At 72.2% G+C, this 57,671-nt stretch carries 45 protein-coding genes, 2 pseudogenes and 1 CRISPR repeat array (2 of these 48 running past the window's edge); of the genes and pseudogenes, 20 read left to right on the forward strand and 27 right to left on the reverse strand.

The features are described from left to right. The 5 genes from ACIQ87_RS08600 to ACIQ87_RS08620 all read right to left on the reverse strand — a co-directional run. A protein-coding gene (locus ACIQ87_RS08600; RefSeq protein WP_402403528.1) for an SCO6880 family protein crosses the window boundary here: on the reverse strand, positions 1-66 show its beginning. The gene continues 1,404 nt to the left of window position 1, outside the view; only the first 66 of its 1,470 coding nucleotides appear in the window; it begins with the start codon at positions 64-66; the stop codon falls past the left edge of the window. Between the two features lie 156 nt (positions 67-222). Beyond that, positions 223-1,632, reverse strand: coding sequence for an ATP-binding protein (locus ACIQ87_RS08605; protein ID WP_402403531.1), 1,410 nt, complete (start codon positions 1,630-1,632; stop codon positions 223-225). 16 nt (positions 1,633-1,648) lie between these two features. After that, complete coding sequence (locus ACIQ87_RS08610) at positions 1,649-2,293, reverse strand: hypothetical protein (RefSeq protein ID WP_402403533.1); 645 nt, start codon at positions 2,291-2,293, stop codon at positions 1,649-1,651. Positions 2,294-2,343: 50 nt separating this feature from the next. Then, positions 2,344-2,652 (reverse strand): DUF6112 family protein, encoded by a 309-nt coding sequence (locus ACIQ87_RS08615; RefSeq protein ID WP_063346628.1) that lies wholly within the window; start codon positions 2,650-2,652, stop codon positions 2,344-2,346. A gap of 78 nt (positions 2,653-2,730) precedes the next feature. Further along, positions 2,731-3,918 carry a C40 family peptidase gene (locus ACIQ87_RS08620; RefSeq protein ID WP_402403536.1) on the reverse strand — a complete coding sequence of 396 codons (1,188 nt, stop codon included), beginning with the start codon at positions 3,916-3,918 and terminating at the stop codon, positions 2,731-2,733. Positions 3,919-4,494: 576 nt separating this feature from the next. Between ACIQ87_RS08620 and ACIQ87_RS08625 the strand changes: the two are divergent. From ACIQ87_RS08625 to ACIQ87_RS08650, 6 genes and pseudogenes are all read left to right on the forward strand, one after another. Continuing rightward, positions 4,495-5,219 (forward strand): annotated as a pseudogene (locus tag ACIQ87_RS08625) (DNA-methyltransferase). 1,955 nt (positions 5,220-7,174) lie between these two features. After that, a complete protein-coding gene (gene cas7u, locus ACIQ87_RS08630) occupies positions 7,175-8,401 on the forward strand; it encodes a type I-U CRISPR-associated RAMP protein Csb1/Cas7u (protein WP_402403539.1) in 1,227 nt (408 codons plus the stop codon). 6 nt (positions 8,402-8,407) lie between these two features. Further along, the gene (gene csb2 / locus ACIQ87_RS08635) at positions 8,408-9,880 is read left to right on the forward strand and encodes a type I-U CRISPR-associated protein Csb2 (protein WP_402403542.1); all 1,473 of its coding nucleotides are present in this window, start codon (positions 8,408-8,410) and stop codon (positions 9,878-9,880) included. Beyond that, positions 9,877-12,957: a type I-U CRISPR-associated helicase/endonuclease Cas3 gene (cas3u, locus tag ACIQ87_RS08640; protein ID WP_402403544.1), complete on the forward strand. Its 3,081-nt coding sequence runs from the start codon at positions 9,877-9,879 to the stop codon at positions 12,955-12,957. Before csb2 ends, cas3u begins: the two co-directional genes overlap by 4 nt. A 2-nt stretch (positions 12,958-12,959) precedes the next feature. After that, positions 12,960-14,069 carry a hypothetical protein gene (locus tag ACIQ87_RS08645; RefSeq protein ID WP_402403547.1) on the forward strand — a complete coding sequence of 370 codons (1,110 nt, stop codon included), beginning with the start codon at positions 12,960-12,962 and terminating at the stop codon, positions 14,067-14,069. A 216-nt stretch (positions 14,070-14,285) separates the two neighbouring features. Continuing rightward, a CRISPR array of direct repeats spans positions 14,286-15,125; the repeat unit is 37 nt; unit sequence GTCGCTCCGCACCATCCCGGTGCGGCACCATCGCAGC. A gap of 534 nt (positions 15,126-15,659) precedes the next feature. Further along, positions 15,660-16,941 (forward strand): annotated as a pseudogene (locus ACIQ87_RS08650) (family 1 glycosylhydrolase). Between the two features lie 196 nt (positions 16,942-17,137). Here ACIQ87_RS08650 and ACIQ87_RS08655 read toward each other — a convergent pair. The 7 genes from ACIQ87_RS08655 to ACIQ87_RS08685 form a co-directional block, all read right to left on the reverse strand. Then, positions 17,138-19,063, reverse strand: a complete 1,926-nt coding sequence (locus ACIQ87_RS08655) for a DNA/RNA helicase domain-containing protein (protein WP_402403550.1) — start codon at positions 19,061-19,063, stop codon at positions 17,138-17,140. Continuing rightward, positions 19,060-19,989 carry a hypothetical protein gene (locus ACIQ87_RS08660; protein WP_402403553.1) on the reverse strand — a complete coding sequence of 310 codons (930 nt, stop codon included), beginning with the start codon at positions 19,987-19,989 and terminating at the stop codon, positions 19,060-19,062. The genes ACIQ87_RS08655 and ACIQ87_RS08660 overlap by 4 nt, the downstream gene beginning before the upstream one ends. Positions 19,990-20,224: 235 nt before the next feature. Next, entirely contained in the window at positions 20,225-20,902 is a 678-nt protein-coding gene (locus tag ACIQ87_RS08665; RefSeq protein WP_402403556.1) for a nuclease-related domain-containing protein, read from the reverse strand. Between the two features lie 626 nt (positions 20,903-21,528). Beyond that, the gene (locus tag ACIQ87_RS08670) at positions 21,529-21,930 is read right to left on the reverse strand and encodes a hypothetical protein (protein WP_402403559.1); all 402 of its coding nucleotides are present in this window, start codon (positions 21,928-21,930) and stop codon (positions 21,529-21,531) included. Then, positions 21,927-22,775, reverse strand: a complete 849-nt coding sequence (locus ACIQ87_RS08675) for an IS5 family transposase (protein WP_402403561.1) — start codon at positions 22,773-22,775, stop codon at positions 21,927-21,929. The genes ACIQ87_RS08670 and ACIQ87_RS08675 overlap by 4 nt, the downstream gene beginning before the upstream one ends. A 183-nt stretch (positions 22,776-22,958) precedes the next feature. After that, positions 22,959-23,969, reverse strand: a complete 1,011-nt coding sequence (locus ACIQ87_RS08680; protein ID WP_402403563.1) for a site-specific integrase — start codon at positions 23,967-23,969, stop codon at positions 22,959-22,961. A 456-nt stretch (positions 23,970-24,425) separates the two neighbouring features. After that, entirely contained in the window at positions 24,426-25,400 is a 975-nt protein-coding gene (locus ACIQ87_RS08685; RefSeq protein ID WP_402403566.1) for a pirin family protein, read from the reverse strand. Positions 25,401-25,496: 96 nt separating this feature from the next. On the opposite strand from ACIQ87_RS08685, the gene ACIQ87_RS08690 reads away from it, so the two are divergent. The 6 genes from ACIQ87_RS08690 to ACIQ87_RS08715 all read left to right on the forward strand — a co-directional run bounded on the left by ACIQ87_RS08690 (position 25,497) and on the right by ACIQ87_RS08715 (position 31,837). After that, positions 25,497-25,985 (forward strand): carboxymuconolactone decarboxylase family protein, encoded by a 489-nt coding sequence (locus ACIQ87_RS08690; RefSeq protein WP_402403568.1) that lies wholly within the window; start codon positions 25,497-25,499, stop codon positions 25,983-25,985. A 194-nt stretch (positions 25,986-26,179) separates the two neighbouring features. After that, positions 26,180-27,463, forward strand: a complete 1,284-nt coding sequence (locus ACIQ87_RS08695; protein ID WP_402403571.1) for a serine hydrolase domain-containing protein — start codon at positions 26,180-26,182, stop codon at positions 27,461-27,463. Positions 27,464-27,550: 87 nt separating this feature from the next. Then, positions 27,551-28,333, forward strand: coding sequence for a hypothetical protein (locus ACIQ87_RS08700; protein ID WP_402403574.1), 783 nt, complete (start codon positions 27,551-27,553; stop codon positions 28,331-28,333). 171 nt (positions 28,334-28,504) lie between these two features. After that, positions 28,505-29,824 (forward strand): GNAT family N-acetyltransferase, encoded by a 1,320-nt coding sequence (locus tag ACIQ87_RS08705; RefSeq protein ID WP_402403576.1) that lies wholly within the window; start codon positions 28,505-28,507, stop codon positions 29,822-29,824. A gap of 289 nt (positions 29,825-30,113) precedes the next feature. Beyond that, positions 30,114-31,358, forward strand: a complete 1,245-nt coding sequence (gene thrS / locus ACIQ87_RS08710) for a threonine--tRNA ligase (RefSeq protein WP_402403579.1) — start codon at positions 30,114-30,116, stop codon at positions 31,356-31,358. Between the two features lie 197 nt (positions 31,359-31,555). Continuing rightward, positions 31,556-31,837, forward strand: coding sequence for a hypothetical protein (locus tag ACIQ87_RS08715; RefSeq protein WP_402403581.1), 282 nt, complete (start codon positions 31,556-31,558; stop codon positions 31,835-31,837). 79 nt (positions 31,838-31,916) lie between these two features. On the opposite strand, the gene ACIQ87_RS08720 is transcribed toward ACIQ87_RS08715, so the two are convergent. The 4 genes from ACIQ87_RS08720 to ACIQ87_RS08735 form a co-directional block, all read right to left on the reverse strand. Then, the gene (locus tag ACIQ87_RS08720) at positions 31,917-32,330 is read right to left on the reverse strand and encodes a VOC family protein (protein ID WP_402403585.1); all 414 of its coding nucleotides are present in this window, start codon (positions 32,328-32,330) and stop codon (positions 31,917-31,919) included. Positions 32,331-32,481: 151 nt separating this feature from the next. Further along, entirely contained in the window at positions 32,482-33,120 is a 639-nt protein-coding gene (locus ACIQ87_RS08725; protein WP_402403588.1) for a C40 family peptidase, read from the reverse strand. Between the two features lie 266 nt (positions 33,121-33,386). After that, positions 33,387-33,812 carry a hypothetical protein gene (locus tag ACIQ87_RS08730; protein ID WP_402403590.1) on the reverse strand — a complete coding sequence of 142 codons (426 nt, stop codon included), beginning with the start codon at positions 33,810-33,812 and terminating at the stop codon, positions 33,387-33,389. 165 nt (positions 33,813-33,977) lie between these two features. Beyond that, positions 33,978-34,547 carry a TetR/AcrR family transcriptional regulator gene (locus ACIQ87_RS08735; RefSeq protein ID WP_402403855.1) on the reverse strand — a complete coding sequence of 190 codons (570 nt, stop codon included), beginning with the start codon at positions 34,545-34,547 and terminating at the stop codon, positions 33,978-33,980. Positions 34,548-34,645: 98 nt separating this feature from the next. Here ACIQ87_RS08735 and ACIQ87_RS08740 point away from each other — a divergent pair, with 98 nt between their 5' ends. Beyond that, a complete protein-coding gene (locus ACIQ87_RS08740; RefSeq protein WP_402403592.1) occupies positions 34,646-34,936 on the forward strand; it encodes an antibiotic biosynthesis monooxygenase in 291 nt (96 codons plus the stop codon). A gap of 71 nt (positions 34,937-35,007) precedes the next feature. Here ACIQ87_RS08740 and ACIQ87_RS08745 read toward each other — a convergent pair whose 3' ends face one another. Then, positions 35,008-36,282: a hypothetical protein gene (locus tag ACIQ87_RS08745; protein ID WP_402403595.1), complete on the reverse strand. Its 1,275-nt coding sequence runs from the start codon at positions 36,280-36,282 to the stop codon at positions 35,008-35,010. Between the two features lie 107 nt (positions 36,283-36,389). Here ACIQ87_RS08745 and ACIQ87_RS08750 point away from each other — a divergent pair, with 107 nt between their 5' ends. Further along, on the forward strand, positions 36,390-36,575 hold the full coding sequence (locus tag ACIQ87_RS08750; RefSeq protein ID WP_392882222.1) for a hypothetical protein: 186 nt from the start codon (positions 36,390-36,392) through the stop codon (positions 36,573-36,575). A gap of 61 nt (positions 36,576-36,636) precedes the next feature. Here ACIQ87_RS08750 and ACIQ87_RS08755 read toward each other — a convergent pair whose 3' ends face one another. The 3 genes from ACIQ87_RS08755 to ACIQ87_RS08765 all read right to left on the reverse strand — a co-directional run bounded on the left by ACIQ87_RS08755 (position 36,637) and on the right by ACIQ87_RS08765 (position 38,886). Next, the gene (locus tag ACIQ87_RS08755) at positions 36,637-37,269 is read right to left on the reverse strand and encodes a peptidase inhibitor family I36 protein (protein ID WP_402403598.1); all 633 of its coding nucleotides are present in this window, start codon (positions 37,267-37,269) and stop codon (positions 36,637-36,639) included. A gap of 116 nt (positions 37,270-37,385) precedes the next feature. After that, positions 37,386-38,213 carry a DUF4389 domain-containing protein gene (locus ACIQ87_RS08760; RefSeq protein WP_402403601.1) on the reverse strand — a complete coding sequence of 276 codons (828 nt, stop codon included), beginning with the start codon at positions 38,211-38,213 and terminating at the stop codon, positions 37,386-37,388. Positions 38,214-38,358: 145 nt separating this feature from the next. Beyond that, entirely contained in the window at positions 38,359-38,886 is a 528-nt protein-coding gene (locus tag ACIQ87_RS08765; RefSeq protein ID WP_402403604.1) for a hypothetical protein, read from the reverse strand. Positions 38,887-39,055: 169 nt separating this feature from the next. Between ACIQ87_RS08765 and ACIQ87_RS08770 the strand changes: the two genes are divergently transcribed. The 3 genes from ACIQ87_RS08770 (at position 39,056) to ACIQ87_RS08780 (ending at position 43,152) form a co-directional block, all read left to right on the forward strand. Beyond that, complete coding sequence (locus ACIQ87_RS08770; RefSeq protein ID WP_402403607.1) at positions 39,056-40,498, forward strand: BTAD domain-containing putative transcriptional regulator; 1,443 nt, start codon at positions 39,056-39,058, stop codon at positions 40,496-40,498. A gap of 148 nt (positions 40,499-40,646) precedes the next feature. Continuing rightward, entirely contained in the window at positions 40,647-42,014 is a 1,368-nt protein-coding gene (locus ACIQ87_RS08775) for a M14 family metallopeptidase (RefSeq protein ID WP_402403610.1), read from the forward strand. 388 nt (positions 42,015-42,402) lie between these two features. Further along, positions 42,403-43,152 (forward strand): ScbR family autoregulator-binding transcription factor, encoded by a 750-nt coding sequence (locus tag ACIQ87_RS08780; RefSeq protein ID WP_402403613.1) that lies wholly within the window; start codon positions 42,403-42,405, stop codon positions 43,150-43,152. Between the two features lie 256 nt (positions 43,153-43,408). Here ACIQ87_RS08780 and ACIQ87_RS08785 read toward each other — a convergent pair whose 3' ends face one another. Beyond that, positions 43,409-48,730, reverse strand: a complete 5,322-nt coding sequence (locus ACIQ87_RS08785; protein WP_402403616.1) for a hypothetical protein — start codon at positions 48,728-48,730, stop codon at positions 43,409-43,411. Positions 48,731-49,098: 368 nt separating this feature from the next. Here ACIQ87_RS08785 and ACIQ87_RS08790 point away from each other — a divergent pair, with 368 nt between their 5' ends. Beyond that, positions 49,099-49,890: a putative protein N(5)-glutamine methyltransferase gene (locus tag ACIQ87_RS08790; protein WP_402403619.1), complete on the forward strand. Its 792-nt coding sequence runs from the start codon at positions 49,099-49,101 to the stop codon at positions 49,888-49,890. A gap of 79 nt (positions 49,891-49,969) precedes the next feature. Here ACIQ87_RS08790 and ACIQ87_RS08795 read toward each other — a convergent pair whose 3' ends face one another. Then, positions 49,970-50,398 (reverse strand): PPOX class F420-dependent oxidoreductase, encoded by a 429-nt coding sequence (locus ACIQ87_RS08795; RefSeq protein ID WP_402403622.1) that lies wholly within the window; start codon positions 50,396-50,398, stop codon positions 49,970-49,972. A 214-nt stretch (positions 50,399-50,612) separates the two neighbouring features. Between ACIQ87_RS08795 and ACIQ87_RS08800 the strand changes: the two genes are divergently transcribed. Both ACIQ87_RS08800 and ACIQ87_RS08805 read left to right on the forward strand, forming a co-directional pair. Further along, positions 50,613-51,059, forward strand: coding sequence for a hypothetical protein (locus ACIQ87_RS08800; protein WP_402403625.1), 447 nt, complete (start codon positions 50,613-50,615; stop codon positions 51,057-51,059). Between the two features lie 74 nt (positions 51,060-51,133). Beyond that, entirely contained in the window at positions 51,134-51,637 is a 504-nt protein-coding gene (locus ACIQ87_RS08805) for a DinB family protein (protein ID WP_402403628.1), read from the forward strand. 63 nt (positions 51,638-51,700) lie between these two features. Here the strand turns inward: ACIQ87_RS08805 and ACIQ87_RS08810 are convergent, their stop codons facing one another. The 5 genes from ACIQ87_RS08810 to ACIQ87_RS08830 all read right to left on the reverse strand — a co-directional run. Beyond that, positions 51,701-53,122: a pyridoxal phosphate-dependent decarboxylase family protein gene (locus ACIQ87_RS08810; RefSeq protein ID WP_402403631.1), complete on the reverse strand. Its 1,422-nt coding sequence runs from the start codon at positions 53,120-53,122 to the stop codon at positions 51,701-51,703. 325 nt (positions 53,123-53,447) lie between these two features. Further along, the gene (locus tag ACIQ87_RS08815; protein ID WP_402403634.1) at positions 53,448-54,746 is read right to left on the reverse strand and encodes an MFS transporter; all 1,299 of its coding nucleotides are present in this window, start codon (positions 54,744-54,746) and stop codon (positions 53,448-53,450) included. Between the two features lie 38 nt (positions 54,747-54,784). Beyond that, the gene (locus ACIQ87_RS08820; protein WP_402403637.1) at positions 54,785-55,378 is read right to left on the reverse strand and encodes an ArsR/SmtB family transcription factor; all 594 of its coding nucleotides are present in this window, start codon (positions 55,376-55,378) and stop codon (positions 54,785-54,787) included. Positions 55,379-55,446: 68 nt separating this feature from the next. After that, entirely contained in the window at positions 55,447-56,349 is a 903-nt protein-coding gene (locus ACIQ87_RS08825; protein WP_402403640.1) for a transglutaminase-like domain-containing protein, read from the reverse strand. A 255-nt stretch (positions 56,350-56,604) separates the two neighbouring features. Continuing rightward, positions 56,605-57,671, reverse strand: the 3' end of a protein-coding gene (locus ACIQ87_RS08830) for an RNA repair domain-containing protein (RefSeq protein WP_402403643.1). It continues 1,825 nt past the right edge of the window; only the last 1,067 of its 2,892 coding nucleotides appear in the window; its start codon lies off the right edge, out of view — the gene reads right to left on this strand; the stop codon is at positions 56,605-56,607.

The following is a 57,671-nucleotide window of genomic DNA, read 5'->3' on the forward strand; positions in this document are numbered from 1 at the left end:
GCCTCGGCGGCTGCGGTGGGGGAACTTGACGGACGCAGGGGTGGCGTCGGGCGTCGAGGAGGACATCGGGGTTCCATACGGGGTGAGCGTGCGGGCGGCGGGCGGGGACGCGGCACTCTTCTGGACGTCATCGCAGAGACTCCTTCGAGGGTCCGAGATCGAGTGGTGGGCCCGGGGCGGGCGGCGGGGGCTGCCGCCCGCCCCAGGACATGGGGGTGCCGGTCAGGAACCGGACCGGGTGGGACCGGGGTAGACGAACCGGGCAGGTTCCGGAGCCGGTGCTCCGCCCGGGGCCGGTCCTGCGCCCGCCGGTGCGGGAGGTGCCGGGGCGCCGGGGCCTGCGGGGGTCGTCGAGACGCCGGGTACTGACGGTGCGGAGGGCTGGGCCGCGACGCCGTCCTGGCCGCCGCTGGATGCCGGCTGCTCACCGCTGCTGCTGGGCGAGGCCCGGGTGATCAGGGCCGGGATGCCGGGCCGGGTGACCAGGGCGCGTCCGCGGTCGCCGCCGGCGTTCGTGTCCTCGCCGAAGCGGAACTTCGTCGGCTGCTGCGCGGGGCCGGCGTCGATCCCCTCCTTGCTGATCTGGCCGGTCGGGTCGATGCCGGAGGCGGCACCGCCACCGCCCACGCCCGGGACCTGGGCCGGGCCCTGCGGTGCCGGGACGCCGGTGCCCATTTGCATGGCCAGGGAGCTGGCGGTCTTCGCCGCCCCGGCCGCGACCGCCATGCCGGCCATGCCGGTGCGGTGCGTGTCGTCGTGGCCGCTGCCGTCCGTCGCCCAGTGGACGAACTTGTAGACGGCGTACGGACACAGCAGCACCATGACCATGATCACGACACCGGCCAGGGCATCGGACAGGGCGGCCATACCGTCCTTGGCGTCCGTCTTGCCCAGCGCGGAGACGCCGACGAGGAAGACCACCGTCATCAGCAGTTTAGAGACGATCAGGGTGGCGGTGGCCTCGATCCAGCCGCGCCGCCACCGCTGGGCGACCTCCCAGCCGCCGCCGGCACCCGCGAATGCCGCGAGCGCCACCAGGATCAGTACACCGACCTTGCGGGCGACCATCACGCCCCAGTAGAGGAACGCCCCGATCGCGCTGCCGACCGCGACCAGGGCCGGGATCGCCCAGCCGAGCGGGAACATGGCGCCGAACTGCGACACCTTGATCATGCGCCTGACCGCGTCGGCGACGCTGGTGTGCGCGGCTTGGAACAACCCGGCCGACAAGGCGTCGACGGTCGTCACGGCCACAGCCGTGAACGAGATGGCGGCGAAGGCGAACAGGACACCGGTCATGGTGCCCCAGGCGGCCTTGGCCAGCGCCCGCTCGTCGCGCCGCCAGGCGGCCAGGATCAGCTGCGCGCAGAAGGTGCCCACGGTCAGGATCAGCCCTATCGGCAGGATCAAGGCGTAGTTGTCCCTGAACCAGGGCGCCGACAGGTCGATGGCCGTGGTCTCGTCGACCGCCTTCGCGCACAGGTCGACGGCGCTGGCCGCCAGCTCACCCATCGACTTGGCGATCCACGCGCCGATGCCGTCGGTGATCGACTTGCCCGGGTCGCTGACGAAGTTGATGCCGTCGACGACGTTGCAGACCTGGGCGACCATCGGGAGGTTGCAGATATCCACGAGGAACTCCCGGAGGTCAGGGCGCCACGGTCGGCAGCACACCGGCGAGGGCACACGGGCGGTCGGGACGGCACTGGACGGCGAGGGTGGCCGAGCGGTCCTCGGCACCACCGGCCGGGGAGCCGTTCCAGGCGATCGACTGCTTCCCGGAGACGGTCACGGCGTAGACGTACGCCTGCGTGATCGCCCCCGGATCGGCCTGCAACGCCTTGGCGAACCGGTCCGGGAAGTGCGCCTCGTCCGCGGTCGCGGTGGCGAACTGCCCGGAGTCGGCCATCCGCCCCCACAGCACCGGGGAGGGCACCAGGCGGTCGACCGAGTCGGCGTCGACGAACTGCCCCTCGCTGGTCAGCCACCGGTGGAGGGAGGCCACCAGCTCCGGCTGCGAGGACGAGCGGGTGTCGTACGACCACAGCGCCACCGCCGCCGCCTTCGCGAACGCGATCGGATCGTGCGTCGAGGGCGGACCCGGCAGCTCCTTCGGGTGCCCGTCCGGCGTCGGCGAGGCCGCCGGTGCGGAGGGTCCCGCCGAACTCGCGGATGCCGCAGTGGGGCTGGTGGTCTCGCGTCCGTCTCGGGTGACGTAGGCCAGCACGCCGGCGAAGGCGACGAGCACCACCAGGACCAGCGAGCCCAGCAGCGCCCGGCGGCGCACCAGCATGCCGCCGGACCCCCCTGTTCGAGGGCTGGAAATGGAGGAACGTTTCTGCATTACTTGACCTGGCTTCCGAGCGTCGAGAAGAAGGAGACAACCCCGTTGGCCGCGCCGAGCAGCAGCGCCGCGCCGGCCGAGACGAGGACGCCCTTCTTCCCGTTGGCCTCGGCCTGATGACCGCCCGAGTGGTGGCCCCAGGCCCACACCCCGGCGCTCACAGCCAGGGCGCCGACGACCGCGATGATCCCGAACAGGTTCAGGCTGCCCATCACCTGCTTGAGGACCGAAAGGCCAGGCAGTCCACCCTCGTTGGGGGTGATGCCGGGGTCGTAGGCGAGCTGTACGACTGCGTCCGCGAGATACAAGGGAAGCTCCAGAGCGGTTCAGGGCGCGCGAAGGCAGCCCAAAGAAGGGGGGAGGGGAGGGGGAGGAGAAGAAGCGGGTCAGACGACCCGGCGGACCGCGAGGATCTCCGGCCGCCACGAGGCCAGGGTCGAGATCTTGACCACGTCGCCGGTCTTCGGCGCGTGCACGATCAGCCCGCTGCCGATGAACATGCCCACGTGCTCCGGCACGGCGGCAGTGCCCCTGGTGAACAACAGGTCGCCCGGCTTGAGCGAGTCCGCCGAAGCGGCGCTGCCCTGCTTGACCTGGTCGTACGTGGTCCGCTCCAGCGAGACACCGGCCGACCGGTAGGCCATCTGCATCAGCGAGGAGCAGTCACACCTGCCCATCGGGTCCGCACCGTGCGAGTTCGCGCAGGTGCCGCCCCACTGGTAGGCGGTGCCCAACTGGCCGAGCGCCCACCGGATCGCGGTCTGCACCGGCTGCGGCGCATCGGCCGGGATCGTGTAGCCGCCTGGCAGCGAGCCGGCCGGGATCGTGCCGAAGTCGCTGCCGTCGCCGCCCGCCGTGGGCGTCCCGCAGCCGCCGCCCGCAGTCGGGCTAGCGCTCGCGCCGGCCGTCGGTGCCGGTGCCGGTGCCGGCGTCGGGTTCGGCGTGGGCGAGGTACCGGAGGCAGGAGCGAGCAGCAGCGCGAGGGCCTTCTGGAGCGCTTCCGCCAAGGGCTGCCACTTGGCGTAGGCGTCGGGGAAACCGGAGCGCTGCACCGCCTGGGCGGCCTGGGTGACGGTCATCGACTCCCAGCCGTTCACCTTCTGCAGCGCCTCGTAGAACTTCGTCGAGGCGTACACCGGCTGCATGATCTGCTCCGGCGTGCCCCAGCCCTGCGAGGGTCGCTGCTGAAACAGCCCCAGCGAGTCCCGGTCACCGCCGTTGATGTTGCGAAGTTCGCTCTCCTGCAGCGCCGTTGCCAGGGCGACGACCTGCCCGCGAACGGGGATGTGCATCGCGACGCCGGTGGCCTGGATCGTCCGGGCGTTGGGGATCTGCTCGCCGGGCTTGCTCAGCCCGGCGACGGCCGGAGCCGACAGCGGACTGGAGCCCTTGAGGATCGCCTCAACCTGCGCCGCCACTGCCGAGGACTCCACACCCTGTGGATTTCCGCCGGATGGACAGGAGCTGGCCGTGGTGGCCGAGGCGTTGCCCGCGCCGACGATGGCAACCGGCAGGGCCAGCACCAGCGGACCGGCGGCGACGACGCCGACGAGCGCGCCGACCGTCTTCTTCACGACGGCCCCCGGCCACCGGGCAGCGGCTGGACGGGCAGCGGAGGCGGATGAGGGCATGAGTGTGCCAGGGCATGCTGCATCGCAGCGGCTCCTCGGGGACGCGTAGGAGAACGCGGTGCCGGCCTCTCGTGCGAAGAAGTCGCCGGCACCGCGCCGGTGGTGAAACCGCCCTCGCTAAGGACGGGCCCGGCTCAGGGGAGTTGGTAGCTCCAGGACGCCGGTTTCGGGTCACGCGCGGCAGCCAGCCGCGCTCGTAATCTCAGCCGGAACACAACGACGCTCCTCGGAACTCAGGGGGAAGGGGATGCCGTCCGCACGTGGGCCACGCCTGCACTGGGCAGAACGGATCAACACGCACCGGGCCAGGGCCCTTTGGCCTGCTGCCCGGTTGGCATGGCGAGACAGTAGACGCGAAAGTCGGCCGCACCAAACGACCCCTCGGTCGAGCCCTGCACCCCGTCGCGCTCATTAGGTACGGCCGCCGATCGCGGCTACCGTCCTGGGCATCCCCGCTCCGGGCGGCTGCCGCCGGGAGCCGCCCGGAGCGGGCCCAAGTACCATGCGGAAGGAAGACCCGTGAGCTACCAGCCGCACCGAGGCGACGCCCTCACCGTAATGAAGACCCTCCTGGACGAGTCCGTCAACGCCGTCATCACCGACCCGCTGTACAGCAGCAACGAGCGCATCGGCCGCTACGCCTGCGGAAAGCTCGGCACCAGCAGCGGCGTCCACGACGGTAAGACCTTCCCCGACGAAGACCGCGACCCGTTCTCCTGGCTTACCGAAGTACTGGCCGAGGCATACCGGGCAAGCACCGAGCACTCGGTCGCGATGATGATCTTCTCCGACTGGCGGGAAAAGCCCGACATCAGCGACGCGCTCCGGGCGGCCGGCTGGGCCTGGCAAGGCACCATCGCCTGGATCAAGCCCGTCAGCCAGCCCCGCAAGGGCGGCTTCGAGCAGTCCGCCGACTTCATCACCTGGGGGGTCAAAGGCTCCCTCGACAACAACTGTGACCTCTACCTACCCGGCCACTTCACCACCACCCAGCCCGGCAAGGACCAGGACCACGCCACTCAGAAACCGCTGGAGATCATGCAGCAGCTCGTCCAGTCTGCCCCGAAGGCGGCACTGTCCTCGACCCCTTCACCGGCAACGGCTCGATCGGCGTCGCCGCCCTGCGCGAAGGCCGACGTTTCCTCGGAATCGAAGCCAGCCCGCACTACTCCGACATCGCCGAACGATGCCTGCGCGCCAGGTTGACCCAGGATGACTTCGTCCTCGCAGGGCCGGAGGCGTGAGCATGAGAACCATCACCAGGGCGTGCGGTCGAAGACGAAAGAACGCCCGGAGCACCAGACTTCAGTGGCTCTTCCCCGCCTCCGGGACTCTTCGATCGCCCGCCGGATGAACGGAACTGCCTTCTCCACGTCCGCCGACGACACGATTGGCATCTCCAGCTCTTCCCTTCTCCAGATGCCTGATACGCGGACGCCGCAGGTGAGGCCCACCCAAGTCTGCGGAGCCCGGATCCAGTCGCAGGCACACCAGGAACGCCTGGTCCGACGGTGACGGTCGGAACACAACCGATGCCACATCCCGCTGGCAAAGCGAGTCGGCAGCCCGATCACGGCGAGGGAAATCGTCCGGGAAGCACATCCATCGAAGCCGCGGGCAGGCGACCGCCCTCGCCGCATTGGGGCCCAGGCGTCTACGTGCCAGCGTCTCGAACTAGTGCCGGTGCGTCGGCAACCAGACTAGGTGGGAAGCCACTTGGGTGGTCGCCCGGGTATCCCGCCGGCGCTTGAACTCGGAGACCATTGGCACGCCGGCCTCGTTCAGTCCCAACGTTTCGATCCGTCCCTGGTGCCACGGCCCCGTCACGTGCTTCGACGCCACGAGCCGTACCCTCGGCATCGCCACTATCGTCCCCTCGGCCCGCTGTTGTAGGTCCTGCTGATCTTGAGTCACTGCCGAACCTCGATGCTCGACATCTCGGCCATCGGCATCCTGCCGGAACACTTCTGCATCGGCCGCCCTTGCCACTTCGCGCGATCGTGCAGCGTGGCCCATCCAGAGGAGGAACGACGTAGCCCTCCTTGCTTCTGTCCCTTTGGCTCGTATCCAAGCCATGTTGGCCAGCGTGCGGTACCGTGCTGCCGTACAACGGCCATGGCTGTGTGTATGGGCGAAGGCCCCGGCCAGCGAGAATGGCCGGGGCCTTCGTTGCGCCTGGGGTCACTCCTTTCTAGCCTTCGGGCGCTACTTGAGTGTTGTGACGACCACCCCCGCCACAGCTGCCAGTGCTGCGATGACGCCAGCGTTTCGCCGAAGCCACTTTCCGAACCTGCCGCGTCCCATCATGCGCTCCTCTTCTTCCGCGATGCCCGGGACCAGTTGATCCCGAGTCGGACTGTGTGCTGGGAGAAGGGGGTGCTGTCGGGCAGTAGAAGAGAAAGTACAGGACTGTCTGACGAAAGGTTGAGTGGTGGCCTCTTCGCCTGAGTCATCTTCGTGACATGGAGTGGTTTTGAACAGGTTGGGAACATGGGCATCGAAAGGCTAGAAGCCATCGGTGAGGCCCGCAGAGAGCTGGTCCGTAGACGATCCATTCTGGCAGCAATTAGCTCGAACTGGTGATGGTGAGACATCTTGGGGACGCTCACCCGTTTGTGGCAGCTATAGTCGGACGTCTCCGAAGGCCGACCGGAAGGCGAGTCTTCGGCACTATTGAAGGGTGACCTGGAGGGGCGTGGACCAAGCCCCGACGTGGCTCCTCTCCGCGCCAGTTGATGGCGGCGGCACTGTTGAGTCGTTCGGTGTCGCAGTGGTCGGTGCGAACTGCCCGTACCCTGCGGCGCCGACGACGGACTGCGAAGTTTCGAGCTGGGAACCGAGTGGACCTCGGGCATCGTCTGCCGGGAGCGCGGAGGTTGCGTCGGCTACGCAATGAGGGTGCTATGCCGTGTCCGAGAAGGTGCCCCTTCGCGGCGACCCAAGTGAGCTGCTTGAAGTTCCGTTGATGGGTGCGCACATCCGAGAGTGAGCTTGATGGCCGCAGCGAGGAAGGCCGGAGAAGGGTCCTAGGCAAGGCTTATTCAAGGACATATGCGACTCAAGGTAGGGGCGGATCTTGTCGCCAACTTGCCGCGTTGTAAATGGAAACTGACGATTATTCACTCAAATGGGTGAGGACTGTCGGTGGAGGCTGCTTCGATGCGACCTGTCCGAGAGGTCTCTTACCAAGGAGGGTTTCATGGAGGCGTTGTACGAGCGGCTGGCCGAGGCGGCGAGCGGGCTGTCGGCGGACGGTGCGATCAGGGTCACGGCCCGGTACGAGCCGGTGGCCGGCGTGGGGGCGCCGGTGGCGCCGCCGACCGTGAAGGTCAAGCAGACGGTCAAGGACCCGGCGACGGGGAAGGAGAAGGAGGTCGACGGTCCGGGCCAGTTGTTCGAGGACCGGTGGGTAGGCGGGAAAACGGTCCAGGTGGTGCTGCTGGATCAGCGGCAGTCGCAGGCGAACCGCTGTGAGACGGCCCTGTTGGAGGCCGTCGACCTGGGGGACGCGGTGGTGCCACATCTGGCGCTGCACGTGACCGCGGAGGGCCGGGTGCTTCGGATGACGAATCTGGACGCGCCGCATCGCTCCCGAGACGCTTACTTCCGGGACGCGTTGGACGAGTCCGGGGTGAAGTTCGACGACACGGACGCGGGCCGGGCGCTTCGCGATGCTGGGACCGGGGATGTGCGGGCCTTCCTGGAGTCGGCGCCGTCGGACCTGGTGTACGGGTTGTGGGATTCGCACCGCAAGCGCCGTGTGCAGTTGAAGGTGCCGCGCACCTACACCTCGGAGCTGGTGGGCCTGGACCCGCTGGCCGGGAAGCGGGCGGCGGGGCGGTTCGACAAGTGGAACTTCCCCGGCGACCAGGTGGAGCTGACCGCCGACGGCTGGAGGCCGGTGGAGGGCACGGGGAAGAAGGGCAAGGGGAAGACGCTCAAGGCGTCGGCGGTCGGGCACGGGATGATCCCGCCGGTCGAGGGCATGGGCGGGGTGACGGTGCGGGCGATCGAGCGGAAAGCGACGCTGGCCATGGCGGGCCTGAGGGCGCTGCGCTTCGGTGACGCGCCGAAGGAGTACGTGCGGGCGGGAAGGGCCTTGCTGGGGGCGCTGGCGCTGCTGGGGGACCGGCTGGCGTTCGCGGCGCCGGCGGTGCGGCTGCGCTCGGGCTGCGACCTGCTGCTGGTCTCGGAGCGGATCGAGTGGGTCGGCCGCGGGCGCGAGGGCGTGGCGGTGACGGATCCGCTGGAGCTGGACACGGCCGCCGAGGCGCTGGAGCTGTTCGAGTTCGCGCGCTCGCGGGCCGAGGAGGCGGGCCTCAAGTGGTCGAAGGAGCCGGTGCGGCTGCGGCCGAACGCGCAGGTACAGCAGGCGATCGAGCGCTCCTTCCGCCTGGAGGGCATCGGCGAGGCGGAAGGCGAGTAGAGCGTCATGCCTTTCCACATCTCGGTGGAGCTGCTGGAGCCGCTCTACCAGGCAACCTCTATGGACGGCGAGCGCGCGGAGTGGCCGCCCCACCCGGCCCGCCTGTTCTGCGCGCTGGTCGCGCACGCCGACCTCGACGATGCCGCGCACCGGATGGCGCTGACCTGGCTGGAGGCGCAGGAGCCACCGGTGGTCACGGTGCGGGCCAGGCCGATGGAGGCGGACCACCCGCGCGCGGCGTGGGTGGTGACCAACATCGTGGACCCGGGAAAGGTGACCCACGGCCTGCTGCCGGGACGCACCGCCGGCGGCGTCCCCCGGGCGTGGGCGCAAAAGACGCTGTCCGGTACGCGGATGGTGTTCAGCTGGGCCGCCGAGCCGGGAGAGGAGCTCGCCCCGGTGCTGAAGGAACTGGCCGTGCGGGTGCCGTACTTCGGGCGCTCGACCGGCACCGGGCTGCTGGATGCGTGGTGCGGCCCCGACGAGCCCGGTGACGAGGATGGGTGGCGGCGGCGCTGGAGGCCTGCCGCCGACGGGGAGCATCCGAAGGGCTCGCAGCCGATCCGGATCCCCTACCGCGGGTACCTGGCCTGGCTTGAGGAGGCGTTCGAAGAGCAGCGGCCGGCCTGGAGCCAGTCGGTCACCCACCACTACCTCGACCCCGATCACACTGACCCGTCCGAAACGCCGGTCGTGGAGGGGCCGTTCGGCGACTTGCTGACGTTCTCGTTCGCCCCTGGTGTGACACTGGACCCGCGGTGGACGCTGGAGTTGACCGGCCGGCTGCGGGGCGCGGTGATGAGCACCCTGGAGGCGATGGGCCACGATGTCGAGGCGATGACCACGGTCCACGGCCACAAGAACAACCCGGACGACCCGCGCCCGGTCTCTTACGTCGCGCTGCCCTTCGCCGGCCACCAGCACGCCGACGGGATGCTGCGCGGCCTGGGCATCGCCCTGCCCCGCGAGATGCCGACGCAGGACCGCAAGGCGCTGCTCGCCGCTCTCCTCCGCCACGACGGGGGCCTGCGCCGGATCTGGTTGGCGGACGGGGAGCCGTTGGACCTGGTGCGGGTCAGTCCGGCCGACCAGGACTCGTGGCCGGTGACCGTTCAGCCGTGGGCCTGGCAGGGGCCGTCGGCGGTGTGGACCACGGTGCTGCCGATGGTCCTCGACCGCTTCCCCAAGAGAAACGAGGAAGCCGCGTGGGCGGACTCGGTCGCGGCCAGCTGCATCGCGGCCGGGCTGCCCGAACCCACGCGGATGCGGGTGAGCCCGCGCGCTGGCCTCGCCCCCGGCGTGCGAGACGCGGACCGGTTTCCGGTGCGCCGCAAGGACGGGGAGCGGCCGCTGCCGAGCTGCCACGTGCGTCTGACCTTCCCGGTGCCGGTGTCGGGGCCGGTGGTGCTGGGCAGCAAGAAGAACTTCGGCCTGGGCCTGTGCCGCCCGGAGCCCGACTTTCAGGAGGACGACCAGTGACGGGCACCGAGCGGCTGCCGGTGATCGATGCGGGCGAGTTTCCGGCGTTCTTCCGGGAGGTCCACCACCACACCCACTGCCCCGACGGGACCGTGACCGCGGTGTGCGACGGGTGTGAGGGCTGGGCGCCGTTCCCCTGGCAGAACGCCTGCCTGGCCGCTGTGGCGGCCGGCGCGGACTGGCCCGACCTCGACGTTCCCACCGCGCTGGGGAAGACAACGTTCATCGACATCTGGCTCTTCCTCTTGGCCTGGGAACACGCTCGCGGGCTGGGCCGCGAGCACCGGAAGGTGCCGCTGCGGTTGTTCTTCTGCGTCGACCGGCGTCTCGTGGTCGACCAGGCCCACCAGCACTCCATCGAGCTGGCCGAGGCCCTCGCCGAGGCGCCTGCCGGCTCGGTGCGGGCGAAGGTCGCCGCCGCGCTGCGCGACCTCGGCGGCGGCGAGTTGCCGTTGGAGGTGGTGCGGATGCGCGGCGGCGCCCGGTGGGAGGCGAACTGGGTGCGTAGCCCGGCCCAGCCGCTGGTGGTGACGGCGACGGTGGACCAGTACGGCAGCCGTCTGCTGTTCCGCGGCTACCACACCTCCCCGCAGCGGGCTCCGATCGACGCCGCTCTGACCGGGCACGACGCCCTGCTCGCGCTGGACGAGGCGCACCTGTCGAAGGCCCTGCTCGCGACCGCCGCCGACACCGTGCTCTATCAGCAGACGGCGGTGCGAGGGGAGTTGGCGGCGCGGGCGCTTCGGGTGGTGAGCCTGTCAGCGACCAGCGCCACCGGCGGCCGTCCCCGCCTGGGCATCAGTCAAGACGACCGCGACCACCCGATCGCCGGGCGGCGGATCGCGGCCGAGCGCCACGTGACGCTGCTCGACGCCGGCGCCTGGTCGAAGAAGCCCGCGGAGGCGTTCGCCCTGGCGGCCGAGACCGGCCTGGACGCCGTCCTGCCCGTCCTGCGGCTGCCCGCGGTCGCGGTGATCGCCAACACCATCGCCCACGCCCGCGCCGCCCACGAAGTGCTGGCCCGGCGCACCGACGTGGACGTGCTTCTGCTGACCGGCCGCTGTCGGCCCGCGGAGCGCGACCTGCTCGTCACCGGCCCGCTGGCCGAACTCCTCGACGGTGTCAGCCGGGACCGTGAACGCCCCCTCGTCGTGGTCAGCACCCAGACCCTCGAAGTGGGGATCGACTGCACCTTCGGGGCGATGGTCAGCGAATGCGGCGACTGGGCCTCCGCCTTGCAGCGTCTCGGGCGCCTCGACCGCCGCGGCGAACTCGGCCCCGTGCCCGCGATCCTCGTCCGCACCCACAACCCCGAGGACCCCGACCGCATCCCCGTCTACGGCCCGGCCGCAGCCCACACCTGGCAGTGGCTCACCGGAAAGGCCTCCACCCACGACACCCAGGATGCCGCCGAGCTGACCCCCCACCTCCTGGACGGCCTGGTCCTCAACCCCGCCACCCTGCCCGGCCTCCTCGACGGCACCGACACCGCACCGCTCACCCGCGCCGGCGAACACATCCCCCCGGTCCACGAGGTGCGGCTGGGCGCCTTCGCCCGCACTAGTCCCATCCCCGTCCCCGACGAATCCCCCGCCCCCTTCCTCCACGGCCTCGACACCGGCCAGCCCGAAGTCCAACTCCTGTGGCGCGCCGACCTCCCCACCGACACCACCGACCCCGAGACCCTCGCCGAACACATCCGCACCACCCCCGTCCACACCGCCGAAACCCTCGCCCTACCCCTCGCCACCGTCCGCCGCTTCCTCACCCAACCCCGCGCGACCCCCGACACCAGCGACCTCGAAGGAGCCGACGCCGACACCACCCCCGAACCCCGCAACCCACCCACCCGCCTGCGCACCATCGTCCTCCAACGCGAGACCGACGGAACCTGGACCACCCCGCGCAGTACCGGGGACCTGAGGCCCGGAGCCACCCTCGTCCTGCCCACCACCGCCGGCGGCCACGACACCTACGGCTGGACCGCCGACCCCGACACCCCCGTCCCCGACCTCGGCGACCACCCCACCGACAACACCCGCACCCCGCTACGCCTGGACCCGGCCGTCCTGGCCAGCACCACCGGCACAGCCCCCGAGCAGTTCACCCCGATCATCAAGCAGGTCCTCACCGACGTCACCGCGGACCCCGACGACCCGGACGCCGTGAGCACGACCGACGCGGTCCGCGCCGCGATCACCAGCCTGCTCACCGCCCTGCCCACCGACACCCCGGCCGACGGCCCCTCCCGGCACACCCCGGCGCTGCGCCGGCGCCTGGAGACCCTGCTGCAGGTCGCCGAGTGGCGCACCGGACGAGCAGCTGCGGCCGGGGTGGTGCTGATCGACCACGGCGGTCCGGGCCGGATCGTCCTCGTCCCACCCCGGATCACCGACGCCGGCCGCTACCGGATCGCCGTCGACGACGAGGACCCGGACAGCAGCAGCCTCACCCGCACCGTCACCCTCAAACGCCACCATGAGGCCGTCGGCGAACGCGCCCGCGACTACGCCCGCGCCGTCGGACTGCCCGACGACCTGGTCGACGCCATCGTGCTGGCGGCCCAGGCTCACGACTGCGGAAAGCACCACCCGCGGTTCCAGTGCATGCTCTGCTCCGGTGACCGCCTGCTCGCCGAATCCCTGCCCGAACCCCTCGCCAAGTCCGGCATGGACCCCGCCGCCCGCACCGCCCGCCGACGCGCGGCCCGCCTGGCCAACTGGTCCAAGGACCTGCGGCATGAAGCCCTCAGCGCCGCCGCCGTCCACACCTGGCTCGCCACCGACCCCACCACCGCCCGGGGCCTCGACCACGACCTCGTCACCCACCTCGTCGCCGCCCACCACGGCTACGCCCGCCCGATGCTGCCCGCCTTCGCCGACCCCGAACCGGTCCTCGTCGAGTGCACCATGCCCGACACCACCACCGTCACCGTCTCCAGCACCGTGATCGGCACCGACTGGATCGGCCCACGCCGCTTCCGTGACCTCAACCGGCGCTACGGCTTCTGGGGCCTGGCCCTCCTCGAAACGGTCCTGCGCCTCGCCGACATCGCCTGCTCCGAAAAAGGCAGCTGACCATGCACCAGCTCGAACTCCCCGCCCTGCGCTCCGACGACCCGCTCGGCTTCCTCGCCGCCCTCGGGGTTCTCGAACTCACCACCGCCACCCTGCCCACCGAGCCGTACCTCCACTGGAAGGGCCCGGCCGGCGCAGCCGTCCTCACCACCGACCAACCCCTCACCCTCGACACCCTCACCGAACTCCTCACCAGCCACCTCCCGCCCAAGCCCGCCAAGACGGCCCGCACAACCGGGGACCCCGCAGACGCCGCCGAAACGGAGGACGGGGAAGGCGAGGACGCCGACACAGCCGACACCGAGGGGGAAGTCTGGGACTCCTTCCCGCACGTCCCCGGACTCCTGACCCGACCACGCGAGGACCCCACCGCCCCCAACGAAGCCCTGCGCATGCGCATCGACACCGCGCACCAGACGCTGCGCGAACTCGCCCAAGCCGAACGCGAAACGGGCGACCGCCACGCCCGCTGGTTCGCCTCCCTGACCAACGTCATGTGCTTCGAAGACACCAAACCCAAGACCGGCAAGAACGACCCGGAACCAGAGGAAGGACCGGGCTCCGCCACGGTGCGCCGCACCCCCGTCACCCCGCTGATCGCCGCCGCCGGCCAGATGACCATCACCGGCCTGATGCAGAAAGCCGTCCTCGGCTGCCACAAAGACCCGCGGCAGATCCGCTCCGCCCTGGACGGCTGGCGCCGCATCCCCGACTACGCCTCCGCGAACTTCGACCACCGCTCCCTCGGCGACGCCCACACCAACTCCGAAGGCAAGCCCTACCAACGCGGAGCCCCCGGCCCCACCTGGCTCGCCCTCCACGCCCTCGCCACCTTCCGCCTCACCGCCACCGGCCGCACCCAAGCCGCCACCAGCTGGGACACCACCGACAGCCGCGGAGCCCTACGCTGGCCCGCCTGGACACCCCCACTCACCACCACCGACGTGACCGTCCTCCTCGAACACCCCGCCGTCCGCGCCACCGAACCCGGCACCACCCGCAACGCCGGCATGCTGACCAACCTCGGCGTCACCGCCCTCTACACTGCACCCCGAACCGGCCTCAAACAATCCAACGGCCCCCTCGCCGCCAGCCGCCACCTCTGGCCCTGACCCCAACCCCCGGCCACCCCTTTAACACCCGCTCCTTGACAACTCCACAGCGCCAACACCAAGAAAGCTGCCCCAGCCGGACACGACTTCGGAACCACAAGCACACACGAGAACACCGCATCGCACCGAAGCGAGAAGTCCGAATCACCCCCAAATGACACCCACGTATGCGCGGCAGCCAACCCACCGGACCACCAGACCAGCAGCTCAACCGCCGTCGCTCCGCACCATCCCGGTGCGGCACCATCGCAGCACCGGCCGGACGGTCGTCTCGGCCGTCCTGATCGCGTCGCTCCGCACCATCCCGGTGCGGCACCATCGCAGCGCCTCGGTCATCGCGTTCAGGGCGACGATGTTCGCCAGTCGCTCCGCACCATCCCGGTGCGGCACCATCGCAGCCCGCAGGCCCCGGCCCAGCTGAGCCTCACCGGCGGGTCGCTCCGCACCATCCCGGTGCGGCACCATCGCAGCACGACCCTGACGGAGACCGAGCGTTCGACCGGCATCGTCGCTCCGCACCATCCCGGTGCGGCACCATCGCAGCCCCTCGACGGTGTAGATCCAGTCGTCGTCGTACCGGAGTCGCTCCGCACCATCCCAGTGCGGCACCATCGCAGCTTCCTCCCGGACATGGAGGTCACCACCGAGGCGACCAGTCACTCCGCACCGTCCCGGTGCGGCACCATCGCAGCGTGATTGTGCCGACCGACATGCTCAAGGACCCGACGTCGCTCCGCACGTTCCCGATGCGGCGCCATCGCAGCGCGGTCCTGGGCCTGCCTTCCCGCGACCTCCACCGGAGTCACTCCGCACCACCCCCGTGCGGCACCATCGCAGCAAATTGCTGACCACCGCCGAGCAGGACGGCCGGCGTCGCTCCGCACCGTCCCGGTGTGGCACCATCGCAGCCCGAAGACCACGGTCGCCTCGACGCTCAAGCGGCTGTTCCTCCGCACCACTTCCGTGCGGCTCCATCGCAGGATCCCCTACCTGGCCCGATCCGACCGAGAGGAGGACAGGCGCCTCCGCACCATTCCGATGCGGCACCATCGCAGTTACCTGCGCATCAACGCCGTCAAGCAGGCCCAGGACTTCGCTCTGCACTATCCCGGGGCGGCATCATCACGGAATGGAGGTCACCGGGGCAACCGGAGGCCAGGTGGAAGTTGCTCCGCGCCACTTCGGTGCGGCACAACCGCAGCGTCCCCGCCAGCCTCGCTCTCGATATCGCGACCACGGGTACCCCCGCACCACCCCGGTGCGGCACATCGCAGCTACAAGGGCCTGGCATCGAAGGTTCTTGCCGCGTACCTGCCGCTCCGCATCATCCCCGTGCAGCACCATTACGAGATCGGCGAGCACGACCTGCGGATGGGTATCCCGAGTTCCACTCCTCTGTCCGCGGCTACCCACCAAGGGTGGCTGAGGGTCGCAGTGGAAGGGGAATCGGTGGGGACTTGTCGGGGACCACACGTCGGTCACCATCGCCCTGGGGGCCAAGTGGGTCCTGGGACAGAGTTATGGGGTCTCCGGACGTGGTGGACCGTCCTCTGGTGTTCCGTTACGGTGCCGGTAACTTGACTTTCCCTCATGTATCTGTCAAGAGGCTGTCATGCAGGACCGCTTCAACTCGCCGGCGGGGTTCCGCTGGGTGCCGCCGCCTACCAGATCGAGGGTGCCGTCGACGAGGGCGGTCGCGGCCGCTCCGTCTCGGATGTCTTCTGCGCCCGCCCCGGCGCTGTCCGCGACGTGCACACGGGAGCGGTGGCCTGTGACCACTACCACCGGTACCCCGAGGACATCGAGTTGATGAAGGGCCTTGGGCTGGACGGCTACCGCTTCTCCGTCTCCTGGCCCCGCGTCCTGCCCACCGGAAGCGGGCCCGTGAACGCCGTCGGACTCGCCTTCTATGACCGCCTGGTGGACGCCCTGCTGGCGGCCGGCATCGCCCCGCTGCCCACCCTCTTCCACTGGGACCTCCCGCAGGGCCTGGAGGACGGTGGCGGCTGGCTCGACCGCGACACCGCGTCCCGCTTCGCCGAGTACGCCGCCGTCATGGCCGACCGCCTCGGCGACCGCGTGCCTGCCTGGATCACCCTCAACGAGCCCTTCGTCCACACCGTCTTCGGCTACGCCCTGGGCGCCCACGCCTCCGGCCGCACCCTGATGTTCGAGGCGCTCCCCGCCGCCCACCACCAGCTCCTTGGCCACGCCCTGGAGGCGGTGATCTCCAACAACCTCACCTCGGTCCAGCCGGCTTCCCCCTCACCCGCCGACCTCGCCGCCGCGGCCTACGGCACCCTCCACAACCGCCTGTTCACCGACCCCGTCCTCCTCGGCCGCTACCCCGACCTCTCCGCCCTAGGCGTCCCCGACGACATCTTCGGCGCGCGTCCGCCCTGGCGACACCGACCTCATCCACACCCCCGGCCTCGACGGCCTCGGCCTCAACTTCTACAACCCCACCCGCGTCGTTGCCCCCACCCACCCCCGGCCTCCCCTTCGACCTCGTCGACATCCCCGACGCCCCCACACCGCCTTCGGCTGGCCCGTCGTCCCCGAAGCCCTCACCCAACTCCTCCTCAACCTCCGCGAGTTGTACGGCAAGGCCCTCCCGCCCATCACCATCACCGAGAACGGCTGCTCCGTCGAGGAGTCCACCGACCCCGACCAGCCCCGCATCGACTTCATGTCCGCCCACCTCGACGCCCTCGCCCGCGCCGCCGCCGAGGGCATCGACATCCGCGGCTACTACACCTGGTCCCTCCTCGACAACTTCGAATGGGCTGAGGGGCTGTTCCGTCAGAGGTTTGGCCTCGTTCACGTCGACTTCGAGGCGCAGCGGCGAACCCAGAAGGCCTCGTGCGCCTGATATCGAGACCTCATTGCTGCCCACCGGGCGCGGAACGCGAAGTAGGGGCCGGTAACTTCATTGCAAGAGAGAAGATTTGAGGAAGGCCGTGAATGGTAGTTACGGTCTCCCGTTAATGGCAGCCTGTTCGACGGCCTGATGCGCATGGCCAGTGACGGGAGCGCGACATCCACGCAATGGTGAGTGTGAGAGGCACTTACGGCTGCGTGATGAGGGTGTCGAGGAAGGCTTGGGTTTCGGGGTCGGTGGAGTAGAGCCGGGTGGCGTGGATCCCGCGGGTGAGTAGGACGTGGTAGATGTTCAGCGCCAGGGGCAGGTAGTCGTCGGGGTGCACGTTTCGCATGGCTCGGTCGTGGCTGTGGTGGGGACGCGGTTGCCAGGTGCCGTCGCGGCGTACGAGGTCGGGGCCGATGATGACCCCGCTGTAGGAGTACTCCAGGCCCTGGGCGGTGTAAATGCAGCCGACTTGCCGGTGGCCGCCGAAGGCGGTGGCCCAGAAGTTGCGGTGCGGTGCGGCGGCTGCGGGGATCTCCTGGAAGGCGTTCCAAGGTGCCTTCCAGAGATGGTCGGTGCCGTCGGCGTCCGTCCAGGGGATGGCGACCTCGGGGAGGAGGTGGGAGGTGTTGCGGGCCCAGGGCCAGCAGAAGCCGGCTGCGGTGCGGGCGCGTTGCCCCTGGGCCGTGTGGTGGTCGATCCATGCCTGGAGTTCTTCGGGGTTTACGCTCAGCCGCAGGTCGTAGTCCGTGCTGTCCCACTGGGTCGGGGTGCCGTAGAGCAGGTCGGTGACCCAACCCATGTAGGTGGCCGAGGAGTTGGTGCGGAAGCAGCCGGACAGGCTGTGTCGCCTGAAGTCCGCCCCGCTGGCGGCGGCCAGTTCCTCGATCTCCTCTAGCGTGATGCCCTCATTGGGAGAGATGATCTGCCGTTCGTCCAGGAACATGATCACGATGGGGACGCGGTCGACGATCTGCTGGACCAGCCCGCGTCCGTCGGTCGGCCGACGCAGGCGTTGCGCCTCGTCCAGGATGGTGATCCGGGACCCCTTCATGGCGGCGGCCGGGACATCGCCAGGCAGCATGAACAGGTCCCGGGCGCCGCGGATGGAGGAGGTGGCCTCGCGTAGCTGGGCGACCAGTGTGCCGGACGGGCTGACGTAGCGTGGCTGCAGGAGGGCATCGTTGCGCAGGTAGTGCCCCATCAGCCGGGACGCGATGATGGTCTTGCCGCTCCCCGGGCCGCCCGTGACGGCTACCACCAACCGTGTCCCTCGGGCTTTCGCGGTGCTGACGAGCCCCTGGATGTCCAGGAGCGCGTCCTGCTGGTCGCCGATCAGCTTGATGGGGGACCGGGGTGAGAGCAGCAGCTCGCCGACGCTTTCCAGCAGGAAGTGCGACGGTGTCCAGCGCATGTTCTGGAAGTCCCGCACGCGCTCGTCGTCGGGTGCGGCCAGGTCGGCTGCCAGGAGACGCTGTGCCAGTTCGCGTCCATCGATGTCCGGCGCCAGGTCGTCGCGGCACAGCACCGGGATGCCGCTCCAGGAGCCGGTGTTGTGGTGCTGCCGCAGCGGCTGGGCCTGTGCGGTGGTCGCGTTGTGTAGGTAGACCAGGCCGCGTACCTCGACCCCGGTGTCACCCTCCGTGAACCATTGCTGGAGGAAGGCGGTGTAGCCGGCGACCTGGACGACCGGATGAGTGGGCTCGTCCCCGTCCAGGAGCTTCACCTGCGTGCTGGAGAGGACGGTGAACTGGGTCCATTGCTTCAGCTCCACGACGACGAGCGCCGGGACGCCCTCCTTGGTGCGGCCGAGGAGTAGCGCGTCGAAGCGGTTGGCGCCGCCCGGAGTCGTGTACTCGAGGTAGATCTGCAGCTGGCCCAGTCCGGCGCGGACGAGCGCGTTGGCGAGGTACGGCCAGCTGCGTTCCCAGCTGCGTTGCTCGGACTTGCCGACCGTGCGGCGGCCGTGGGCCTCGGAGCGGCGCACGCAGGTCTCGACGAATGACGGCTGCTGGACGAGGTCGGCCAGGTCCGCGACCCGGCCGGCCCACACCCAGGGGCCGGTGGCAGAGTCCATCGTGCCGCCCCAGCTGCTGGTTGCGGGTACCTGCCCGCTGGCGGCGGTCATTCCGCCACCAATGCGATGTTCGTGCGGTGCCAGGCGAAGTAGGGCCGGCTCTCCTCGGTGAACTCCGTGCAGTGCCGTCCGCTGAGCGCGGTGAGCGCGGGCTGTAGGCCCGGATCGTCGAGGGCAGTCGTCGTCGGGGTTACGAGTCCCTGCTCCGAGACGTACAGGTAGCCATGCTCGAACAGCGTGTCGCAGCCCAGCACACAGGCGCCCATCACGTTGGCCAGGTGACGGCGCTCGTAGATGTCGCAGTCGCGGCGCCGCTTGATGTGCGCGGTGTGCACGACGCGGCTGGGCAGCGAGGTACCGCACAGTGCACAAGTGATGCGTTCACCGGTCCCGAACTTGGTCCGCCGCAGCCGCTGTCGCTCGCGGCGGACCAACGTCAGGGAGCGCTGGTCCAGTTCGCCGTCGATGTCGAGGAACCGGTCCGGCGTGCCCTCGCCCGACTCGCCTGTGTCGGGGTCGTCCTCCGGGGCCGGGGCGCTGATGACGTTGTCGATCACGGTCAGGTCCTGCAGGACGGGTGCGCCCTGCTTGTTGGCCGACAGGCGCAGGGCCTCCATGGCCTGCTCGCCGAGCAACGAGCCGTCGACGTCCGCACGGATGTCGAGGACATCCAGCCGGATGCGGTGCGGGTAGGCGTCGTCGGGCCAGACCGGCGCGGTGTCGACGAACGTGTCACCGGCGATCCGGGCAACCACCACCTGCTTCAGCGAGGCCTCGGCCCATCCGCCGGGCGCGACCCGGGCGTTGGGGCCGCGGTGGCCCAGCAGCAGGAAGTCCCCTGTGGTGAGGCTGGCCAGAACCTCGTCGGTGCGGCCTCGGGTGACGGTCTCGGCGCGCCAGCCCCACAGGGAGCGCTGAATCCCGATCTTCAGGTTGGCCTGCGAGGGCGCCGGCACGTAGACCAGGGCAGTGGGCACTGCTGGCCTCCTTCACGATGCGACTCCGGAAAGGAGTTCTGTGATGCACCCCTGCCGGGCTGCCGGGTGTGCCCGGGTACGCAGCGGGGGCTGCTGAGACCCCCAACATCTACACCACGCCACCGACAGTCGACGGTTCTGGGGGCCGCCGGGAGGAGGGCCGGCCATCACTGACGCCACGCCACCTGCGTAGCGACTGTATCCGAGGTTGGTCCGACGGCTCACAGGCATGAGCCTATCGACGGGCCGATACTGCTCGAGCGATCTCCTGCTCCTGTTCTCGATAGGGCCTGAACCTGGTCAGGCAGTGCTGCAGCAGATCCGGCTTGCCGGTGCTCTGGGCAGTGCGAACCGCATTCAGCAGATCGTCGGCGCCGACGATATGGAGATTGGGCAGAGGGAGGCGGCCACGGCGCACGGACGGTCCATGGATCACCATGATCGCCTTCGGAGTTACCGGAAGGTCCTCCCGAACGAATTTCAACTCCCAGAGGAACGTCTCGATCTGCTCGGTGCGGTCGTTGCGCCCGTACAGCAGGCGGCCATCGGTCAGTAGGCGGACCTCTGCGCCGGGCACTGGCGTCCAGTTCTTCGAGTCGATGACAACAAGCTGGTTCTTCGGGCCGATAGCGATGTGGTCGAGGTTGGCGGTCGCTCCGGGAATGCCACGGTCGTGCAGGAGGTGCCAGCCTTCCTGGACCAGCGGCGCTAGAAGTTCGGCGGTGGTCTTCTCGCCAACGGCGCCCTGTTCGAGCCGGCTGGCCTTCGCAAGGTCATCCGTGGTTGGCGAGATGCGTTCGGTGCGGTCGGGTCCGACGCTCCGGTGCGGCCGCTTCCTCGCCAGGACAGCGGCGGCCAACGCCAGGGCGACGGCCAGGAGGTAGTAGTGAACCAGTACTGTGAAGCCGACCACGCCGACAAGTGCTGCGAGCCTAGGCGCGGTCCAGGGTCTGAGGGTCTCTTCGCCCCTGACGGTCCGCTTTTTGGGAGTCCGGAGCCTGCGGGCCTCGCGAAGCGCACTGTCGCCAGCTGGGTTGTTCATAGGGCACTCCCTGCTCCTTGATCCCGTAGAGTCACGATCGTTGGCAGTCTGTCAGATTGGGCTGACGCACGGTGTCGGCCTCAGTGGATCGGCGGCCTGACGCGATGCCGGGTAAAGGGCGGGGTGACTGGTGACGCGGCCTCCAAGAAGTCGCCGCCTGTCCGCGGAACGTCTGCCGCCCGGATCCCAGCACGGGGCTCACCATGCGTCTAGCCTGTAGGGACATCAGCACCCGCCAGGCGTCCACCCGCACGTCGGCCACCGTCTGCTGGTGGAAGCCGTGTACGCAGTCCGGCGCCGTGCCGCGCAAGGGGCCCGGCACCGGACTGGCCCAGAGCCGCGTCGACACCCGGACCACCTCGCCCTCGTCCGTCACACCCCCGACGATCAGTGCCGAAAGCCCTGAAAAACCGTTCTCAGAGGGCGGTTCGTGAGCTGATGTCCGGTCCGTGATGAGGTCGGGGCAGGACTGCTGGCCGCGGGAGCTCGGTCGGCTACTACTTCCTGGCGAAGCTGCCGGCGTCGACCTTGGTGAGGACGTCCAGCTTGACGAGGCGTTTCAGCTTGGCGCGGGTACCTTCGATGTTCTTCGGCAGGAGTTCGTGGTCGAGGGCTTCGCAGACGTCCCGGGCCCGGAGGGGGCCGGTGGTCTCGTTGAAGACGGCGAGGATGCGCGGGTAGTCCGGGTGCTCCGGCACGTCGGGCGAGGACGTGCGGGCCGGGAGGCGATCCGCGAGCGCGGTGACGGTCTTCCGGGTGATCGCGAGGTGTTCGAGATGAATCTCCGCCTCCCGCAGCCGGCTTCGCAGGTCCTCGATCTGCCTGCGGAGGTCGCCGGCCAGGGCCTGCGCGGCGTTCTCCTGGATGTCGAGTGCGTCGAGCAGAGGCTGGATGTTCACGCGCTCACCGCCTGCGTGTCGCGCCAGGTGGGCGTGTTCGCGTCGGTGAGGCGGCGGGCCATGACCTGGGTCATCGCCCAGTAGACACGGGAGGCGGAGGAGGACGGGCGGTGCTCGTAGTCGCGGACCAGGCGCCGGTGCAGTATCAAGATCCCGTAGGTCTGCTCGACCCTCCAGCGCTTCGGCTGCGGGACGAACCCTCTGTCCTGCGGGTTGCGTTCGACGATCTCGACATCGATGCCCAGGACGGCGCCGTGCGCGGCAACCTGCTTCTTGAAGCCCTGGTCGACCAGGGCCTTTCGGACGCTGCCGCCGGCGTGCTCGGCGACCTGGTCCAGCAGGGCGATACCGGCGGCATTGTCGTGCGCGTTCGCGGCCAGGACGATGACGGCGATGACCAGGCCCAGTACGTCGACGGCCAGGGCCCGCTTGCGGCCCGGCACCCGTTTCGCCGGGTCCCGGCCGGTCGTGGAAGCGGGGACCCCGGCAGCCACATGGACACTCTGCGTGTCCAGCACCACCAGGGTCGGGTCCTCTAATCGGCGGGCCCGTTCACGGACCTGGCAGCGCAGGAGTTCATGGATGACCTGGTCGGTCCCGTCGTCCCGCCACGCGGCGAAGTAGTAGTACGTCGCGCTCTTCGGTGGCAGATCGTGCGGGAGGTAGGCCCATTGGCAACCGGTCCTGCCCTGATAGAGGATCGAATTCACGACCTCCCGCATCGAATAGCAACCCTGATGGCCGCTCACCGACCGGTGCCGGTTCTTCCACGCCACGAGCACCGGCTCGATCAACGACCACTGATCGTCCGACAAGTCGCTCGGGTAGGGCTTGCGCTCACTCACCCCGCCACCCCAGCAGACCATCTGCCCGCGACGGACGTACTCCCGCCTCGCCCACACCATCAGGTGACGACAGAACCGGTCAAATACTCACGAACCGTCCTCTCAGAGGCTCGGTGGCACCTCACATGGCCTGTCGACGACGCTTGTCACGCTTCGTTGCCACCGATTACTGGACAGGGCCGTTCATTGGGCAGCCTCGACTGTCGTTGCTTCGGCGCCGGCGGCGGGTGTGCGGGTGCGGTGGAGGAGGGTCGGACTGGCAGGGTCGGCCGGTTCGAGTTCGATGGCGCGGCGTAGTTGTTCCATGCGTTGGGGGAGGGGGTGCCAGCCGGGTTCTGCGGCCATGTCGGTGTTGAGGTCGCGGATTGCGCGGGCGTAGGCGCGGGCCAGGCCGCGGAAGTGCAGGGGCAGGCCGGGGCGGGGGTGGCCGCTGGGGGCGATGCTCACCCAGAGGGCGTCGGTGGTCTCGTTGTCCGGGCCGGCGGGTTGGGTGGTGTTGCGTGCGACGAGGTGGCTGCGGACGGTGAGCCAGTGGTGCATCGCGGCCCGGGTGGGGCCGGACAGGGCGACGGTCTCGGTGGCGGGGGTGGTGCGCGGGTCGCGGTGCTGGGGGAGGCGGGTGAGGCGGATCGTGCCGTGGTGCAGGTCGACGTCGTGCGTGCGCAGGGCGCAGAGTTCGCCGGCGCGGCAGCCGGTGTCCAGCACGGTGCCGATGATCGCGAGGATCCGGCTGCGGGAGTCGGAGCGGCCGGGGCGGGCCGAGTGTTCCAGGTGGCCGAGCAGGATGCTGCGCGGGCGGGCGGCGACCACGGGCCGGAGCTCAGCCCGCGGCGGGTTGCGGTCCGGGAGTGTGACGGTGATGCCGGCCCGGGCGCCGAGGATGCGGAGGCAGTCCTCCCGGACGCGCATGGACGCCGGTGAGGCGTGGTCCGGTCGTGCGGCGGGCTTGCGCCGCAGCAGGCCCCGCTCGGCGGCGGTGAGGTAGGCGGCGAGGGTGTCCGGCGCGAGGAGCAGGGCGAGTGAGCCGGCGGCCATGGGCACGATAGCGCCGCGCTCCAGGGCGGTGCGCAGTTCGCTGGCGACCCAGCGCAGTTGCTTCGCCCGGGACGTGCCAGTGGGCGATTCGCAGGCACGCTCGACAAGGGCGTCCAGCGCCTCGACCGAGGGTGCTGCTGTCGTCGGGGCGTCCGCCATGGGGCCACCCTAGCGTCGGTTCGTTGGGCGCTTGCCGATAGAGGGGCTCGGAAGGCCCCGCAGGGTCAGAGTGTAATAACTGGCTTGGAGCAAGATCGTCGGTGGCGGACAGGCTGCATGGTGGCGGTCTACTCCAGCCCGCGCCGCTCCGGTGGTGACCGTCCTTCGGCAGCCGGCGAGGGGGCCGTGCCAGGGCATCCGCCGGTTCTCGTGGCGGCACCCGACGATGACTTCCCGGGCTCCGTGAGTGCTCCGGTCGGTTCTGATGGACCGTCAGCTAACTCAGCATTGGGTCAGCATCAGTCCTGTCAGGCGTTGTCATGGATGGTCGAACGGTGTCACGTGTCGAGTGCGGAGGCGACTGTCGACAGGGGCGCTTCGGGTGGGCGGAGGGAGGCTCCGGCTCAGGGGTGCGGCGGACCCGGCCGCCGCACCCCCGATCGGCAAACGTCCAGGTCAGCGCACGTTTCCCCGGGGCTTGAGGGGGATTCCCGGGAGCTCCGGGGCGGGGAGTCGGTCGCCCGGGTAGCCCTGGACGGCGCCGAAACGGTCGGGGTTCGCGGAGCTCATCCATTCCTCGCGGGCTCGGGTAATGTCTTCGTGAGACCGCCCGATGAAGTTCCACCACATGACGATCTGCTCCTCGAACGGCGTGCCGCCGAGCAGGACCAGCCGGGCGTCGGTCGCGGCGGTGTTGGCGAGGGTGAGGGTGCGGCGGCCGGGGGCGACGTAGCCGAGTTCGGCGGGGCTCAGCGGGGTGTCGAGGAGGCGGATCTCGCCGCTGTCGACCAGCAGGCCGTGTTCGAAGGCGGGGTCGACGTCGAGGGTGACGGTGGCGTGCGGGCGCAGGGTCAGTTCGGCGCCGAGCAGTGGGGTGAAGGTGGGGACGGGGGAGGTGTCGCCGGCGAGGGTGCCGAGGAAGACCCGGGCCTCGCCGCCGTCGAGGGCGACCGGGGCGGGCACGTGGTGGTGGAAGTCGCGTCCGGTGTGGCGGTGCTCCTCGGGCAGGGCGACCCACAGCTGTACGCCGTGCAGGACGGTGGTGGCCGGGGTGGAGACCTCGGAGTGGGCGATGCCGCGGCCGGAGGTCATCAGGTTGACCTCGCCCGGGCGGACGTACGCGTGCACGCCGAGGCTGTCCCGGTGCTCGATCTCGCCGGTGAACAGCCAGCTCACGGTCTGCAGCCCGGTGTGGGGGTGCGGGGCGACGTCCATGCCGCCGGTGGTCGCGACGTCGTCGGGTCCGTAGTGGTCGACGAAGCACCAGGCGCCGATCGTGGTGCGGGAGCGCTGCGGCAGGGTGCGGCGTACGGTCATCGCGCGCGGGCCGCCGAGTGGTACGTCCCGGGCGGGCAGGACCTCCACCCGCGGGTCGGCGGCGGGGGCCTCGGCGCGGTCGGTCTGGACGTGGTCGGTCTCGGCGGTGCTCACGGGTGGGTCCCTCCCGGGTATCAATTAGTTCTATATTCAACTATCATGCCATGACAGAGTGGCGGACGACAGTTGCGATCAGCCTAAGGAGTCCAGGTGAGTGATGTGACGGTGGTCCCGACGGATCGGCGGGTGTTCATCGACAAGCAGAGCCCCCAGGCGTACCGGGCGATGCTGGCGGCCGCCGAGGCGGCGCGTGAGGCCGCGGCCGCGGCCGGGCTGGACCGTCGGCTGATCGAACTGGTCAACCTCCGGGTGTCGCAGATCAACGGCTGCGCCTACTGCCTGCACGTGCACACCAGGGCCGCGATCCGCGAGGGCGAGACCGCCCAGCGCCTGGGCGTGCTGGCCGCCTGGCGCGACACCGAGGTGTTCAGCGACCGCGAGCGGGCCGCGCTCGGGCTGGCCGAGGCGACCACCGCCCCGGCGGACGCGGCGCTCCAGGAGGCCGCGTACGGTGTGGCGCGCCAGGTGCTGAGCGACGAGGAGATCTCCGCGGCGGTCTGGGTGTCCATCGCCATCAACGCCTTCAACCGGGTGTCCATCCTGAGCAAGCACCCGGTCCGCCCGGCCGCGGGCCGGTAGCCGCGCGCGTCGGAGGGTTTCCGGTCGGCGGCTTTCCGCCGTCCGGCGACGGGGCCTCCGTCTTCCGGCGGAGGCCCTCCGTTGGTGGGTGTACGGCCGGCTCCTCCCGGCGGGGGATGACGGACCGTCAGCGATGCGGCGAGGCTGGGCGGCGAGGGCGAGGAGCTGCTCGCCGACGGCGAAGGTGGGGTCGCATGGCACGTCGTACGTTTTCCGCGCTGGTGGGGGCGGTCTGTCTGGCGCTGGCCGGGCCGGTCGTCTCGGCCGGTGCCGTCGAGCCCGCGGGTGCTCAGTCGGGTGGTCAGTCGGGCGCCGGTGACCCGAGGGCGGCCGCCCTGCGGGCGGTGACCGGCGCCGGTGCGGTCGGGGCGATCGCGGAGGTCAGGGACGGCAACGGGGTCTGGCGTGGGGCGTCCGGCGTCTCCGACCTGGCCACCGGCGCACCGGTCCGCGCGGACGGGCGGTTCCGGGCCGGCAGCGTCACCAAGGTGTTCACCGCCACCACGGTGCTCCAGTTGGTCGGCGAGCGGCGGATCGGCCTGGACGATCCGGTCGAGCGGTACCTGCCCGGGCTGGTCCCGAACGGCGGCCGGATCACCGTCCGCCGGCTGCTCGACCACAGCTCCGGCCTCTGGGACTCCACCAACGAGAAGGGCGGGGTGTTCCCCGACTGGACGGACCCGGCGGGCATCCGCGACTGGCTGGACCACGGCGGCCTGACCCGGCACATCACCCCGGCCCAGGTGGTCGCCTCCTCGGTCGCGCACGCGCCGGCCTTCCCGCCGGGCGCCCGGTTCGGCTACTCCAACGTCAACTACACCCTGCTCGGCATGATCATCGAGAAGGTGACCGGGCACGGCTACGCCCAGGAGGTCACCGCGCGCGTCCTGCGCCCGCTCGGCCTCACCGGCACGTACTTCCCGGGCACGGCCACCGGCATCCGGGGCCCGCACGCGCACGGCTACTGGACGCTGCCCGAGGGCCCCGGCCCGCAGGACCGCAGCGACCGGGACGTCACGGTCGCGAGCGTCACCTGGGCGAACTCGGCCGGTGAGTTGATCTCCACCCTGGGTGACCTGAACCGCTTCCACCAGGCCCTCCTGGACGGCCGGCTGCTCCCGCCGCCGCTGCTCCAGGAGATGACCACGACCACCCCGATCGTGGTCGACGGCGTGCCGTCCTCGCTGGGCTACGGGCTCGGGCTGGCCCGCTGGGAACTCTCCTGCGGTCCGGTTTACGGGCACGACGGCTCGGTGTCCGGGTACAGCACCCAGCTGTGGAGCTCGGGCGACCGGCAGGTGTCGCTGTCCGTCACCCCGCGCGGCGACGAGGCGCAGTTCGTCGCGCAGCTGCAGGCGGAGGGCGGTTTCCTGGAGCAGGCGTTCTGCGGCACCGGGCAACGGGGGACCGGCGCGGGGGCGGGGGCGGCGGCGGGCGTGGCGCAGGGGCCGACCGCCGTGGCGCCGAAGCTTGGCTGACCGCCTGTCGTTCCACGGTTCCGGGGAGGACGAGTACCCGGGGGAAAACGGGTGGCGTCGGCGCCGCCGGGTGGTGAGACTGCGCCGGTGAACGCCTTGCCGCTGCTGCCCGTACCGGACCCACGGTCCCACTTCGTCGCCCCCGGCTACGCGGGCATGGACGCCCTGGTCGCCGGTCTGACCCTGCCGGCCGGGGCGTCCGGCTCCGTGATGAGCGTGCTGGAGACCTCCCGGGAGCTCATCCGGCACTCGTACTTCCGGTACGAGTTCGCCACCGTCGCCGTCACGCACGCGCTGTTCGCCCTGGAGCAGGTCCTCGCCGAGCGGCTGGCCGTCGACGGGCCGCTCCCGGAGCTGATCGAGCGGGCCGTCACCGAAGGGCTCCTCGGGGACGGACCGGCCGCCGAACTCGGCCACGGCGTACGGCTGCGCGACCGGCTCGCGCGGGGCGCGGCGACGAGTGCCGACGTCAGTCCGGAGCGGGCCGCCGGGCTGACCCTTGCCGTCTTCGCCGCCGTTTCCGCGCTGCTCCGCCCGTCCACGGCGGCGGACGCGGACGGCGGGCCGGCCGGGGAGCGACTCGCCCGGCTGTGGGAGGAGCACTGGCAGGCGCCGTTCCCGTCGAGTTTCGTCGCGGCGGACATCGCGGGCTCGACGCTGATCCTTCTGGACTCCCGTGTCGCCGGCTACCTCCGGCGGGATCTGGACGGCGGGCTCGACGGCTCCGGCGTCGCCGGCCTCTGGGCGCTGATCGCCGAGCTCGACCGGGTGGTGCCCCTCATCAACGAGGAGTACGGCGCGGCCTACTTCGGCAGGCTCCGGACGATCGCCAGGCTCGCGGCGGAGCGCCACCTCCCGCCGGCGACCTGAGACCGGCGTCCTGAGACCGGCCTCCTGAGACCGGCGTTCTGAGGGCGGCGTTCTGAGGGCGGCGACCTGAGCCCCGCGAGCGGTACCCCTGGCGGCACCCGGGCCGGAGTTCCACCCGGTGGCCCGGGTGCGTACGGTGATCCACACACCACTCGGAGAGGGGCTTGGGTCATGGCGGGAACGGAAGAGGTGCCGGAGACGGTGCTGACCACCGAACGGCTGCTGGTGCGGCAGTGGACCACGGCAGACCAGGACCGCGCCTTCGACATCTACTCCCGGTGGGATGTCGCCCGGTGGATCGGCCGGACCCCGCGCGCCATGACCGAGCCCGAGGAGGCCCGGGCCTTCATCGAGCGCTGCCGGAAGCGCTCCGTCGATCCGCGCTACGGCGCCTGGGCGATCGAACGGCGTGACACCGGGGTGGTCGCCGGCACCGTCCTGCTGGTGCCGCTGCCGGACGGCGACGGGGAGATCGAGGTCGGCTGGCACCTCCACCCCGACAGCTGGGGCCAGGGCATCGCCACCGAGGCCGCCCGGGCCGTCCTGGCCAAGGGGTTCGCCGACGGGCTGACCGAGATCCGGGCCGTGCTGGCCCCGGACAACGCCCGGTCGGCGGCGGTGTGCCGGCGCCTGGGGATGACCGGTACCGGGCTGACCGACCGGTGGTACGGCCGGGAGTTGGCGGAGTTCCGCATCGCCGCCGACCAGGCGCGCGCGGGCATGACGGACGTGGGTGCGACGGCAGGTGCGACGGCAGGTGCGACGGATGTGACGCTCAACCTCTGGCGTCGGCCGCTCGACGAGGTACCGGCCGAGGTGTGGGACCGCACCGAGCTGACCGTGCTCATCCTCGCCGAGACCGGGATCAGTGAACTGCCGCCTGGCATCGGCCGGTTGGCCGGGCTTCGGACCATCGACCTGGGGCACAACCGGCTCGCCGAGCTGCCCGCCGAGCTCTTCGACCTCACCGGGCTCGGGGACTTCCTCTACCTGCACGACAACGCGCTGACCGCTCTGCCCGAGGCGCTCGGGCGGCTCACCGCGCTGCGCTACCTCAACGTGGGCGAGAACCAACTCGCCGAACTCCCCGCCACCATCGGCGGGTTGGCCTCGCTGGTCGAGCTGCGCGCGCAGCACAACCGGCTCGCCGCCCTGCCGGAGCCGATCGGCGGACTCCGCGCGCTGCGTGAACTCTGGCTGCGCGGCAACGAGTTGACCGGCCTGCCGGAATCATTCGGGCGGCTCGGCGAGCTGCGCGAGCTGGAGCTCCGGGAGAACGCGCTCGCCGAGGTCCCCGCCGTGCTCGCGGGGCTGCCCCGGCTGCGCCGCCTCGACCTGCGCGGCAACCGGATCACCGAACTGCCCGACTGGCTGGCCGATCCGGGTGCGCTGCCCGCGCTGGAGAAGCTGGACCTGCGGTGGAACGAGGTGCGGCCGTCGGCCCGGCTGGTGGCGGCGCTGGCCGCGCGCGGGTGCGTCACGCTCTTCTGAGCCCGGGCGGCCTTCCGGGCCCGGGCGGCGACGTCCGGAAAAGACCGGTGCTCACCGGGGCGGAGCTGCTACCGTGGAACGCATGAAGCGCGCTGCACTCGTCACGACGACGCCGGAGAGAGTCCCGGCGCGCTGACTGCTGACCTAGTCCGAAGCCCCGGGGCGAGTGCCCCGGGGCTTCGTCGTTCCCGGACCCACTCGCCCGCAGACCCGAGTGGAGACCACCGCCATGCACGACCGCCCCAAGCATGACCGCCCCAAGCATGACCGCCCCGAGCACGACCGCCCCATGCATGACCGCCTCGTGCACGACCACCGCAAGCTCGGCCGTGAACTCGACCTGTTCGACACCGACCCGCTGATGGGCTCCGGCCTGCCGTACTGGCTTCCCGACGGCGCCGCGATCCGGCACTCCCTGGAGGAGTTCATCCGCGGCCGGGAGCGCCGGGCCGGCTACCGCCACGTGTACTCCCCGGTGCTCGGCAAGCGGGAGTTGTACGAGATCTCCGGCCACTGGGCGCACTACCGCGAGGACATGTTCCCACCCATGGAACTGGGCTCCGAGGAGATGGTGCTGCGCCCCAGCCTCTGCCCGCACCATGCGCTGATCTACCGCTCCCGTTCCCACAGCTACCGGGAACTGCCGTTGCGCATGGCGGAGTTGGGCGGCATGTACCGCTCCGAGCTGTCCGGGGTGCTGGGCGGGCTGACCAGGGTCCGGGCGATCCAGCTGAACGACGCCCACATCTTCTGCACCCCCGAGCAGGCGGCCGACGAGGCCGTCGCCGCACTGGAGTTGATCCGCGAGGCGCACCGGGCACTGGGTGTCGTCCCGGTCCGCTACCGGCTCTCGCTGCCGGGCGAGGGCGGCAAGTACGTGGCGGATCCGGCACTCTGGGAGCGTGCCGTCGCGCTGCTCACCGAGGTGCTGGAGCGCTCCGGGGTGCCCTTCGAGGCGGCGGAGGGCGAGGCCGCGTTCTACGGGCCCAAGATCGACGTGCAGATCGCCGACGGCGCCGGGCGCGAGTTCACCCTCTCCACCGTGCAGATCGACTTCCACCAGCCCGAGCGGTTCAACCTGCACTACATCGGCGCGGACGGCGCCAAGCACCGCCCGGTGATGGTGCACCGCAGCGTGATCGGGAGTGTCGAGCGCGTGGTCGCCCACCTGATCGAGCTGTACGGCGGCGCGTTCCCGGCGTGGCTCGCGCCCGTCCAGGTGGCGCTGCTGCCCGTCTCCGAGGCCGAACTGCCGCAGGCCGAACGGTTCCGGCAGCGCTGCCTGGACCTCGGACTGCGCGCCGAGGTCGCCGGTCCCGAGCACGGCAGCCTCGGCGCCCGGATCCGCGAGGCCAGGCTGGTGCCGTACCAGGCGGTGATCGGGGCGAAGGAGGCCGTGGACGACCGGGTCGCGCTGCGGCTGCGGGACGGCCGCCGACTGGAGCCGCTGCCGGCCGAGGAGGCGTGGGCGCGGATCGGCGCGCTGGTGGCGGCGTGCGACGCGGAACTCTGGGCGGAGGACGCCGAGCGCTGAACCGGGGGCGGTGGGGGCGGTGGGGGCGGCGGTGGTGGCGGCGGTGGTGGGGCCGCTGGCCGGCACGCCGGTGGCGTCCGTACGACTAGTGCGGCGCGCGGTGTGTCGGCCGGGCGGCGGATGGCGGCCGACCGTCGAATGGGCCCGGCGGCCGAGGCGATGGCCGCCGCTGTCCCCACCCGTACGGAGGTACCCCGATGCGCATCCCCCGTGGCCTCGCCGTTCCCGCCCTGGCCGGCTCGCTCGCCCTCGCCGGGGCCGTGGCCGCCACCCCGGCCGGCTCGGCGGAGCTCCGCCCGCTGCCCGTCCCCGCGGTCCGGTACTGCGCCGCCGTGCTCGGACACGTCCCGGGGGCCGACGCCGCGCAGACCCTCGGGCGGGCCTGCTCCTCGGACTTCAGGAACGGTCAACTCACCCAGGCCGGTGCCGGTTTCGGGTCCTTCGGGCCGATGGGGCGGCTCTCCCCGCCGATGCAGTAGGCCCGGCGGGCGCGTCCTGTGGGTCGACCGCACCGGGCGAGGCGCGAGCCCCGCGCGGTGCGGTGTGGGCCGGGGGCGGTCAGTAGGACTGGAGCTCGACCAGCCGGCCGTCCGGGTCGCGCAGATGGGCGCTGCGCAGGGTGGGGCCCCACTCCGGGCGGTCGGTCGCCGGCGTGACCGGGGTGCCGCCGTGGCGCAGGCAGAGGCCGAGGGCGGCGTCCACGTCGTCGACCCGGAGGACCAGCATCGCGGCGTCCTGCGCATGCGGCCCTGCCTGCGGCGCTGACTGCGGCCCGGTGCCGAGGGTGGCGGCCATCGCGGAGCGGTCGAAGAGGGCCAGGAGGGTCTGGTCGTCGAGGTCCCAGCCGGCGTACGGACCCTCGGGCGCGCCCTTGGCCAGGGTGGCGCCGGTGAGGGCCGGCAGGACCGCGCGGTAGAAGCCGAAGCACTCGGCGAAGCGGGTGACGAGCAAGCGGGAATACAGGGCGTCCACGGGCGAACTCCTGGGCGACGGTGCGACGGTGCGACGGGGCGACGCGGCGATGGGGCGACGCGGCGATGGGCGACCGTCCGAACGGGCGGGCCGGACAGACGTGGCGGGGAGTGGCGCGGCGGCCCGTGACCGCTCGGGCCGGTCGGCCGGCTCAGGCCGTGGGCTGCCCCGGGCGGCGGGCACCGGCGAACTCGCCCGCCCAGCGCGGGACGTCGAGCACGTTCTCGACCCGGGCGACCAGGGTGCCGGTCCGTTCGGCGTGGATCATCGCGCCATCGCCGACGTGGATCCCGACGTGGTGCAGCGGAGCGTCGGGGCGGGAGAAGAACAGCAGGTCGCCCGGGGCGAGCGCGTCGCGCTCCACCGGGGCACTGAGGTTGAACTGCGCGCCCGTGTAGTGCCCGAGTTCGACGGTGCCGTGGCTGGCCCGGTACCAGCAGTAGAGCGACAGGCCGCTGCAGTCGAACCCGACCGTCTTCTCGCCCAGGCACACCCCGTTCAGCCAGCCGTTGTCGGCGTCGCAGAAGCCGAGGCTCGCGCCCAGCCGGTCGCCGCCGCCCCAGGCGTACGGCACACCGAGCTGGCTCGCGGCCACGTCGGCGACCCGGCGGCCCAGCGCGGCGGCCGGCAGCGTTCGGGCGGCCTCGGACGAGGCACCGGACGAGGCATCGGACGCCGCCTGGGCGGCCGGGCCGAGCGCCGGGACGAGGCCGGCCCCGAGTGCGAGGCCGAGCATGCGGCGCCGACGGACTCCGGAGGTCTGGTCGGGGCCGGACGGTTGGGACTGCATGACGGTGCCTCCCGGTGCTGTGGCGGTGGCGAGGGGGTGGGCGCTCGGGGGCGTGGTACCCGGGCGCCCGTACCAGCATTCCGCTCCGGCGGGCCGGTCCGCCATCACCCGCAACGGTGATTCGCGGACGCGGCGGTGATTCGCGGAAGCAACCGCCCGGAAACGGAGGGGAGTTCGTCGGTGAACGGTTCGACGGTCGTTCGGAAGGGGTCGACGACGGGCGCGCACGTTCGGTCGGGGCCGGGGTCCTGCGAAGCCCCGGCGCGCTACGCGGGGCCGGGGCGGGCGCAGGTGGGGCAGCTCGTCCGGTGGTCGGCGATCCTCGCGTCGAGCTGCGCCTTCGTCTTCTGCAGCCGGGCGGTGGTGCGCCGCGTGGAGTAGCCGGCGAGGCCGCGCAGGACGATCCTGCGGCCCTCGTGCGTGACGAGGGTCAGTGAGGTCCCGAGGCCGGAGGCGGAAATGCCCACGGCGGGTCCGGTCGACGCGATCTCGCACCAGGGGATCCGGTGGGTCCACTCCACCGTGCGGTTGGTGATTCCGAAGTCGTCGACGACCAGCCCCGCCCGCGGGGCCCGGTAGACCAGGACGGCCGAGAAGGCGCCCGTCACCGCGCCGAAGACCTTGGCGCCTCCCGGCTCCAGCGCGATCTCCGTGATCGCGACGAGGAGGAAGACCACGCCGGTCACCGTCATGACGACGCGCTGCCAGAGGCTGAGGGGGATGCGGATCGCCGCGGTCGGGCATCGGTCACGCCGAGATGGTGGCAGTGGGGCCGCCCGCCGTCAACGGCTGCGGCACCGTGCGGCAGGCGGCAGGCGGCAGGCGGCCCCGTGCGCCCGTCGGGCGGGCCGCAGCGGTCAGCGGCCGGGGTCGTCGGACGGTCGCCTGAGGATGAGGCCGCCGGCGCGGTCGAGGACTTCGGCGCGGGTGCGGCCGGGGTGGTCGGCGGCGAGGAAGTGGTTGCCGATGGCGAGGCAGAAGGCGAGCAGGCTGCGGGCCTCGACCTCGTCGGGGTCGGTGCAGACGCTGCCGATGGCTTCGCGCAGCAGGTCCATGCGCCTGTTGTCCACGCGGCGCAGGCGTTCGGCGACGGCCTGGTCGCGGCGGGCCCAGTCGCGTACGGCGAGGTCGATGGGGCGCAGGCGGTCGGAGAAGGTGAGCTTCCCGGCGAGGCGGGCCTTGGCCCGGGTGTCCGCGTCCTCGTGGGCGAGCCGGTCGAGGACGTCGTCGGTGGCCTCGTGCTCCCAGGTGTCCAGCATCTCCGTCAGCAGGGCGTCGCGGTCGGCGAAGTAGCCGTAGAACCCGCCCTTGGTCACGCCGAGGGACTTGGCCAGGGCCTCGACCCTTACGGCGTCCACGCCGCCCGAGGCCAGTGCCTGCAGGCCGGCCTCGACCCACTTCTCACGCGGTGTGCGCAACGCGCCCATGGTGTGGTCCACCTCACGATCCCACCCGTTGTGCGGAGGCGTACAACGGGCCTAGCCTCTGGTTATACGCAATCGTACAATGCTGGGAGGGCACCGTCATGTCGTTCGGTTTCGTCGCGTTCCACTACCCGAAGCCCGAGTACGTCGAGGAGTTCGTCGGCCGCTGCCACCGGGTCCGTGAGGTGCTGACCGCGCAGCCGGGATACCTGCGGGCCGAGGTCTGGGTCACCCCCGAGGGCGACGCGGTCGTCACCACCGGGGAGTTCGGGTCCCAGGAGGCGTTCCAGGGGGCGTTCGCCGCCATCGGGCGCGAGGCGGGCGACGCGGTCGTGTTCGACGAGCGCGAGGCCAGGCCCCGCGAGGTGCGAACCCTGCTGTCGCGGGGGTGAGGGGCCCCCGGCACCGGCGTGGGTGTCGGAGTGCCCGGCGGGGGAGAGTACGGGCCCGGCGGGGGAGACGGCTACTCGGTCGCGCAGTCCAGGACCCGGCCGTCGGCCGTGCCGACCAGCAGGCGCCCGGGCCCGGGGACGGTGAGCGCGGTGGGGACGGCGGGGACGCCGGCGACGGTCAGCCGGTGGCGCCGGCGGAGGGCGCCGGTGCGCAGGTCCAGGGCCAGCAACTCGCCGTCGCGGTAAGCGACGTGTGCGGTGTCCCCGTCGGTGTCGAGGTCGGTGGCGACGTGGTCGGTCCGGAAGACCCAGCGGGGCGCGCCGTCGGCGGCCGCGCGGCGGACGACGAACGAGCCGCCGGGCTGCAGCCCGTGGCCGTCGTACACGGTGCCGGTGTGCACCAGGTCGCCGTCCTCGGTCTCCACGCCTGGACCGGGGAAGTGCGTCTCCCCGGGCTCCCAGGAGAACGGGAACAGTGGCCGGACGCCCGGCCCCTCGGGGGAGCGCACCGAGAGCCAGTACTGCTCCCGGCCGTCCGGCGGGACCTCGTTGACGTAGTCCCGGCTGCCGTGCCGGATCCGCAGGCGCTCCTGCCAGTCGAGGTACTCGGTGGTCCGGTGCCGGAGCAGCAGACCGTCGGCGAGGGCGGTGTGCCCGGGCCGTTCCGGGTCGTCCTCGTCCCGGGCGAGGGTGGCCAGGACCGCGCCGTCCGGCAGCTCCTCGATGGCGAGGACGTGGCGCCGGGGCTCCCAGTCCGGGCTCAGTGCGGACAGTGCCCGGCGGGCCTCCTCGCGTCCGTCGGGGCGCGGGGCCGGGATCCGGGGCCCGGCCAGGTCGGCGGGGGTGACCGAACGGGGTGCGGCGGTGCGCCAGTCGGGCCGGCGCAGGACGGCGACATGGCCCTCGACGTGCGCCCTGCGGTCCTTCCGGTCGTCGGGCGGCGCCATCAGCACGCGCAGGGCCTGGCCGTCGAGCCAGGTCAGTCCGAGGACCTGCCGGCCGAGTTCGTGTTCGAGGAGGGAGGTCGTGGCGCCCGTCTCCCAGTCGAGCAGGAGCAGCTCGCCCTCGAAGACGTAGCCGCCGTCGTACGCGCCGGTGCCGACGGCGAGCAGGGGCGCGTCGGGGTGGAAGGCCAGCGCGTGCACCGGGAAACGCGTCCGGAGCACGGCCCGGCACCCGAGGTCCCCGGTGCCGTACACCCCCACCGTCGCCGTCCGGGCGAACCCGCGTTCGCCTGCCACGGCGAGCAGGCCGCGCCGCTCGTCGGGCACGGCGAGGACGGGGTGGCCGACCTCGGCGAACGGGCGGTCGCCGAGCACGCGGAGGACACGGAGCGGGGAGGTCATGGGGAAATCCTCCCATCCGGCGCCGTCGTCAAGCACAGTTGACGCCCGGCGTGGCCAGCGGGCCGTGGCGGCAAGGAAGTTGGCCGTGGCGCCCCTACCCTTGGGCCATGAAGCAGCACATCGTCACGTTGGTCCTCGGCGGCCTCCTGCTCGGCATCGTCGCGTTCGGCGCGGGCTGGTTCGCGGCGGACTCCCGGCAGACGGCTCCGGCGCCGACCTACATCATGGTCACGCCGGAGCCGGTCGCCACGGGCGGCGCGGTCTCGCCGCCCCCTTCGGCCGGCGGCCGGTAGCGCGGCCGGTGGCGCGGTCGGCGGTATGGCCGGTAGCGCGGTCGACGGCGCGAGCCGGCGGCTACTGCCTGACGGCCCAGAAGCGGTCGGCCATGTTGTCGTAGGCGACCGACCCGGACAGCGCCTGGGCCGGCTCCTTCCAGAGCATCTGCCACTGGCCGTCGCCCGGGTCGTTGTCCACGATCACCTCCAGACCGCGCGCCGTGTTCACCCAGCTGCTCGCCTGGTCGCGGAACCCGTAGTCGGCGAAGTACACGGCGGCGTCCTCGTGGAAGAGGTTGAACTGGAGGCGGCGGCCGCCCCAGTTCTTGTCGGTGTAGAAGCAGTAGTAGGACGGTTCGGTGGCCGGGGTGGGGCAGTTCTTCCAGTCCGGGCCCCGGGGCGTGCGGCGGCGGTGGTCGCCGCTCCAGGCCGGCGCCTGCGCCTGGCCGGGCAGGGGGAGCACCACCACCGCGCCGTCCGGGTAGCTGACCTCGTTGGCGGCGGTCTGCCTGCCGCCCCGGCTCGTGGCGAGCTGGGCGTCCACGGACCGCTGCAACGCGTCGCGGTCGCCGTCGCCGAGGGCGGTGATGACGGTCCGCTGGTCCCCGGGAGGGGTGTGCGCGGAGGCGGCCTGTACGCCGAGGGGCGCGGCCAGGAGCACGAGGGCCCCGGCCGTACGGACGAGAAGTCGGCGGACTTGAGAGTGCGTCATATGCCAAACGTAGCCGTGCACATACTGCCAGTAACCTGGCTTTCTCGATCAGGCGGCGCGTGCGCGACAGGGGCGCGCCGGTGCGTACGCGCCCCCCGATCGGGCGAACCTGCGCGTCACTCCCGGGGCCCGTGGCCGGCGGGTCCCGGAACGAGCGGCGCGACGACCCGCTCGGCCGGGCCGGTGTTGACGTCGTCGTCGTTCTCGTCCGAGTTCACCGAGGCGGTGATCGAGCCCGTCGCCCAGGAGGCCAGGCCGAGGATCAGGAAGAGGACCAGCAGACCGCGCGCCGCGCCGCTCAGGACCAGCGGCCGGGTGGCCGAGACCGGGCCCTCCGGCTCGCTGCCCGGCTCGTCGCCGAACAGGCGCTTGGGGTAGGCGGACGAGATCATCACCAGATAGGCGGCGTAGCGCATCCGGTAGCGCACGATCGCGGCCGTCGCCTCGTACAGCGGCTGCGGCATCCGGCCGAGAATCAGCACCACCAGCCAGAGCACGAACGACACCATCCACCACCCCGCGTTCACCAGGCCCTGCACGATCGAGGCCGGGATGACCAGGATGATGCGGAACAGCACGGCGAGCCGGTTCAGCTCACCGGGCCGCAGTCTGACCTGCACCGGGTAGTCGGGGACCTCGAACCGGAACGGCGGGTAGCGGTCCACGGTGAGCATCAGGTACGCGGCGACCCGCGTGTCGTACGGGACGAACGCGGTCAGGTAGTCCGCCACGAAATCCGGCAGCCGGCCCAGCGCCAGTGCGGCGAACCAGCCGAAGACGGTGACGAGGAACGCCACCGCCGTCAACGCCCACACCACCACGAACTGGGGGATCAGCAGCAGGGCCCGCAGCAGCACCGTCCAGCGGTTCTGCGGGCCGGGCGCCGGCATGTCCAGCACCGGGAGCCACTCGCGGCTGACGGGGGCGGGGGGAGCCTGCCACATCCGGGCCTCCACGGTCTCGGGACGACGGGACCCGGCCGTCGGGCGTGGCCGGGTGCCCTCCGAAGATCGCAGCAACCCGCCCGTCCCGCGCGTCCTGCTGCGCCGGACGGGGCAGCGGGACGGGGTGGCTGATCGGACGGGTCGGTCAGCCGATCTTCGCGCAGAGCGGTTCGGCGGAGCCCCGCTCGATGCTCAGCGTGCGGTAGCCGGTGGCACTGATGTCGAGGGTGTAGACACCGTCGACGGTGTAGAGGTCGCGGGGCAGGTTGCCGCCGTCCGGGCCGACGCCGAGCAGGATCGGGCCGTGGGCGTGCCAGGTCTGGGAGTTGTCGGCGCGGTAGTCGACGAGGGCCCGGCCGCCGGCGTCCGCGTCGTACGAGGCGCCGGTCGCCGTGTTGGTGAGCCGCAGGACGAGGGCGCCCCGGAAGGCGGCGCGGCGCACGGTGGTGCCGTCCGGGGCGTACTCCAGCACCCGCCGCTGGACCTCGTCGACGACGGGCTCCATGTGCACGGGGAAGTCGCAGCGGGAGCCGGCCGGGAGGTCGAACGCCGGTGTGGGCGAGGGCTCCCACCCGCCCCGACCGGTGACGGCGCCGGCCGGGGCGGCCGCCAGGCCGGTGAGGGTGACGGCGGTGACGGCGGCCAGCGCGGCGGAGAGCAGGATTCGGCGCATGATCGGTCCTCCTGGCGAGGTGTCGGGCGTTCGGAGGCCCAGCGTGGCAGGAGCCCCTGACCGGATTCTCACCACGGACCGGGCGCTCCCGCCGCCCGGCGCACGCCGATCGAGACCGTGCCTCCGGAGGTCTCCTCGTACGGCCGTTCGGGTTCTAGGGTGGCCCGCCATGGAGTTCCGACTGCTCGGGTCGTTCGAGGCCGACCACCGGGGTGAGCCCGTCCTGGCCGGCAGCCGTCGCCAGGAGCGCTGCCTGCTGGCCGTCCTCCTGCTGGAGGACGGCCGGGTCGTCAGCACCGACCGGCTGATCGACCTGCTCTGGAGCGGCGACCCGCCCGGCTCGGCCCGCGGCACCGTCCACACGTACATCGGACGGCTGCGGGCCCGGCTGCGCCCGTACGGCGTGGTGATCGGGACCCGGCACGACGGGTACGCCCTCGCTGCCGGTCAACACGACGTCGACGTACGGGAGTTCATCGACCTGACCACCCGGGCGGCCGCCACCGGCGACCCCGGCGAACGGCTGCGCTGCCACGACCGGGCGCTCGCGCTCTGGCGTGGGCCGCTGCTCGCGGACGTCGTCGACGAGGCGCTGCGCGGGCGGCTCGGCCGTCGGCTGACCGAGCTGCGGCTGTCCGCCCTGGAGCAGCGGGCCGAGATCCTGCTCGCCATGGGCCGACACGAACAGGTGCTCGCCGACCTGACCGCTCCCGACCTGACCGCTCCCGACCTGACCGCCCCCGCCCCCGCCGCCCCCTCGGCCGGGGCGCTGCCCGCCGCGCCCGCCGGGGCCCTGACTGGCCTTCCCTCCGACGACCTGCTGCCCCGCGAGCGCCTCGTCCTCGCCCTGATGACCGCCCTCTACCGGGCCGGCCGGCAGACCGAGGCGCTCGCCCTCTACCGCCGCACCCGGCGCGTGCTGGTGGACGGCCTCGGGGTCGAGCCCGGCGCCGAACTCGCCGCCCTGCACGACCGCATCCTGCGGGCCGACCCCCGGCTGGACCGCCCTCCGGCGCCGCTGTACGCGGTGCGGGTCGGCGACCAGTGGCTGCCGTGGAGCGCGGGCGGCCACCCCGCGCTGGAGTTCTGCAACACCTACGCCGGCTGGGGCGTCGAGCCGGGTGTCGCGCCGGCTCCCGGGTCGGACTGGCTGCGCGGCTACCCCACGCTCGCCGTCTGGGCCGGCCACCACGACCTCGCCGACGAACCGGTCGTCGAGGCGCTGCTCCGTCGGGCGGCGGAGCGGCCCGAGGAGGCGGCCGGCGTGCTCGCCGACGCCCGCGCGTTCCGGTCGGCCCTCTACGCGGCCCTGACCGACCCGCAGGACGGCGCCGCCTTCGGTGCGGTGGCGGCGGTGGTGCAGGAGGCCGGGCGGTCGGCGGTCTTCACCCGGGGCGAGGACGGCCTGGCGCACTGGCGGCTGCCACCGGCGGCCGGGCTGCGGCTGCCGCTGTACGCCGCCGCCCGCTCCGCCGCCGAACTGCTCGCCGATCCACGGCGGTTCACCATCCGCCGCTGTCCCAGCACCGGCTGCGGCTGGCTGTTCCTGGACGCGAGCGGGCGGCGCCGCTGGTGCAGTCTGGCGACCTGTGGGACCCGTGCGGTCTCCTGAGCCGCCCGCGCCGTCCGCCGAGTGCTCCGCCGAGTGCACCCGGACTTTCCGATGCCTTGACGAACCCATGACACTGGCGGACCATCAAGCTGGCGCGCGCCACCTCCTCCACCGTCCCGCCCCCACGGACCTCCACAGGAGGACAGTCATGCGACTGCCCCGCCGAGGGAAGCCCGCCGCGGCCACCGCCGTGCTGCTGGCCCTCGCCCTCGCCGCCCCGCTCACCGCCCAGGCCGCGACCCCCGACCGCCTGCCGGAGCCCGCGTCCGTCACGGCCGACAGCGCCGCCGACACCGCGCGGCAGTACCGGCTGGACGGCCCCCGCACCGTCGCCGAGCGCACCGCCGTCGCCGCCACCGGCGCCTCCGTCGACGCCGTCCTGCCCGACGCGGTGGTGGTCACCGCCACCCCCGCCGAGGCCGCCCGGCTGCGCGCGCTCGGCTGGTCGCCCGTCGCGCTGCCCGGCCCCCGCTACGGCGCCGAACCCGGCGACGAGGGCCTGGCCGGGCCGGTGTACGACTTCCCGCAGGCCGACGCCGGCTACCACAACTACGCCGAGGCCACCGCCGACATCGACGCCGTGGTCGCCGCACACCCGGACATCATGAGCAAGCGCGTCATCGGCACCTCCTACGAGGGCCGCCCGATCGTCGCGGTGAAGATCAGCGACAACGTCGGCACCGACGAGGACGAGCCCGAGGTGCTGTTCACCGCCCACCAGCACGCCCGCGAGCACCTCACCGTCGAGATGTCCCTCTACCTGCTGCACGAGTTCGGCGACAAGTACGCCACCGACAGCCGCATCGCCAACGCCGTCAACAGCCGCGAGATCTGGGTGATCCCCGACCTCAACCCGGACGGCGGCGAGTACGACATCGCCACCGGCCGCTATCGCAGCTGGCGCAAGGACCGCCAGCCGAACAGCGGCAGCAGCAGCGTCGGCACCGACCTCAACCGCAACTGGAACTACAAGTGGGGCTGCTGCGGCGGCTCCTCCGGCTCCACCTCCAGCGAGACCTACCGGGGCAGCGCGCCGGAGTCCGCCAAGGAGACCAAGGTGGTCGCCGACTTCGTCCGCAGCCGGGTCGTCGGCGGCAAGCAGCAGATCACCGCCGCCATCGACTTCCACACCTACAGCGAACTCGTGCTCTGGCCGTTCGGCTGGACCACCGCCGACACCGCCACCGGCATGACGGCCGACGAGTACAACACCTTCGCCACCCTCGGCCGCGGCATGGCCGCCACCAACGGCTACACGCCCGAGCAGTCGAGCGACCTCTACATCACCGACGGAGCGATCGACGACTGGCTCTGGGGCGCCCAGCGGATCTTCGCCTACACCTTCGAGATGTACCCCGGAGAGACCGGCAGCGGCGGCGGCTTCTACCCGCCCGACGAGGTGATCGACCGCGAGACCAGCCGTAACCGCGAAGCGGTACTGCGCCTGGTGGAGACGGCCGACTGCGTCTACCGCGCGATCGGCAAGCAGCAGCAGTACTGCGGCATTCCGGCCTGACCCGGCGTCGCCGGTTCGGCCCGCTCCGCGCGGGAAGTCGGCCGGTCCGACTTCCCGCGCGGCCTCGGCGGCCCTCGACACCCACCGGCCCCGACACGCACCGGCCTTCTGCGCGCGCAGAAGGCCGGTGCGTGTGTACGGGGACGAACCCCTGGGAGAAACCGTTCATTCGGTTTCCGGGCGGGGTGAGGGCGGCGGGCCGAGACCGAATCGTCGGGCCCGGTCGGCGTGCGCGGTCGCCCGGCAGGCGGTCGGGCCTGACGGGGTGTGAGGAAGGGGAGGGGTCGGCGGGATTCGCCGAGATCGCCTTGTCGGTCGCCGGTGGCGCGCAGCTAAGATACGGGGTGTTTGGTTTTGTTTTCCGGGAGTTCAGGGCGGGGTGGTTTCGGTGGTACGGCAGGAGCGGGCGCTCCGGACTCGTCGGCTGATCCTGGAGGCGGCGGCCTCGGTCTTCGACGAGTTCGGGTACGAGGGCGCGACCATCGGCGAAGTGGTCTCCCGGGCCGGGGTGACGCGTGGCGCGGTGTATTTCCATTTCGCCTCGAAGCGCGATCTGGCGCAGGGCGTCGTGGAGGAGCAGTTCGTCCAGGACGGAGTTCCCGAACGGAGCTGCAAGCTCCAGGAGTTCGTGGACACCGGGATGGTGGTCGCGTACCTGATGCCGCGTGACCCGCTGCTCAGCGCGGGTGCCCGACTCTCACTCGGCCAGGACCTCTTCGACGACCTCGGCAGCGGTGCCATCCCCGGCTGGGTCAGCCGGTTCGAGGTGCTGCTGACCGCGGCGGGTGAGCGCGGCGAGCTGCTTCCGCACATCGTGCCGGCGGACACCGCCTGGCTGCTCGTCGCCGCGTGGACCGGGGTGCAGATCCAGTCCCAGAAACTCAGCGGCCGGGCGGACCTGGAGTCGCGGGTGTCCGCGCTGTACCAGCACCTGATGCCGAGCATCGCCGTGCCGGGCGTGCTCGGTTCGCTGCAGATGGGGCCCGACCGCGGGGCCCAGGTGGTCGCCGAGGCCGCAGCGGCCCGGGCGGCCGCGGAAGGCGGAGGCCCGGCTGTCGACCGGGCCCCGGGCGGTGACTCGCGTGGAACGGGCGGCCCCGTGCGCGTCGAGGCGCCGACGGAGATCGCCGTGGGCTGACGGCGGCCCAGGTCCTCCTGCCCGCGGGAAACCTGACGGGTGCGGGCGAACTGGCGGCGACGGGACCACGGGATCCGTGTGGGGGCCACGCCCCGGGGCGGTAACAAACAGCACGTTCGGTTTCCTACCGCCCCCGGACACGGTCGGCGGCCACGGCTGCCTGACCCCTGCCGCGCCGGACGGACAGCGGGCCGCCCCCGGTACCCGAAGGCACCGGGGGCGGCCCGACCGCCGTCACACGGCGGGATTGTCGGCGCTACGCGACGGGCTGCTTGCCGGCAGCGCGGCGCCGGGCCCGGTGGAGCGCCAGACCGCCGAGGGCGACCAGCCCGCCCCCGGCCAGGCTCGCGCTCGCGGTAGCGGTCGGGGCGCCGGTCACCGGCAGCCCGCCCTTGCCGCCGCCCTGAGGCGGAATCGGGTGGTGACCCGGGTGGCCAGGGCAGCCGTGGCTGCCGCCGCCCTTGTGGTCGTGCCCCTTCGGCGGGCAGGGCGCGACGACGATGCAGAGCTCGACCGGCGGGCTCTGCACGACCTCACCCTGCGGGTCGCGGGCGGTGGCCCGGGCGGTGTTGGTGATGCTGCCCGCCTTCGCGTCCTCCTCGGTCACCGTGTAGGTGCCCTGGCAGGTGGTGCTCTCGCCGGGGGCGAGGGTGGTCCGCTCGCAGGTCACGTTCTGGACCCGGTCGTCGTTGACGGCGACGTCGGTCAGCGTGGTGGACCCGGTGTTGGTCACCGTGTACGTGTAGGTGACGATGTCACCCGGGAACACGGTCCCGTCGGCGTCGGACCGCTTGGTGATGGTCAGTGAGGACGCGCCGGCCGGAACCACCTCGACCGTGGCCTCGGCGGGCGGGCTCTGGACGGGCCGGCCCTGGGGGTCGGTGGCGTTGGCGCGAGCCGTGTTGGTGACGTGGCCGGCCTGGCCGTCGGCCGCCGTGATCACGTACGTGCCGTGGCAGGTCGTGCTCTGGCCGGGGTTGAGGGTGGTCGCGTCGCACGTCACGTTCCGGACGTGGTCGTCGGTCACCGTGAGGTTGGTCAGGGTGGTGTTCCCGGTGTTGGTGACGGTGTAGGTGTAGCGCACGGTGTCACCGACGTGGAACGGTCCGGCGCTGTCAGCCCTCTTGGTGAGGGTGAGCTCCGCGACGCCGACGACGACGGGGACGGTGGCTTCGGCCGGCGGGCTCTGCTCGGGCTGGCCCGCGGGATTGGTGCCGTGGGCGTGGGCGGTGTTGGTCACCTGGCCGGCGGTGACGTCGGCCGCGGTGATCACGTAGCTGCCGTGGCAGGTGGTGCTCTGACCCGGGGTGAGGGCGGTCGCGCCACAGGTCACCGGCGTGACGTGGTCATCGGTCACTGTGAGGTTGTTGACCGTGGCCGTGCCGGTGTTGGTGACGGTGTAGGTGTAGTGGACGGTGTCGCCGAGGTGGAAGGGTCCGACGCTGTCCGGGACCTTGGCGAGGGTCAGTTCCACGACGCCCGCGACCGGGACGCTGGCCTCGGCCGGCGGGCTCTGGACGGTCTCGCCTTCCGGACCGGTGCCGTGGGCGTGCGCGGTGTTGGTGACGTGGCCGGCGGTGACGTCGGCCGCGGTGATCACGTAGCTGCCGTGGCAGGTGGTGCTCTGGCCCGGGTTGAGGGAGGTCGCGCCACATGTCACGTTCTGGACGTGGTCGTCCGTGACGGTGAGGTTGGTGACCGGGGCCGTGCCGGTGTTGGTGACCGTGTAGGTGTAGTGGACGGTGTCGCCGAGGTGGAACGGTCCGATGCTGTCCGGGACCTTCGCGAGGCTGAGCGCCGCGACGCCGATGACGGGGACGGTGGCTTCGGCCGGCGGGCTCTGTTCGGTCTGGCCTTCGGGGTTGGTGCCGGTGGCGACGGCGGTGTTGGTGACGTGGCCGGCGGTGACGTCGGCCGCGGTGATGACGTACGTCCCGTGGCAGGTGGTGCTCTGGCCCGGGTTGAGGGTGGTCGTGCCACACGTGACGTTCTGGACGTGGTCGTCACTCACCGCCACGTTGTTCACAACCGCGGTGCCGGTGTTGGTCACCGTGTAGGTGTAGTGGACGGTGTCGCCGAGGTGGAAGGGGCCGACGCTGTCCGGGACCTTGGCGAGGGTCAGTTCCACGACGCCCGCGACCGGGACGCTGGCCTCGGCCGGCGGGCTCTGGACGGTCTCGCCTTCCGGACCGGTGCCGTGGGCGTGCGCGGTGTTGGTGACGTGGCCGGCGGTGACGTCGGCCGCGGTGATCACGTAGCTGCCGTGGCAGGTGGTGCTCTGGCCCGGGTTGAGGGAGGTCGCGCCACATGTCACGTTCTGGACGTGGTCGTCCGTGACGGTGAGGTTGGTGACCGGGGCCGTTCCCGTGTTGGTGACCGTGTAGGTGTAGTGGACGGTGTCGCCGAGGTGGAACGGTCCGACGCTGTCCGGGACCTTCGCGAGGCTGAGCGCCGCGACGCCGATGACGGGGACGGTGGCTTCGGCCGGCGGGCTCTGTTCGGTCTGGCCTTCCGGGTTGGTGCCGGTGGCGACGGCGGTGTTGGTGACGTGGCTGGCGGTGACGTCGGCGGCCGTGACCACGTAGGAGCCGTGGCAGGTGGTGCTCTCACCGGGGGTGAGGGTGGTCACGCCACATGTCACGTTCTGGACGTGGTCGTCGGTCACGGCCAGGTTGTTGACCGTGGCTGTGCCGGTGTTGGTCACCGTGTACGTGTAGGTGACCGTGTCTCCCAGGTGGAACGGCCCGACACTGTCCGGAACCTTGGCGAGGGTCAGTTCCACGACGCCCGCGACCGGGACGCTGGCCTCGGCCGGCGGGCTCTGGACGGTCTCGCCTTCCGGACCGGTGCCGTGGGCGTGGGCGATGTTGGTGACATGCCCGGCCGTGACGTCGGCCGCCGTGATGACGTACGTCCCGTGGCAGGTGGTGCTCTGGCCCGGGGTGAGGGAGGTCGCGCCACAGGTCACCGGCGTGACGTGGTCATCGGTCACGGTGAGGTTGTTGACCGTGGCCGTACCGGTGTTGGTCACCGTGTAGGTGTAGTGGACGGTGTCGCCGAGGTGGAACGGGCCGACGCTGTCCGGGATCTTCGCGAGGCTCAGCTCCGCGACGCCGACGACGGGGACCGTGGCCTCGGCCGGCGGGCTCTGGACCGGGTGGCCCTCGGGGTCGGTGCCGTGGGCGTGGGCCGTGTTGGTGACATGCCCGGCGGCGACGTCGGCCGCGGTGATCACGTAGCTGCCGTGGCAGGTCGCGGTCTGGCCCGGGTTGAGGGTGGTGGTGTCGCAGGTCACCGGCGTGACGTGGTCGTCGGCCACCATCAGGTTGTCGACCGCGGCCGTCCCGGTGTTGGTGACCGTGTAGGTGTAGTGCACGGTGTCACCCAGGTGGAACGGCCCGGCGCTGTCCGCCCTCTTCGTGAGGCTGAGCTGTGCCACACCCACCACGGGCAGCGTCACCTCGCGCTGCGGGCTCACCACCGTGTCGCCCCGCGGGTCGGTGGCGAACGCCTCGGCCGTGTTGGTGATGTGGCCGAGCGCCAGGTCGGCGTCGGTCACCACGTACGTGGCGTGGCAGGTGGTGCTCTGGCCGGGGTTGAGGGTGGTCGCGTCGCAGGTCACCGGTGTGACGTGGTCGTCGGTGACGGCGACGTTGTCGAGCACCGTCGAGCCGGTGTTGGTGACCGTGTAGGTGTAGTGGACGGTGTCACCGACGCGGACCGGCCCGAGGGTGTCCGCCTGCTTGGTCAGGTCGATCGAGGAGGGGCCGACCACCGTGACCGTGGCCTCGGCCTCCGGTGAGGTGACCGGTTCGCCGTTGGACGTCCCGCTGGCGAAGACGTGGTTGGTGACCTTCCCGTCCTGGGCATCGGCCGCCGTCACGACGTAGCTGCCGTGGCACTTGGTGCTGTCGCCGGGGCTGCCCCGCGGGGCCAGGGTGGTGGTGTCGCAGGTGATCCCGGTGACCCTGTCGTCCGTCAGCGTGAGGTCGGTGATCTCGGTTCCACCGGTGTTGTTGACCACGTAGGTGTACGGCACGGTGTCACCGACGTGGAACGGCTCCGGCGCGTCGACGTGCTTGGTCACCTCGAGCCCCGGTGGCGCCACCACCGGTACCTTCTCCGAGGACGGCGGCGAGGTGACCGGGCCTTCGTCGGTGGTCCCGGTGGCCTGGGCCGTGTTGTCGACGTGGCCTGCGGCGGCGTCCGCGGCGGTGACCAGGTAGGTCGCCGTACACGTCACCGTCTCACCGGGGGCCAGGGTGATCACCGGGCAGCTGATCGGCCCGATCTTGGGGTCGTTGACGGCCAGGTTGGAGATCGGCACGTTCCCGGAGTTGGTGACGACGAAGTCGTACGGGATCGGGGTGCCCACCGTGATCAGCCCGGGCAGCGGCTGGTGCGCCTGCTTGACCAGGTTCAGCTCGGGCAGCGGCTGCTCGGTGCTGATCACCACGTTGCGGACCAGGTGCACGTCGGTGAACAGGCCGGTGGATCCGGCGAAGCCGAACTTGTACGTCGCGGGCAGCGGCTGCGGCGCGGGCGTCTGGATCACCTGGTGCGAGCCGGTGCCGTCGTTGAAGTCGACGGAGACGGTGAGCACCGGCGAGGGCGCGGGCGTCAGGTGCACGTTCACCCGGCGGCGCGAGGGCTCCAGCAGGGTCTGCGCCTGGTCCGGCGTCACACCGGGCGGCAGCGAGGTGAGCGGGCCCTGGAGGGTGCCGGGCAGGGTGGAGGGCCACGGGCCGGTGGTGGTGAAGTTGCTGGTCGTCGCGGTGAGGAAGCAGTAGCCGAGGAGGCCGTTGCCCGGTCCACGGACGGTGACCATGTTGGCGCCCGGCGCGGGGATGCGGAAACCCGTGCCGGCGGGGGAGCGCTGGGAGCAGCCGTTGCCGCGCTGTTCCCAGTCGCCGAAGTAGTTGCCGAGTACGTCGAGCCCGACGCCCAGGTACCCGCTGTCGACGCCGGGCAGGAAGGTCAGGTTCGGGTTGTCGTCGGGAAGCTTCTGGGCGTAGCCGAGGCTGCCGCCGAAGGCGCCGGGGTGGGTGAGCGAGACATCGCCGTTGACCAGGAAGAAGGAGATGCCGTCGGCCGGGGTGGCCGGGGTGGTGCTGCCGTACTGCCACTGGTCGAAGGTCACGTCCAGGCCGTTGCCGGCGGGCAGGGCCTGGTCGAAGAGGACCGCGCCGCTCTGGTCGTTGCTGGAGTCGGTGATCCGCAGGTAGCCGAGGGGGGCGCTGTCCAGCGGGGGCACCGGGCCGACCTCGGGGACGGGGCAGCCGCCGAGGGGGCGGCCGTCCGGCCCGATCGGCGAGGAGGCCGCGCCGGTGAGACAGGCGGAGCCGACGGCGACGAACCGCGGGTCGGCGGTCGCACCGGTGAACGTCTCGTGGAGCAGCGGAGTACCGGTGGCCCGGACCCGCTCCGGCAGCGGCGCGGCGAGGTGGTGGGCGGGGGCGACGGCCTGGGCCAGTGAGGCGGTGAGGCCGGCGCCGATCAGGCCCAGGGTGGCCGCGGCGCTGATGAAGCGGGCCGTTCTGGCACGAAGCCGTGACGGTCCGCGGGAATGTCTCGTCATGCCGTTAATATGCGCGGCGGCTACGGTCCGCTATCACTGAAGTACTGTCAGTGGAGCTATCGAATCGCCCGGACGAGCGAGCCGGAGGGGACGGCCCGATGGTTCACGGGGCGTCAGGGCGGCCCAGGGCCTTCCAGAATCATGCCAATCATCCTCGCTCGGTGCATGCGGTAAGGTGGCCGACGCCGATCGTGGCCGTGACTCAGGGAGGTGAGACCCATCAACGGAATGTCCGAGCGGGTGCTCCCGGAGCGCGGCCGTGCGGGCGCCCGCCGCGCATAGCGCGGACGGCGCGCCGACGCGGTGTCGGCCCTCGCGGGAGCCCTGACGGAGTCGTCAGTCCTCCCGTCTCCCCCCGAGGGGTTCTCTTGCCGATCTTCCCTTCCGCCTCCCTCCGTTCCTCGGTGGTCTCCCGGCTGCGCGCCGCCGGGTGCGTGTTCGCCGAGGACGAGGCGCGGATCCTGCTCTCCGCCGCCGCCTCGCCCGCCGGCCTGGCCGCCATGGTCCGCTCCCGCGCCGACGGGCGGCCGCTCGAACACGTCGTCGGCTGGGCCGAGTTCGCCGGTCTGCGGATCGCCGTCGACCCGGGCGTCTTCGTCCCGCGCCGCCGCAGCGAGTTCCTGGCCGCCACCGCCACCGCGCTGACCTCCCCGGGTGCGGTGGTGCTCGACCTGTGCTGCGGCAGCGGCGCGCTGGGCGCCGCGGTGGCGGCCGCGGCGGCGCACCCGGTCGAGCTGTACGCGGCCGACATCGACCCGGGCGCGGTCCGCTGCGCCCGCCGCAACCTGGCCGGCGTCGCGGCGGGCGTCTTCGAGGGCGACCTGTTCGCCGCCCTGCCCGCGGACCTGCGCGGCCGGGTGGACGTGCTGATCGCCAACGTCCCGTACGTCCCGACCGGGGACATCGGCCTGCTGCCGCCCGAGGCGCGGCTGCACGAGGCCCGGCCCGCGCTGGACGGCGGGGCGGACGGGCTGGACGTGCTGCGGCGGGTGGTCGCCGAGGCGCCGCGGTGGCTGGCCCCCGGCGGGTCGCTGCTGTTCGAGACCAGCGAGCGGCAGGCGCCGACGGCCCTCGCGGTGACCGGAGCGGCCGGGCTGACGGCGGTCGAGCAGTGGCAGGAGGACCTGGACGCCACGGTGGTCTCGGCGACACTGCGCTGAACCGCCCTTCGGTGAAGGGGACTTCGAGTGTCGGAGCCGGCCACCGCACCCCCGTGGCGGTGGCCGGCTCCGGAGCCGGTCAGATGTGGGAGCCGTACACGTGGTCGACCGGGATGGTGAGGAGCACCCGGCGGTCGGAGACCATCGCCTCGCGGTACTCCGCCCAGTCCGGGTGCTCCCCGGCGGCGCGGCGGTAGTAGTCCACCAGTGCCTCGACCTCCGGCCCGTCGGGGTCGGTGCCCGGGCCGGTCAGGGTGGCCACGCCCTCGGCGGTGACCCAGGAGCGGCCGTCCGGCCCGGTCACCTCCAGGCTGGCCCGAGGGTCCCGGCGCAGGTTGGCGGTCTTGGCCCGCCCCTCCTGGGTGGAGACCAGGATGGCGTTCGCCGCCCGGTCGTAGAACGGCAGGACGGGGGAGAGCTGCGGCCGGCCGTCCGCCTTGATGGTGGCGAGGATGCCGAGGCTGCTCTGCTCCAGCAGCGCGTACGGGTCGAAAGGAGTGGCGGTCATGGGAGCATCATCGGCCTTCACACCGGTGTGAGGGCAAGGTTCGCCACGCGTGTTGGGCGAGACGGTCCCCGCGGGACGGCACGGGCCGGCCGGGTCGGTGCGGGAGGTGGGGAAATCCGCCGCGACGTCCGGCGCGAACCGCTAGGGTCGGGCGCGAGACCGGTGACGGTGCGTCAATGAGCGCGTACCGTCCGAACCGAGGGGACAGCGCACGATGGCACGCGAACGCAGGCCGGTGGAACTGCTGGAGTTCTCCGACGACCTCCACACCGACGACGTCACCCCGCTGCAGCGCTTCCTGGCCGCCCGCATGCGCGAGCTGGTCGAGGCCCAACCCGAGGGCACCAGCGCCCGGTTCGCCGCCGAGCGACTGGCGCAGATCACCGCCGCTGACTGCGTCTTTCTCTCCGACGTCCTGGTGGCCTGGGAGGAGATCGTCCTGGAAGGCCGCAACGACGAGCCCGGCTGGACGCAGCGGATGCGCCAGGACGCCATGCTGTGGTGGCGGCGGCTCTGCGACACCGCGGCGCGGTTCAGCGACCACCCCGACCACCGGTCCCGCTGGCGCCCGCTGAAGTTCATGAACCTCGCGCACGCGGAGTTCATGGACGGCCTGACCGACCGCGCGGGCGGCGTCTACGGGGACGGGGCGCACCCGTGAGCCCGGACGGCCGGGGGCAGTGGCCGTAGCCGCTCCCGGACGGGTTGTCGGTGGCGGCTGGTACGGTCCCGCGCATGAGCAACAGTGTGCCCTTCACGGGCGAGGAGAAGGACATCCTCCACGCGGCGCTGGACCGGCACCGCGACGTGGTGCTGTGGAAGCTGGAGGGGCTGGACGACGAGCAGCTGCGCCGTCCGATGACACCCTCCGGGACGAACCTGCTGGGGCTGGTGAAGCACCTCGGCGGTGCCGAACTCGGCTGGTTCCGGCAGACGTTCGGCCGGGAGATGGGCCCGCTGCCGTTCGACATCGACGCCGACGACGAGTCGGACATGCGGGTGGAGGCGCACGAGTCGACGGCGGACATCCTGGCCTTCTACGCGCGGGCCCGGGCCGGCGCCGACGAGGCGATCAGGGAGCTCGCGCTGGACGACCTCGGCACCTCCTGGTCGGGCAACACCGTCTCGCTGCGCTGGGTGCTGGTCCACATGGCCACGGAGACGGCGCGGCACACCGGGCACATGGACATCCTGCGCGAACTGATCGACGGCGGGACGGGGGACCACGACCGGAGCTGACCTCGGCGACCCCGTCGGCCCCGGTGGCCCGCCTCCGGATCGTCGGGGCCGAGGCCGTGACGCTCAGGCCGTCACCTTCCGGACGGCCCGGGCCAGCGCCCGCGCCGTCCGCCGGACGTCCGCCTCGGTGGTGCGCCAGTTGCTGAACGCCGCGCGCAGGGCGGGCCGCCCCGCGTGGTGGGTGGGGGTGAGGAAGGCCTCCTCGGCCAGTTCGGCGGCGAGTCCGGCCAGCCGCTCCGGGGTCGGGTCCGTCGTCAGCGTGAAGCAGACCACGTTCAGCCGCACCGGCGCGAGCAGTTCCAGGCCGTCGATCCGGGCCACCTCCGCGCCGAGCGCGCGGGCACCGGCGACGCAGCGCTCCACGATCTCCCGGTGCCCGGCGCGGCCGTACGCCCGCAGGGTGAACCAGGCGGCGAGGGCGCGCAGTCGGTGGGAGTTCTCCGGCGTCAGGTGGACCAGGTCCGGGTGTTCGCCGAGCGGCCCGAGGTAGGCGGCGGCGTTCCGGAAGACCCTGGCCTGGAGGTCCGGGCGGCGGGTGAACTGCACGGCGCTGTCGTACGGCACGTTGAGCCACTTGTGCAGGTCGACGCAGACCGAGTCGGCGAGGTCCAGGCCCGCCACCAGCTCCGCGTGCTCCGGCGACAGCGCGGCGAAGGCGCCGAAGGCCGCGTCCACGTGCAGCCAGAACCCGTACCGCTCGCGGAGCGCGGCGATCGCCCGCAGGTCGTCGAAGTCGACGGTGTTGACCGTCCCGGCGTTGGCCACCACCACGCACGGCCCGTCCGCCTCGGCCAGCGCCCGCTCCAGCGCCGCCACGTCCACCGCCTCCCGGCCCGGCAGGACGGGCACCGACCGCAGCGCCGCGCGGCCCAGACCCAGCACCGACAGCGCCTTGGCGACGCTGGAGTGCGCGCTGCCGGACAGCACCCGCACCGGCCCCAGCGCGCCGACGCCGTCCTCGGCGACGTCCACGCCGAGCCGCTCGCCCAGCCACTCGCGGGCGACCGCCAGCCCCACCGTGTTCGACATCGCCGCGCCGCTCACGAAGGTGCCGTGGTGGGCCGCCGAGAGGCCGAACAGCTCGCGCAGCCAGCCGACCGTCTCCCGTTCCAGCTGCTGGCCGGCCGGATCCAGCGAGGAGTTGGAGTTCTGGTCCACGGCCGAGGTCAGCCAGTCACCGGCGAGTGCCGCCGGTGTCGCCCCGCCCGTCACGAACCCGAAGTAGCGCGGCCCGGCGCTCGCCGACAGCCGGGGCTCCCAGCGCCGCTCGAACTCGGCCAGGGCGGCGCGCACCCCGCCGCCCTCGGTGGCGAGCGGTGTGACGGCGGGAGGTCGCGTCGGCTCGTCCTCGGGCCGATCGGGCCGATCGGGCCGGGTGACCACGGGCCGCTCGTCGAGGCCCGCCAGGAAGGTGAGCGCGTGCTGCCGGGCCTCCTCCAGGATCTCGGGCAGCCGGCCCAGATCGGCGGCGAGTTCGGGGTGCATGGCGTTTCTCCGTTGGTCGGTCTGACGGTGCGCTCGACGCTAACCACCGGGGCGGGCGGCGTCCCGGTCCAATCCGGTGCGGGTGGCCTGAAACCTTCGACAGGTGGGGGGAACTCACGCCGTTCGGCCACCAGTGCCTCGGGCGGCAACCGGCCCGGCTGGAACCGAAGGTGGCGCTGCCGGCCTTGTCGCTGTGCTTCCCCGCCCTGCGGCTCGCCGTCCCCGAGGCCGACCCGCGCTTCCGTGAGGGCTCGACGGCTCTACGGCGTCGAGGCGCTCCCGGTCGCCTGGTAGCCGGCTCACCGAGCGGGCCCGGCGGGGGAGTTCAGCGGGCGGTGGCGCGCGGGAGTTCGGCGCGGCGGACCGCCGGGGAGGCGAGGGCCAGCGCGGCGCCGAGGCAGGAGAGGGCGCCGCAGCCGACGAAGACCGGGGCGGTGCCCCAGGCGCCGATGGCGGCGCCGACCAGCGGATAGCTGAGCGGGGCGAGGCCGACCATGGTGAGCATCGTGACGGAGGTGACCCGGCCCAGGTAGGCGGGGTCGGCGGTGGTCTGGATCAGGGCGCCGTCCAGGCTGCCGAAGACGCCCGCGCCCAGGCCCACCAGGGCGGCGAGGACGGCTGCCGTCCACAGCTGCGGCACCAGCGCCATGGCCGCCGCGCCGACGCTGCCCGCCAGCAGGGTGCCGGCCATGGTCAGTCCGGCCCGGGGGAGCCGCCCGACGACGGCGAGCAGCGCGGCGCTCGCGGCGGCCCCGGCGCCGAAGCAGCCGACGATCCAGCCGTAACCGGACGGGCCCCAGCCGCGCTCGGCGTTGAGCAGCACCATGCCGACGTTGAGGGTGCCGGTGAGGCCGAGTTCGCAGACGGCTCCGGCGGCGACCAGCGGGCCGAGCAGGGGGTGGCGGCGGATGTAGCGCAGCCCGTCGAGCAGCTCGGCGCGCGGGGTGCCGCGCCGGGGCGGGGTGGCGTCCGCGTGTGCGTTCTCCGAGGGCGCGTCGTGCGACGGGGCTTCGAGCGGGCTGATCCGGACGGAGAGCAGCAGCGGCAGCGAGAGCGCGAACAGCAGTCCTGCGGTGGCGAAGGCGGCGGCCGGGCCGCCGAGCCCCATGGCCAGGCCGCCCAGCGGCGGTCCGGCGATCTGGCCGAGGCGCATCGCCAGCGAGCGCAGGCCGGTGACCCGGGCCAGCTGGTCGGGGCGGGTGATCCGGGGCGGCAGGGCGCCGACGGCGGGGACGAACAGGGCGTCCACGCCGCCGAAGACCAGCGCCACCGCGACCAGCAGCCAGAGCGCGGGCGTGGTCAGCGCGATGGCGGCGGCCACCGAGAGGATCAGCAGACAGCGCAGGGCGTCGCTGCCGAGGATCACCCGGCGCGGGTCGAGCCGGTCGGCCAGGACGCCGCCGCCGAGCATGAGCAGGGCGCGCGGGGCGGCGCCCGCGGCCATGACCAGGCCGACCTCGGTGGGCCCGGCCGACCGCTGGGCGGCCCAGGCGAGGGCGGCGAAGTAGACGCTGTCGCCGATCAGGGAGGCGGTGTACGCGGCGAGCCAGCGCAGCACGTTGCCGTCGCGGTGGGCGGGCGGTGTGGCGGTCGGGCGGGGAAGGGTCGGTTCCGCGAGGGTCATCGGGGACTCCGGCGGTCGGGGACACGGCGGCGCCGGTGTCAGGGGCGGAAGGGGAACCCGTACAGGTGGACGGACACGTGCTCGCGGCCGACGGTGTCGCCGGCCGCCCGCGCGGCCTTGCCGCGCTCCCGCCAGCGGCGCGAGAGGGCCTGCAACTCGTCGTTCAGCTCGGCGAGTTCGGGTGCGGTGAGATCGAGCATCCACTCGGAGCTGAACGCCGCGTCCGCCCACTCCCGGCCCCAGGCGGCGCTCTGGTCGAGGTAGGCGCGGTACTGGGCGGAGCGGGAGTCGACCAGGCCCTTGGTCACCGCGTTGACGGCGGCGGCGCCCTCGGGCGTGCCGGCGAGCTCGGACTCCCGGAAGCCCCAGCCCTCCTCGGAGGCGACCTGCCACCAGCGCTCCCGGCCGTCGGTGCCGCGGCCGATCGCCTCGGTGACGAAGCCCTGCTCGGCGAGCTTGCGCAGGTGGTAACTGACCAGCGACGGCGCCTGGCCGACCTGCTCGGCGAGCTGGGAGGCGGTCGCGCTGCCGGCGGCGTAGAGCAGGCGGTAGAGCTGCATCCGCAGCGGGTTGGTGAACGCCTTCAGGCGGGACAGGTCGGTGATCCGGTCGGGCCGGGGCTCTTCGGGCATGCGTCGACGATAGATCTGAAAGAAAAATTGCGCAATGAAAATTTCGGATCTGGGAGGTGGGGCGGCCGTCAGCGCAGGGTGACCTCGCGGGGGCCGTTGAAGGAGGCCAGGGACAGGACGGTCCTCGGGGTGCGCAGCGCGTCGTGCTCGGTGAAGAGGCGGCGGACGGCGGGGAGGTCGACCGGGCCGACGGTCAGGTGGGCCACCTCGTCGTACGGTGCGTGGGGAGTGTTGGTGGAGCCGGTGCCCCAGGTGTCCCAGAGGAGGGTCTCGACCTTGTTCAGGGCGGCGAGGTCGAGCCGGGTGGAGTGGGCGACGAACCACTCGCCGTTGAGCGGGCCCTCCTCGGGCGGGTGGACGCCGAAGGAGCCGGCGGCGGCCCGGTCGGAGCGGATGGTGCGCCAGGCCCGGCCGGCGACCAGGAAGCGGTCGCGCGGGACGTCCATCGGGTCGAAGTCCACCTCCCAGGCGGCGGCGACCTTCGGGTCGGCCAGCTGCGGGTCGGCCAGCAGCCAGCCGCGCCGGTCGTCCCAGTACTCGGTGGCCACGTGGTCGCAGTGGAAGCCGTCGGGGCCGAGGTAGTCCGCGAAGCCGCAGCGCAGCCGGGCCGGGACGCCGACGTGGCGGAGGAAGGAGCAGTGCAGCAGGGCCAGGTCCCGGCAGACGCCGACGAAGCGGTCGGCGGGCGCCCGGGGGTGGCTGAGCGGGGCCGGGTCGCGGTCGGCGATCAGGTGCAGGATGTCGTCGAGGTAGCGCGTCTCGGCGTCGTGGTGGAGCCGGTCGGCCGGGATGGGGTGGTGGAACAGCCGGCCTTCGAGCCGATGGATGATCAGGTTCCGGGCGATCCGGGCGAGTCGGCTCGGATCCCTGGGGAGTTCGGCGTAGCGGGGGAGGTGGGCGCCGGGGTCGGAGAAGACGCTCTGCCCGAGGTAGAAGGCGGGGAAGTCGGCGGAGGGCACGGGGAACTCCATGGGGCTTCGGCCGCATGATCGATGGCTGGGCCGCTGGTCCTCACCGTGGCAAATTTTCGGGGCGGTTGTCCAGAAGAGCCGGACGGGCAGGGGTGGTTCGGCTGATCGGTGTGGTTCCTCGGGCGGGCGTCGTGCGGGCGATCGGGATGGGTTCGGTGGGTCGGGGGGCGCGAGGTGGTGCGGTGGGCCGAGGCGGCCGGTGGTTCACCGGGTCGGGGCGCGAGGCGGTTCACCGGCTCGGGGGCGCGAGGTGGTTCACCGGCTCGGGGTGGGGACGCCGCCGCCGTCGACGTACTCGACCCGGACGCCGGGCAGGGTCCGGGACCAGGCCTTGGCGAGCGGGGCGATCCGGGCGGCGGGGAGTGGGGCGGGGCCGAGGCCGATCGGGAGGTGGACGCGGCCGTCGGCGGTCCGGTACGGGTGGGGCCAGGCGTGCAGCCGGGTCGCCCCGGCCTCCTCCAGGGCGGTCAGCAGCGCGCGGATGCGGCCGCGGACCAGGCCGAGTGACTCCTCGTCGGTGCCGATCACGGCCCAGGCGGCGTGCCGGCGGTGCAGCGGGGGAGCGGCGAGCAGGGCCGGCCAGGGGGCTTCGGCGGCCTCGGCGGCGTCACCGGCGTCACCGGCGTCACCGGCGTCACCGGCCTCACCGGCGTCGGCGGCCTCGGCGGTCAGTTCCCAGGCGCGGTAGAGCTCCTCGGCGAGCAGGTCGCGCAGCTCCGCGCCGACCTGGGTGGTGCAGCTGCGGACCGGGGCGGAGGGGGTGAGGACGGTGAGCGGGCCGGAGGAGGGAGGCGTCGGGTCGCCGGTGAGGGCGACCGGCCGGCGCCAGTCCCAGCCCGCCCAGGTCTCGGTGAAGCGCGGGAAGAGGTCGCCCTCGGGGCCGCCGGCCGCGTCCAGGACGGTCCGCGCGGCCAGCACCGACCAGGCGATCGAGGGCAGTTGACCGAAGGGCGCGGAGTCCAGGCCGCGCGCCCGGGCCCAGGCCTTGACCTGGCGTGCCAGCCGGACGAAGCGGGCGTGGTGGCTGCCGAGCGCCGTCAGGATCGCCTCGGCGTCCGTGACCGCGCTCAGCGCGACGGCCTCGGCCTCGCCCAACTCGGCCCGACGGTCGACGGCTCGGGCCGGATCGAGCGCGCCGGTGAAGACCACCACGAGGTCGACCGACAGGCCGTCGGCGGTCAGCCGCAGCCCCGGCACCCGGGCGCCGCGCACCTCACGCAGCCCCCGGGCCTGCGGCAGCGCGGCCGTCACCCGGGCGCGGACGGCGGGCAGGTCGGCGGCGCCGGGCAGCGCGACCACCAGGTCCAGGTCCCCTCCGTCCA

The sequence above is a fragment of the Kitasatospora sp. NPDC096204 genome (genome assembly GCF_044763205.1).
Taxonomy (GTDB): domain Bacteria; phylum Actinomycetota; class Actinomycetes; order Streptomycetales; family Streptomycetaceae; genus Kitasatospora.

Bases quoted from the DNA above. Each gene is read 5' to 3' on its own strand.
- ACIQ87_RS08730 (WP_402403590.1), bottom strand. From the start codon at position 33,812: ATGACGGTGACCGGCGTGGTCTTCCTCCTCGTCGCGATCACGGAGATC.
- ACIQ87_RS08800 (WP_402403625.1), top strand. From the start codon at position 50,613: ATGGCACGCGAACGCAGGCCGGTGGAACTGCTGGAGTTCTCCGACGAC.
- ACIQ87_RS08745 (WP_402403595.1), bottom strand. From the start codon at position 36,282: ATGACCTCCCCGCTCCGTGTCCTCCGCGTGCTCGGCGACCGCCCGTTC.
- ACIQ87_RS08740 (WP_402403592.1), top strand. From the start codon at position 34,646: ATGTCGTTCGGTTTCGTCGCGTTCCACTACCCGAAGCCCGAGTACGTC.
- ACIQ87_RS08610 (WP_402403533.1), bottom strand. From the start codon at position 2,293: ATGCTGGTGCGCCGCCGGGCGCTGCTGGGCTCGCTGGTCCTGGTGGTG.
- ACIQ87_RS08765 (WP_402403604.1), bottom strand. From the start codon at position 38,886: ATGCGCCGAATCCTGCTCTCCGCCGCGCTGGCCGCCGTCACCGCCGTC.
- ACIQ87_RS08775 (WP_402403610.1), top strand. From the start codon at position 40,647: ATGCGACTGCCCCGCCGAGGGAAGCCCGCCGCGGCCACCGCCGTGCTG.
- ACIQ87_RS08810 (WP_402403631.1), bottom strand. From the start codon at position 53,122: ATGCACCCCGAACTCGCCGCCGATCTGGGCCGGCTGCCCGAGATCCTG.
- ACIQ87_RS08645 (WP_402403547.1), top strand. From the start codon at position 12,960: ATGCACCAGCTCGAACTCCCCGCCCTGCGCTCCGACGACCCGCTCGGC.
- ACIQ87_RS08735 (WP_402403855.1), bottom strand. From the start codon at position 34,547: ATGGGCGCGTTGCGCACACCGCGTGAGAAGTGGGTCGAGGCCGGCCTG.
- ACIQ87_RS08695 (WP_402403571.1), top strand. From the start codon at position 26,180: ATGGCACGTCGTACGTTTTCCGCGCTGGTGGGGGCGGTCTGTCTGGCG.
- csb2 (WP_402403542.1), top strand. From the start codon at position 8,408: ATGCCTTTCCACATCTCGGTGGAGCTGCTGGAGCCGCTCTACCAGGCA.
- ACIQ87_RS08770 (WP_402403607.1), top strand. From the start codon at position 39,056: ATGGAGTTCCGACTGCTCGGGTCGTTCGAGGCCGACCACCGGGGTGAG.
- ACIQ87_RS08755 (WP_402403598.1), bottom strand. From the start codon at position 37,269: ATGACGCACTCTCAAGTCCGCCGACTTCTCGTCCGTACGGCCGGGGCC.
- ACIQ87_RS08820 (WP_402403637.1), bottom strand. From the start codon at position 55,378: ATGCCCGAAGAGCCCCGGCCCGACCGGATCACCGACCTGTCCCGCCTG.
- ACIQ87_RS08795 (WP_402403622.1), bottom strand. From the start codon at position 50,398: ATGACCGCCACTCCTTTCGACCCGTACGCGCTGCTGGAGCAGAGCAGC.
- ACIQ87_RS08680 (WP_402403563.1), bottom strand. From the start codon at position 23,969: ATGGCGGACGCCCCGACGACAGCAGCACCCTCGGTCGAGGCGCTGGAC.
- ACIQ87_RS08785 (WP_402403616.1), bottom strand. From the start codon at position 48,730: ATGACGAGACATTCCCGCGGACCGTCACGGCTTCGTGCCAGAACGGCC.
- ACIQ87_RS08815 (WP_402403634.1), bottom strand. From the start codon at position 54,746: ATGACCCTCGCGGAACCGACCCTTCCCCGCCCGACCGCCACACCGCCC.
- thrS (WP_402403579.1), top strand. From the start codon at position 30,114: ATGCATGACCGCCTCGTGCACGACCACCGCAAGCTCGGCCGTGAACTC.
- ACIQ87_RS08750 (WP_392882222.1), top strand. From the start codon at position 36,390: ATGAAGCAGCACATCGTCACGTTGGTCCTCGGCGGCCTCCTGCTCGGC.
- ACIQ87_RS08655 (WP_402403550.1), bottom strand. From the start codon at position 19,063: ATGACCGCCGCCAGCGGGCAGGTACCCGCAACCAGCAGCTGGGGCGGC.
- ACIQ87_RS08760 (WP_402403601.1), bottom strand. From the start codon at position 38,213: ATGTGGCAGGCTCCCCCCGCCCCCGTCAGCCGCGAGTGGCTCCCGGTG.
- cas7u (WP_402403539.1), top strand. From the start codon at position 7,175: ATGGAGGCGTTGTACGAGCGGCTGGCCGAGGCGGCGAGCGGGCTGTCG.
- ACIQ87_RS08725 (WP_402403588.1), bottom strand. From the start codon at position 33,120: ATGCAGTCCCAACCGTCCGGCCCCGACCAGACCTCCGGAGTCCGTCGG.
- ACIQ87_RS08825 (WP_402403640.1), bottom strand. From the start codon at position 56,349: ATGGAGTTCCCCGTGCCCTCCGCCGACTTCCCCGCCTTCTACCTCGGG.
- ACIQ87_RS08805 (WP_402403628.1), top strand. From the start codon at position 51,134: ATGAGCAACAGTGTGCCCTTCACGGGCGAGGAGAAGGACATCCTCCAC.
- ACIQ87_RS08715 (WP_402403581.1), top strand. From the start codon at position 31,556: ATGCGCATCCCCCGTGGCCTCGCCGTTCCCGCCCTGGCCGGCTCGCTC.
- ACIQ87_RS08705 (WP_402403576.1), top strand. From the start codon at position 28,505: ATGGCGGGAACGGAAGAGGTGCCGGAGACGGTGCTGACCACCGAACGG.